This is a genomic window from Streptomyces sp. YS415 (genome assembly GCF_023544665.1).
Classification (GTDB): Bacteria; Actinomycetota; Actinomycetes; order Streptomycetales; family Streptomycetaceae; genus Streptomyces.
The window spans coordinates 113,568-162,446 of the sequence record NZ_JAMJFL010000016.1 but is presented as its reverse complement, the minus strand read 5'-3'; the positions used below and the strand labels follow the sequence as shown (position 1 = coordinate 162,446).

The window sequence follows — 48,879 nt, the reverse complement described above, 5'->3', positions numbered from 1 at the left end:
AGGGCTCCCGAAGCCTTCCGGTTCATCAGCCAGGCCCGGCATGTCGGCAAGGTCGCTCTGACCATGCCGGTGCCGGTGGACCCGGACGGCACCGTGCTGATCACCGGCGGTACCGGCACCCTCGGCTCGCTCCTGGCCCGCCACTTGGTCGCTGAGTACGGGGTACGGAACCTGCTGCTGACCAGCCGCACGGGCCTGGATGCGCCGGGCGCGCGAGAACTCGTCGCAGAACTACATGAGTTGGGTGCGACCGCGACCGTCGTCGCTTGTGACGCCGCCGACCGTGATCAGCTCGCCGCCCTGCTGGAGGGCCGTACGCTCACCGGTGTGGTGCATGCGGCCGGTGTCCTCGCCGACGGGCTGGTCACCTCGCTCACATCCGAGCAGCTGGCCACGGTCTGGCGGCCCAAGGCCCAGGCCGCCTTGCATCTGCACGAGCTCACCCAAGATGCGGACCTGGCCTTCTTCGCGCTGTACTCCTCCGCCTCCGGCGTCTTCGGCGGTGCCGGTCAGGCGAATTACGCAGCCGCCAACACCTTCCTCGACGCCCTCGCCCATCACCGCCGCGCGCAGGGCCTGCCCGCGACCTCCCTCGCCTGGGGCCTGTGGGAGCAGGCCAGTGCCATGACGGGCGAGCTGGACCGGGCGGATCGGCGCCGGCTGAGCCGTAGCGGGCTGGCTCCCATGTCGTCCGCGGAAGGGCTGGCCCTGTTGGACCGGGCCCTCGCATCCCCCGAGCCCGCACTCGTCCCCGCCCGCCTCGACCTCGCCGGCCTGCGCGGCGCCGACACCGTGCCGGCCGTACTGCGCGGACTCGTCCGCCCCGCGACCACCCGCCGCACCGCCGACACCACCGCCGGGGCCCGGGACGCGGGGGCGGCGCTCGCCGAGCGGCTGGCCGGGCTCGGCCGGGCCGAGCGGGAGCGGCATCTGGTGGAGCTGGTGCGCCGGAACGTCGCCGCCGTCCTCGGCCATACCTCCGGGCAGTCCGTCGACGCCGAGCGCTCCTTCAAGGAGCAGGGCTTCGACTCGCTGACGGCCGTCGAACTGCGCAACCGCCTCGGCACGGCGACCGGGCTGCGGCTGCCCACCGCGATCGTCTTCGACCATCCGACGCCCACCGCGCTCGCCGCCCATCTGCACGAGGCGCTGTTCCACGCTGCCGACGAGACGCGGACACCACCTGTTGCGGCCGTGCCGGCCACCGTGGCGGGGACGGACGAGCCGATCGCGATCGTCGGCATCGCCTGTCGCTTCCCCGGCGGTGTGGCCTCGCCCGAGGAGTTGTGGCGGCTGGTCGCCGAGGGCGTCGACACCATCGGCGCATTCCCCGCCGACCGCGGATGGGATCTGGACGGGCTCTACCACCCCGACCCCGCGCATCCCGGCACCGCCTACACCCGGCAGGGCGGATTCCTCTACGACGCGGCCGAGTTCGACCCCGATCTGTTCGGGATCTCGCCGCGCGAGGCACTGGCGATGGACCCGCAGCAGCGGTTGCTGCTGGAGACGACGTGGGAGGCCTTCGAGCGGGCGGGGCTCGCGCCGACCTCGCTGCGCGGCAGCAGGACCGGTGTGTTCGCCGGTGTGGTCGCCACCGACTACGCGGCCCGGCTGGACGAGGTGCCCGACGATGTCGAGGGCTTCCTCGGCATCGGCAACACCTCCAGCGTCGCCTCCGGCCGGCTCGCCTACACCTTCGGGCTTGAGGGCCCGGCCGTCACCGTCGACACGGCCTGCTCGTCGGCGCTGGTGGCGCTCCACCTCGCCGCGCAGTCGCTGCGCAACGGCGAATGCGACCTCGCCCTCGCGGGCGGCGTCGCCGTGATGCCGTCGCCGTACATGTTCGTGGAGTTCAGTCGGCAGCGCGGACTCGCCGCGGACGGCCGCTGCAAGGCGTTCTCGGCCGCCGCGGACGGCACCGCCTGGTCCGAGGGCGTCGGTCTGCTCGTGGTCGAGCGGCTGTCGGACGCGGTCCGCAACGGCCACCAGGTGCTGGCGGTGGTACGGGGTTCCGCCGTCAACCAGGACGGTGCGTCCAACGGCCTCACGGCGCCCAACGGTCCGTCCCAGCAACGCGTCATACGGCAGGCCCTCGCGGGCGCCGGGCTGACCCCGGCCGACGTCGACGCCCTGGAGGCGCACGGCACGGGCACCGCGCTCGGAGACCCCATCGAGGCCGACGCCCTGCTGGCCACGTACGGGCAAGGGCGTGACGCTGCACGGCCGTTGTGGCTGGGGTCGGTGAAGTCCAACATCGGGCACACCCAGGCCGCGGCCGGTGTCGCGGGCGTCATCAAAATGGTGATGGCGATGCGGGCGGGCGTACTGCCCAAGACACTGCACGCCGACGAGCCGACGCCGCATGTCGACTGGACGGCGGGCGGGGTACGGCTGCTGACCGAGGAGCGGGAGTGGCCGGCGGACGGCCGTCCGCGCCGCGCCGGGGTCTCCTCCTTCGGCATCAGCGGCACCAACGCGCACGTCATCCTGGAGCAGGCCCCGGAGCCCGCCGAGACGACGGCCCCGGCCACCGGGTCCCCCGGCACGGTCCCGTGGGTGTTCTCCGGCCGTACGGAAGGCGCCCTGCGGGCCCAGGCCGACCGGCTCGCCGCCTTCGTCGCCGACCGGCCCGGGCTGCCCGCCGACGGCATCGCGCTGTCGCTCGCCGCGACCCGGGCCGCCCTCGATCACCGGGCCGTCGTCCTCGCCGACGACAGTGCCGGCTTCGGCCGGGGGCTCGCGGCCGTCGCCGCGGGGGGCCGTGCGCCCGAGGCCGTCACCGGTGTCGCCGGGTCCGACGGTGCCGTCGCCGTCCTGTTCACCGGGCAGGGCAGCCAACGCGCCGGTATGGGACGGGAGTTGTACGCCGCCTATCCGGCGTTCGCGCGGGCCCTCGACACCGTGTGCGAGGCGCTGGACGCCCACCTCGAACGGCCACTGCGTGAGGTGCTGTTCGCGGAGCCGGGCAGCGCGGAGGCGGCGCTGCTGGACCGTACCGGCTGGGCGCAGCCTGCCCTGTTCGCCGTCGAGGTGGCTCTCTACCGGCTGGTCGAGCAGTGGGGCGTGCGCCCCGACTACGTGGCCGGGCACTCCATCGGCGAGCTGGCCGCCGCCCATGTCGCCGGGGTCCTCTCGCTGCCCGACGCCGCCGCGCTGGTCACGGCGCGCGGACGGCTGATGCAGGCGATGCCGGAGGGCGGGGCCATGCTGTCCGTGCGGGCGGGCGAGGACGAGGTCCGCGAGACGCTGGCCGGACGCGAGGCCGTCGTGAGCGTGGCCGCCGTCAACGGCCCGGCGTCCGTGGTGATCGCCGGGGACCGGGAGGCCGTCGCCGAACTCGACGCCCTCTGGCGCGAGCGGGGCCGCAAGACCACGTACCTGCGGGTCAGCCACGCCTTCCACTCCCCGCACATGGACGGCATGCTCGCGGAGTTCGGGACCGTCGCCGCCGGATTGGAGTACGCCGAGCCCCGCATCCCGGTCGTCTCCAACGTCACCGGCGCGGGCGCGGCGCCGGGCGAGCTGGGCACCGCCGCGTACTGGGTCCGGCACGTTCGCGAGGCCGTCCGCTTCCGCGACGGTGTGCGCTGGCTGCGCGACCAGGGCGTGACCACCTTCCTGGAACTGGGCCCCGACGGGGTGCTGACGGCCATGGCCGACGAGTGCCTCAACGAGCCCGGCGCGGGGGAGTCCGCCGCGCATGCGTCAGCCGCCCACCAGCCCGGCGTGCACGAGTCCGCCGCGCATGAGTCGGCCTCCCCCGCCGTCCACGAGCCCGCGACAGGCGCCGTACCCCCCGCGCTGCTGCTCTCCGCCCTGCGCAAGGACCAGCCGGAACCGCACACGCTGCTGCGCGCCCTCGCCCGCCTGTACGTCCACGGTGGGACCGTCGACTGGACCGCGCTCCACGAAGGCGGCGCCGCCCGCCGCGTGGAGTTGCCCACCTATCCGTTCCAGCGCTCCCGGTTCTGGCTGGAGTCCGCCCGCACCGGGACCACCAAGGCCGACGCCGTGGACGCCCGGTTCTGGGAACTGGTCGAGAACCAGGATGCGACGGGTCTCGCCGCCGCCCTGGACCTCGACACCGGCACCGGCGACGGCGCCCCCGGCCTCGACGCGCTGCTGCCCGCCCTCGCCTCCTGGCGGCGCGGCGAGCGGGACCGGTCCACCCTGGATGCCTGGCGCTACCGGACGGTGTGGAAGCCCGTCACGGTCCTCGGCTCCGGCCGCCTCGACGGCACCTGGCTCGCCGTACTCCCGGCCGACGACGGTACGTCCGACACGACATGGCCCCGCCTGTCCGACGCCCTGCGCGCCCTGGGCGCCGATGTCGTCGAACTCCGCCTCGAAGCGGGTGCCTTGGAACTGGGCGCCGAGCACGTGGCCGGGCTGCTGCGGGACGCCACCCCCCAGGGCGCCTCCGGAGTGCTCTCCCTCCTCCCCGGCGCCCACGGGCTCGGTGCCACCCTCACCCTGCTCCAGGCGCACGTGGCCGCCGGTCTCGACGCCCCGCTGTGGTGCGTCACCCGAGGGGCCGTCGCCGTCACCCCCGACGAGCGGATCACCGACCCCGCCCTCGCACAGGTCTGGGGCCTCGGCCGGGTCTTCGGTCTGGAGCACCCCTCGCTCTGGGGCGGCCTGGTCGACCTCCCGGCCGAGGCCGACGAGCGGGCCGCGTCCCGCCTCGCCGCCGTCCTGGCCGGCACCGACGGCGAGGACGAGTGCGCCGTCCGCGCCTCCGGAACCTTCCTGCGCCGCCTCGCCCGCGCCGCCACCACCGGCTCCCGGTCCGGTACCGAGTGGAAGCCCGGCGGCACGGTCCTGATCACCGGCGGCACCGGCGGCCTCGGCGCGCACATCGCGCGCTGGCTGGCGCGGAACGGCGCCGAGGATCTCGTACTGACGAGCCGCCGCGGCCCCGACGCGCCCGGCGCCGCCGAACTCGCCGCCGAACTGACCGCCCTCGGCGCCCAGGTCTCCGTCGTCGCCTGCGACATCGCCGACCGGGACGCCGTCGCCGGGCTCCTCGACACGCTGCCGGGACGCCGTCCGCTGAGCACGGTCGTCCACGCGGCCGGCATCGGCCACTTCACGGCCGTACCGGAGCTGACCCAGGAGGAACTCGCGGACGTGCTGGCCGCCAAGGCGGACGGCGCGGACCACCTCGACGCCCTCCTCGGCGACCGGGACCTGGACGCCTTCGTGCTCTTCTCCTCCATCGCCGGTGTGTGGGGCAGCGGACGGCAGGCCGGGTACGCGGCCGCCAACGCCCACCTCGACGCCCTCGCCCAGGACCGGCGTGCCCGCGGCCTCGCCGCCACCGCCGTCGCCTGGGGCGCCTGGGCCGACGGCGGCATGGCCGACGGCGAGATGACGGCCCACCTCGAACGGCGCGGCATCCGCACGATGCGGCCCGAACTGGCCGTCGCCGCCCTCCAGCAGGCGCTCGACCGGGGCGACACCACCGTCACCGTCGCCGACGTCGACTGGGAACGCTTCGTCCCCGCCTACACCGCCACCCGGCACCGCCCACTCGTCAGTGAACTACCCGACGCACAGCCGTACTTGGCGAGCCCGGAGGGCGCCCCGGCCGACGCCGCCGACAGCGACCTCGCCCGCAAGCTCGCCGGACTCGCCCCCGAGGAGCAGGAACACCTGCTCACCGAGACCGTCCTCACCGAGGTGGCCGCCGTCCTCGGCCACAGCGGCACCGCGAACCTCCAGCCCGCGCGCGCCTTCAAGGACCTCGGCTTCGACTCGCTGACCGCCGTCGAACTGCGCGACCGGCTCACCACCGCCACCGGGCTGCGGCTGCCGTCCACCCTGATCTTCGACCACCCGACGCCCACCGCCCTCACCGCCCACCTGCGCGGCGAACTCCTCGGCGCCACCGCCGACGCGACCCCGGCCGCCCCCACGACGGCGGCGGCTCCCGACGAGCCGATCGCGATCGTCGGCATGGCCTGCCACTACCCGGGCGGGGTCACCTCGCCGGAGGACCTGTGGCGGCTGGTCGCCGGGGAAGGCGATGCCATCGGCGCCTTCCCCGCCGACCGCGGCTGGGACGTCGACGCCCTGTACGACCCCGAGGGGCGCCGCCCCGGCACCTCGTACGTCCGGGAAGGCGGCTTCCTCCACGACGTCGCCGGGTTCGACGCCGAGTTCTTCGGGATCTCGCCGCGTGAGGCGCTCGCCATGGATCCGCAGCAGCGGCTGCTGCTGGAGCTGTCCTGGCAAGCCCTGGAACGCGCCGGACTGCCCCCGACCGGGCTGCACGGCTCCGCGACCGGCATGTTCGTCGGCTCCAACGGCCAGGACTACGCCACCCTCCTGGGCCGCGCGGCCGAAGCCGTCGCCGGATACCAGGCAACCGGCAGCGCCGCCGCCGTCGTCTCCGGCCGCGTCGCCTACGCCCTCGGCCTCGAAGGCCCCGCGGTCACCGTCGACACCGCCTGCTCCTCCTCGCTCGTCGCCCTGCACATGGCCGTCCAGTCGCTGCGCACCGGCGAATGCGAACTGGCGCTCGCGGCCGGGGTCACCATCATGTCCACGCCCGCTCCCTTCGTGGAGTTCAGCCGCCAGCGCGGCCTCGCCGCCGACGCCCGCTGCAAGCCCTTCGCCGAATCGGCCGACGGCACCGGCTGGTCGGAGGGCGCCGGTGTGCTCGTGGTCGAGCGGCTGTCGGACGCGGTCCGCAACGGCCACCAGGTGCTGGCGGTGGTCCGCGGCTCCGCCATCAACCAGGACGGCGCCTCCAACGGCCTCACCGCGCCCAACGGTCCGTCCCAGCAGCGCGTCATCCGCCAGGCACTCGCGAGCGCCGGACTCACCCCCGCCGACGTCGACGCCGTCGAGGCGCACGGGACGGGTACGACGCTCGGCGACCCGATCGAGGCGCAGGCGCTCCTGGCCACCTACGGACGGGCCCGGGACGCCGAACAGCCGCTCTGGCTCGGCTCGGTGAAGTCCAACATCGGCCACACCCAGGCCGCCGCCGGTGTCGCCGGGGTGATCAAGATGGTGATGGCGATGCGGGCGGGCGTCCTGCCGCCGTCCCGCCACGCCGGGGAGCCCACCAGCCACGTCGACTGGTCCGACGGCACCGTCGCCCTGCTCGACCGGGCGGTGCCCTGGACCGAGGGCCGCACGGGACCGCGCCGCGCCGGTGTCTCCGCGTTCGGCATGTCGGGCACGAACGCCCACGTCATCCTGGAGGAAGCCCCGCCGGGCACCGCGTCCGCCCACCCCGTGGTCGTCGCCGGGCCCGCCGGGCTGTCCGGTTCACCCGTCCTCCCGTTGGCCGTCTCGGCCCGTACCGCCGAGGCCCTGGCCGCCCAGGCCGCCCAGATCGCGGACGTGGTGGCAGCGGGAACGGACCCGGCAGACACCGGCTGGAGCCTGCTCACCACGCGCTCCGCGCTGGAGCACCGCGCGGTGGTGTGGGGCGCCGAGGCGGACCAACTGACCGAAGCCCTGCGGGCGCTGGCCTCGGGCACGGCCTCCGCGCACGCCGTCACCGGCACCGCCCCCGACACGGGCGGCGGAGCTGTCTTCGTCTTCCCCGGACAGGGGGCGCAGTGGCTGGGGATGGGGCGGGGGCTGCTGGAGTCCTCGCCGGTGTTCGCGACACGGATCAGCGAGTGTCAGGCCGCGCTCGGGCCGCACGTCGACTGGTCGTTGACCGATGTGCTGAAGGGCGACGACGACGCCTGGATGGAACGGGTGGACATGGTCCAGCCGGTGCTGTGGGCGGTCATGGTGTCGCTCGCCGCGGTGTGGGAATCGTTCGGGGTGACTCCGGCGGCCGTCATCGGTCACTCGCAGGGGGAGATCGCCGCCGCGGCGGTGGTCGGTGCCCTGAGCCTGGAGGACGCGGCCCGGGTGGTCGCCCTTCGGTCCGCCGCGATCCGGGACGAACTCGCCGGTCGCGGCGGCATGTTGTCGCTGGCGACCGGCCATGAGCAGACGGCGGAGTGGGTGTCGCCGTACGGCGAGCGGGTGTCCATCGCCGTCTACAACGGCCCGGACGCCACGGTCGTCGCAGGTGATCCGGAAGCCCTGGACGAGATTGCCTCGGCGGCGGAGGCCGCCGGTGTCCGTGCCCGGCGGGTGCCTGTGGACTACGCCTCGCACTCCGCGCACGTCGAGGACATCAAGGCCAAGCTCCTCGACGTCCTCGCGCCAGTGACGCCGCGGGCCTCCCGCATCCCGGTGATCTCCACCGTCGCCGGCGGCGTGCTGGACACGACGAGCATGGACGCCTCGTACTGGTACGAAGGCCTTCGGCGGCCGGTGCGCTTCACCGAAGCGGTCCAAGTGGCGCTGGCACACGGTTACTTCCGTCTCATCGAAGTCAGCGCCCACCCCGTCCTCGCCATGGGCGTGCAGGCCATCGCGGAGGCGGTGGAGCAGCCGGTCACCGTCGTCGGCACCCTGCGCCGGGACGAGGACGACAGCGCCCGCTTCCTGGCGAGCGCCGCCGAACTGTGGGTCAACGGCACCGACATCGACTGGTCCGCCGTCTACGCCGGGCGCCCCGTCGCCCGCGTCGACCTGCCCCCGTACGCCTTCCAGCACCAGCGCTACTGGCTGGAGCCCAGCGACGACACCGCGGCCGACACCGGCCGCGGCGGCGCCCTGGACTCGGCGTTCTGGGAGGCCGTCGAGAGCCAGGACATGGACGCTCTCTCCGGTGCGCTCGCCCTCAACGGCCGGCGGGACGCCTGGCGGGAGGTGCTGCCTGAGCTCGCCTCCTGGCGGCGCCGGCACCGTGAGCTTTCCACCGTGGACGGGTGGCGCTACAAGGTCGCCTGGAAGCAGCAGTCCGACCCCGCCGCACCGGCCGCGCTGTCCGGCCGCTGGCTGCACCTCACCCCCGAGGGTCCCGGCGACGACTGGCGCACCGGTCTCACCGGGCTGCTCACCGAGCGCGGAGCCGACGTCGTGACCGTGCCCGTGCCGGTCGCCGGCGCGGACCGCGGGCTGCTGGCACGGCTGTTGACCGAGGCGGTCGGTGCGGAGGGGGTGACCGGGGTGCTGTCCACCCTGGCGCTGGCCGACGAACGGCCCGCCGACGGGCAGCCGGCGGTCGCCGAGGGCGTGGCCGCCACCCTTGCGTTGATCCAGGCGGTCACCGACACCGGGCTGTCCGCCCGCGTCTGGTGCGTCACCCGCGGCGCCGTCGCCACCGGCTACGGCGACGAGATCACCCACCCCGTCCAGGCCGAGGTCTGGGGCATGGGCCGGGTCGCCGCGCTCGAACTGCCCCAGCAGTGGGGCGGCCTCCTCGATCTGCCCGCCGATCTCGACGACGAGCGGGTACGCCGCCGGATCGCGGCCGTGCTCGCCCAGCGCGACACGATCGAGCACGACCAGGTCGCCATCCGGCCCGCCGGTCTCCTCGCCCGCCGGATGGTGCCCGCCCCGCTGCCCGCCGACGCGCCGGTACGGGACTGGAAGCCGCGCGGCACGACCCTCGTCACCGGGGGCACCGGCCTGCTCGGCGGCATCCTCGCCCGCTGGCTCGCCCGCAACGGGGCCGAACACCTCGTCCTCACCAGCAGGCGGGGCCCCGACGCCCCCGGCGCCGCCGAACTGCAAGCACAACTGGAGGAGTTGGGCGCCAAGGTCACCATCGCGGCCTGCGATGTCACCGACCGCGCCGCACTCGCCTCACTCATCGGCGGACTGGACGCGGCCGGCGACGGCATCCGTGCCGTCTTCCACACCGCCGTCCGCTACGAGCTCGGCGCCCTCGCCGACACCACCCTCGACCAGTACGCCAACGTCATCGACGCCAAGATCACCGGTGCGCGCATGCTCGCCGAACTGCTCGGCGATCGGGAGCTGGACGCCTTCGTCGTCTACTCGTCCGTCGCCGCGCTCTGGGGCAGCGGCGACCACGGCGCCTACTCCGCGGCCAACGCCCACCTCGACGCCTGGGCGCAGGGGCAGCGGGCCCGCGGGGTGCCGGTCACCGCCGTCGCCTGGGGCATCTGGGACGCCGTCAACGAGTGGGACAGCCAGGACGCCGCCGAACGGCCCGTCCTCAACCGGCGCGCCCAGCGCCAGGGCCTGCCCCTCATCGACCCCGAACTCGCCCTCACCGCCTTCCAGCAGGTCCTCGACCACGACGAGGTCAACATCGCCGTCGCCGACATCGACTGGGAACGCTTCACCCAGCTCTTCACCCACGCCCGGAACACCCACTTCCTGGACGACCTCCCGGGGGCCCGGCTCCACCTCCCCACCCCCGCACAGACCGCCCCCGCCCCCGACGCGGGTACCTCCGAGCTCCGCGCCCGCCTGCGCGCCCTGCCCGCCGGCGAACAGGAGCGTGAGCTGCTGGAGCTGGTACGGAGCCAGGCGGCGGCCGTCCTCGGCCACAGCGGCCCGGAGACCATCGAACCGGCCCGCGTCTTCCGCGACCTCGGCTTCGACTCCCTGACCGCCGTCGAACTGCGCAACCGGCTCGGCGCCGCCACCGGCCTCGCCCTGCCCACCACCCTCGTCTTCGAACACCCCACCGCCACCGCCGTCGTCGCCCTGCTCCGCGAGGAGATGGCACTCGACGGCGACACCCCGGGCAGCGGAGACGTCCTCACCGAACTCGGACGGCTGGAGGAGGCGCTGGCCGCGGCCACCCCCGACACCGACACCCGCCTCAAGCTCACCCGGCAGCTCCAGACCCTGCTGCTGCGGCTGAACGACGACGGAACAACCGGCACCACCCCCACCGGCACCGACACCACCGACGAAGGGGACCTCGAAGCGGCGACCGCCGACGAGATGTTCGCACTGATCGACCGCGAATTCGGTACCTCCTGACACCCGCTCCGGCCCGACCACCCAGCAACTGTGGAGATGTCGACGATGGCGCAGAACGAAGCGAAGCTCCTCGAATACCTCAAGCGGGTGACCACCGACCTGCGCCAGACCCAGAACCGCCTGGCCGCCGTGGAGGAGAAGGACCGCGAGCCGATCGCCGTCGTCGGCATGGCCTGCCGCTACCCGGGCGGCATCGCCTCGCCCGAGCAGCTGTGGCAGCTCGTCGCCGAAGGCGGCGACGCCATCGGTGCCCTCCCCGCCAACCGTGACTGGGACCTGGACAACCTCTACGACCCGGACCCCGACCGGCACGGCAAGAGCTACGTCCGCGAGGGCGGCTTCCTCTACGACGCCGACCGCTTCGACGCCGCCCTGTTCGGGATCTCACCGCGCGAGGCGGTGGCCATGGACCCGCAGCAGCGGATCCTGCTCGAGGTCGTGTGGGAGGCCTTCGAGCGGACCGGGATCCCCGTCACCTCCCTGCGCTCCACCGCCACCGGGGTCTTCGTCGGCTGCAACCCGCTCGACTACCGCACCGGCATCCACCAGGTCCCCGAGGGCATCGAGGGCCACCTCGTCACCGGCAGCGCAAGCAGCATCGTCTCCGGCCGGATCGCCTACACCTTCGGTCTCGAAGGGCCCGCCGTCACCCTGGACACCGCCTGCTCCTCCTCGCTGACCGCCCTCCACCTCGCCGCGCAGTCGCTGCGCAGCGAGGAGTGCGCTCTCGCGGTCGCCGCGGGCGTCGCCATCATGTCCACCTCCGACGAGTTCAGCGGCTGGAGCCGCCAGCGCGGGCTCGCCGCCGACGGCCGCTGCAAGGCCTTCGCCGCCGACGCCAACGGCATGGGCCTGTCCGAGGGCGCCGGCGTCCTCGTCCTGGAGCGGCTCTCCGACGCCCGCCGCAACGGCCACCGGGTGCTGGCGGTCGTCCGCGGCTCCGCCCTCAACCAGGACGGCGCCTCCAACGGTCTGACCGCCCCCAGCGGCCCGGCCCAGCAGCGCGTCATCCGCCAAGCGCTCCTGAACTGCCGCCTCAACCCGGCGGACGTGGACGCCGTCGAGGCACACGGCACCGGCACCCCGCTGGGCGACCCCATCGAGGCGCGGGCCCTGCTCGCGACCTACGGCCAGGGCCGGGACCCCGACCGTCCGCTGCTGCTGGGGTCCATCAAGTCCAACATCGGCCATGCGCAGGCCGCGGCCGGTATGGCGGGCGTGATCAAAATGGTGATGGCGATGCGGGCGGGCGTACTGCCCAGGACCCTGCACGTCGACGAGCCCACCCCGCACGTCGACTGGTCCGCCGGAAGCGTCCGCCTCCTCACCGAGCCGACCCCCTGGCCCGTGACGGGCCGGCCCCGGCGCTCCGCCGTCTCCGCGTTCGGCATCAGCGGGACGAACGTGCACGTGGTGCTGGAGGAGAGCCTGGAAGAGCCGGTCGAGCCGTCAGCCGCCCCCGCTCGGGCGGGCGGCGTGCTGCCGTGGGTGCTGTCGGCGGGCTCGGCGGAGGCGCTGGTGGCGCAGGCCGGGCGGCTGTCGGGAGCGGTCGCGGAGCTTGATCCGGTGGATGTCGGGTGGTCGCTGGCGACCGGGCGGGCCGAGCTGGGACATCGGGCGGTGGTGTGGGGGCGGGACCGGGAGGAGCTCACGGCGGGGCTGGCCGCCGTGGAGTCCTCCGGCGGAACGGCGGACGGTCGCCTCGCGGTGCTGTTCACCGGCCAGGGGTCCCAGCGGGCCCGGATGGGCGCCGAACTGGCCGCCGAATTCCCGGTGTTCGCGCGAGCCTTGGAGGAGGTGTGTGCCGGGTTCGAAGGGCTGCTGCCGGGATCGCTGGTCGAGGCGCTGTCGGACGAGACGGGCGGGCTGCTGGACCGGACGGTGTTCACGCAGGCCGGGCTGTTCGCGGTCGAGGTCGCCCTCTACCGGCTGGCGGAGTCCTGGGGCGTGTGCCCCGACTTCCTGATGGGGCATTCCGTCGGTGAGCTGGTCGCCGCACACGTGGCGGGGGTGTTCTCGCTGGAGGACGCCTGCCGGCTCGTCGCGGCCCGCGGAGGGCTGATGGACGCGCTGCCCAAGGGCGGGGCGATGCTCGCGGTGCGCTCGGGCACGGCCGAGGTGCGCGACGTCCTCGCCACCCTCGGCAACGCGGTCGACGTGGCGGCGGTCAACGGGCCGACGTCGGTGGTGGTGTCGGGCTCGGTGTCGGACGTCGAGGCGGTGCGCGAGCGGTTCGACCTGGCCGGCATCAAGACACGGCGGCTGACCGTCTCGCACGCCTTCCACTCCTCGCTGATGGAGCCGATGCTGGGCGAGTTCGAGCAGGTCGCCGCCGAGGTCGCGTACGCCGAGCCGCGCATACCCGTCGTCTCGAACGTGACGGGTCGGGTCGCGGGGGAGGAGATCCGCACCCCCGAGTACTGGGTGCGGCACGTCCGGGAGTCCGTGCGGTTCGCGGACGGCATGGCGTGGCTGGCCGGAGCCGGGGTGAGCAAGTTCCTGGAGCTGGGCCCGGACGCCACGCTCACCGCCATGGGCGCCGAGAACGCGGAAGGCCTGTTCGTCCCGGCCACGCGCCGCGGCCACGGCGAGGTGGAGACGTTCACGCAGGCCGTGTCCCGGCTGTGGGCCAGCGGCGTCGACGTCGACTGGGCCGCCCACTTCACCGGACGCGACCCGCACCCCGTCGACCTGCCCACGTACGCCTTCCAGCGCGAGCGCTACTGGCTCCAGGTCCACAGCGGCTCCGGCGACCCCACCGGACTCGGTCTCGCCGCGGCCGGGCACCCCTTGCTGGGCGCGGCCGTGAGCCTCGCCGCGGACGGCGGTGCCGTGCTGACCGGCCGCCTCTCCACCCGGACCCACCCCTGGCTCGCCGACCACGCCGTCGCCGGAACGGTCCTCTTCCCCGGCACCGGATTCGTGGAGCTGGCGATCCGCGCCGGTGACGAGACCGGCTGCGGCCACCTGCGCGAACTGACCCTCCAGGCGCCCCTGGTCCTGCCCGGTCAGGGCGGTGTCCAGGTCCAGGTCGTCGTCGGCGCCGCCGACCAGGACGGACAGCGCACCCTGACCGTCCACTCCCGCCCCGAGGACGCCGGCCCGGACGCACCCTGGACCACGCACGCCGAAGGCATCCTGACCGGCGCCCAGGACACGCCCCCCGCCGACCTCACGGCCTGGCCGCCGGACGGCGCCGAGCCGGTCGACGTCACCGGCTTCTACACCGCCGCCGAGACCGCCGGTTACGGATACGGCCCCGCCTTCCAGGGCATGACCGCCGCCTGGCGCAGGGGAGAGGAGGTCTACGCCGAGATCACGCTGCCCGAACCCGTCCACGCCGACGCCGACGCCTACGGCCTGCACCCCGCCCTCCTCGACGCGGCCCTGCACCCGCTCGGCATCCTCGCCGACGCCGAGACCCACACCATCCGCCTGCCCTTCGCCTGGCGGGACGTCACCCTGCACGCCGCCGGAGCCGGACAGCTCCGCGTGGCCCTCACCCCCGGCGGCCCCGACGGCACCTCCCCGGCCGTCACCGTCGCCGACCCGACCGGCCGCCCGGTCCTCACCGCCGCCTCCCTCACCCTGCGCCCGCTGCGCCCCGACCAGCTCCCGGCCGCCCCCGCCCACGGCGACCGCCTCTTCCGCCTCGACTGGCAGCCCCTCGACACGACCGTGCCCGAGACGCCGCACGACGAGGCCTGGGCGATCCTCGGCCCCGACCCGCTGGCCCTCGCCGCGGGCCTCCAGTACGCCGGTACGACCGTCTCCGCGTACCCGGACCTGGCCGCGCTGACCGCCGTACTCGACGCGGGCGTCCCCGCGCCCCCCGTGGTGCTGCTCTCCTGCGCCGCCCCCGGCGGCCCGGCCGCGCACGACGCCGAGGCCGCGCACGACGCCGTCCGGACCACCCTCGCCACCCTGCGCGCATGGCTCGCCGACGCCCGGCTCGCCGAGACCCGCCTGGTCGTCGTCACCGCCGGCGCCGTCGCCACCCGTACCGGCGAGGACGTCACCGACCTCGCCCACGCCCCCCTGTGGGGCCTGATACGCACCGCCCAGACCGAACACCCCGACCGCTTCCTCCTGGTGGACGCCGACGACGCCACCGCGGCGGAACCCGAGCTGCTGGCCGAGGCCGTACGAGCCGCCCTGGCCGCGGGTGAGCCGCAGGCCGCCCTGCGCGGCGAGCGCGTCCTCGTCCCCCGCCTCGCCCGCTGGACCCCGACCGGCACCGACGACAGCACCACCCTCTGGCGCACCGACGGCACCGTGCTCATCACCGGCGGCACGGGCACGCTCGGCACCCTCGTCGCCCGCCACCTCGCCGGGCAACACGGCGTCCGCAGACTCCTCCTGACCAGCCGCTCCGGCGACAACTCCCCCGGGGCGGACGCCCTCGTGGCCGACCTGGCCCGGCTCGGCACCGACGCCGAGATCATCGCCTGCGACGTCGCCGACCCCGCGGACCTGGCCACCCTCCTCGACAAGATCCCCGCCGAGTATCCGCTGACCGCGGTCGTCCACGCCGCCGGAGTCGTCGACGACGCCGTCCTGACCGCCCTCACCCCCGACCAGGTGCAGGCCGTGCTGCGCCCCAAACTGGACGCCGCCCTCACCCTGCACCACCTCACCCGCGAACTCGACCTCTCCGCGTTCGTCCTGTTCTCCTCCACCGCGAGCGTCTTCGGCGGCCCCGGCCAGGCCAACTACGCCGCCGGGAACGCCTTCCTGGACGCGCTCGCCCACCACCGCCGCGCCCACGGCCTGCCCGCCACCTCCGTCGCCTGGGGCCTGTGGGGCGAGACCAGCGGGATGACCGGCCGACTCGACCGGGCCGACCTGGACCGCATCACCCGCTCCGGGCTCGCCCCGCTCTCCTCCCCGGCGGCCCTCGCCCTCCTCGACACGGCGGGTGCGAGCGACGACGCCCTCCTCGTCGCCGTCGAGATCACCATGGCCACCCTGCGACGGAACGCCCAGGCCGGCATGGTGCCCCCCATCCTCGGCGGCATCGTCCCCGCCTCGCCCCGGCGCGCCTCCGCCCGGGCCGCCGACCCGGGCGGCCCGAGCCTCGCCCGGCAACTGGCGGGCAAGAACGCCAAGGAACGCCTCGCCCTCTTCCAGGAGCTGGTCCGCGGCCATGTGGCCGACGTGCTCGCCCACGGCAGCTCCGTCGAGGTCGCCGTCGACGCCGACCGCGACTTCAACGACCTCGGCTTCGACTCGCTCACCGCCGTCGAACTGCGCAACCGGCTCGGTGCCGTGACCGGACTGCGCCTGCCCACCAGCCTCGTCTTCGACTACCCCAGCCCCCGCGCGCTCGCCGCCCACCTCGACAGCCGACTCGCCCCCGAGGACGAGGGGCACACCACCGCCCTCGGCGAACTGGAGCGGCTGGAGGCGGCCCTGGCCGCCGCCCCGCCCACCGCCCGGGGCCGCTCCGCGCTCCTCAAGCGCCTCCAGTCACTGGTCTGGCGACTGGAGGCCACCGACGAGGACGACAACCCCGAAGCATCCGACGGCACCCCCCTGGGCGCCGGACCGCAAGCCACCGCAGCCCTCGACACCGCCACCGACGACGAGATGTTCGCCCTGATCAACAAGGAACTCGGCCTCGGCTGACCACCCAACACCCCGCTCCCCAGCGCCCGCCCCAACCCCTCCTGGAGACACAGGCAGATGTCCGGCAACGAAGCCAAGCTCCGTGAGTACCTCAAGTTGGTCACCGCCGACCTCCAGGAGACCCGTCAGCGCCTCCAGCGGACCGAGGCCAAGAACCGCGAACCGATCGCCATCGTCGGCATGGCCTGCCGCTTCCCCGGCGACGTCACCTCCGCCGACGACCTGTGGCGGCTGGTCGCGGAGGGCGGCGACGGCATCACCCCCTTCCCCGGCAACCGGGGCTGGGACGAGGACCTCTACGACCCCGACCCGGACACACCCGGCAAGAGCTACGTCGTCGAGGGCGGCTTCCTGCACGACGCCGACCGGTTCGACGCCGAGTTCTTCGGCATCTCACCGCGCGAAGCACTCGCCATGGACCCCCAGCAGCGGCTCCTCCTGGAGACAGGCTGGGAGGCGTTCGAGCACGCGGGAGTGGCCCCCGGCTCCCTGCGCGGCAGCCGCACGGGCGTCTTCGTCGGCGCCTCCGGCTTCGGCTACCTCACCGACATGCTGAACGTCCCGGAACAGGTCAGCGGTTTCTCCCTGACCGGCAACGCCACCAGCGTCCTCACCGGGCGGCTCTCCTACACCCTGGGCCTGGAGGGCCCGGCGGTCACCGTCGACACGGCCTGCTCGTCGTCGCTGGTCGCCCTGCACCTCGCCGTGCAGGCGCTGCGCAACGGCGAGTGCGACCTCGCCCTGGCGGGCGGCGTCACCGTCATGCCGAGTCCCGGCGTCTTCGTCGAGTTCAGCCGCCAGCGGGGCCTGTCGGCGGACGGCCGCTGCAAGGCCTTCGCGGCCGTCGCGGACGGCACAGGCTGGTCCGAGGGCATCGGCGTCCTCGCCGTGGAACGCCTCTCGGACGCCCGCACCAAGGGCCACCGCGTCCTCGCCGTGGTCCGCGGCTCGGCCGTCAACCAGGACGGCGCCTCCAACGGTCTCACGGCCCCCAACGGTCCCTCCCAGCAGCGCGTCATCCAGCAGGCCCTGGAGAACGCCCGCCTCTCGCCCACCGACGTGGACGTAGTGGAGGCCCACGGCACGGGTACGACGCTGGGCGACCCGATCGAGGCCCATGCGCTGCTGGCCACGTACGGTCAAGAGCGGGCGGCAGAGCGGCCGTTGTGGCTGGGGTCGGTGAAGTCGAACATCGGTCACACGCAGGCCGCGGCCGGTGTCGCGGGCGTCATCAAGATGGTGATGGCGATGCGGGCGGGCGTACTGCCCCGCACCCTGCACGTGGACGAGCCCACCCCGCACGTGGACTGGACGGCCGGCCACGTCTCCGTCCTCACGGAACCGCGACCCTGGGACGCCCGAGAGGAGGGCGGGACGCGGCGGGCGGCCGTGTCCTCCTTCGGCATCTCGGGGACGAACGCCCACGTGATTCTGGAGGAGGCGCCCACAGAACCGGTGCCGGAGCCGGTGATCGCCTCCGGCGCCGACTCCGGGTGGCCGGTGGTGCCGTGGGTGGTGTCTGGGCGTACGGCGGGGGCGTTGGCCGCGCAGGCGGAGCGCCTGGCGGGTGTGACGGGTGACCCGGTGGACGTGGGGTGGAGTCTGTGGGCTTCGCGTACGGCGCTGGAGCATCGGGCGGTGGTGTGGGGGCGGGAGAGTGCTGAACTGACGGCCGGGCTGGAGGCGTTGGCCTCCGGTGTCGCCGCGGGCAACGCGGTTGAGGGTTCGGCTGTGGCTGCGGGTGCGCCGGTGTTCGTGTTTCCGGGGCAGGGGTCGCAGTGGCTGGGGATGGGGCGGGGGCTGCTGGAGTCGTCGCCGGTGTTCGCGGCGCGGATCGGTGAGTGCGAGGCGGCGCTGGGGCCGTTCGTGGACTGGTCGTTGACCGAGGTGCTGAGGGGCGACGACGACGGTTGGATGCAGCGGGTGGACGTGGTCCAGCCGGTGCTGTGGGCCGTGATGGTGTCGTTGGCTGCGGTGTGGGAGTCGTTCGGGGTGACCCCGGAGGCCGTGATCGGTCATTCGCAGGGGGAGATCGCGGCTGCTGCGGTGGTCGGTGCGCTGACTCTTCAGGATGCCGCGCGGGTGGTTGCTCTCCGTTCGGCAGCCATCAGGGACGAACTGGCCGGTCGTGGTGGCATGTTGTCGCTGGCGACGGGTGCTGAGCAGGCTTCGGCGTGGGTGTCGTCGTATGGCGAGAGGGTGTCCATAGCCGTCTACAACGGTCCGGACGCCACGGTGGTGGCCGGTGATCCGGAGGCGCTGGACGAGATCGCCTCGGCGGCGGAGGCCGCTGGTGTCCGCGCCCGGCGGGTTCCGGTGGACTACGCCTCGCATTCCGCGCACGTGGAGGACATCAAGGCGAGGCTGCTGGAGGCCCTTGCCCCGGTGGTGCCCCAGGCCTCTCGTATCCCGCTGATCTCCACTGTCACCGGTGCCGTGTTGGACACCGAGACCATGGATGCCTCGTACTGGTACGAGGGCCTGCGGCAGCCTGTCCGCTTCACCGAAGCGGTGCAAGCAGCGCTGGGGAAAGGCCACTTCCGGTATATCGAAGTCAGTGCGCACCCCGTCCTCATCGCGGGTGTTCAGGCCGTCGCCGAGGCGGCGGAGAAGCCGGTCACCGTCGTCGGCTCCCTGCGCCGGGACGAGGACGAGAGCGCCCGCTTCCTGGCGAGCGCCGCCGAACTCTGGGTCAACGGCACCGACATCGACTGGTCGCCAGTCTTCGCCGGACGCTCCGTCACTCGGGTCGATTTGCCGACATATGCCTTCCAGCGGGAGCGCTACTGGCTGGAGGCGGCCGGTTCCAAGGGTGACCCCGCCGAGCTGGGTCTCGGTGCGGCCGGGCACCCGCTGCTCGGTGCCGCCGTCAGTCTGGCGGCGGACGGGGGACTGGTGCTGACCGGCCGGCTCTCCACCCGAACGCATCCCTGGCTGGCCGATCACGCTGTTGCGGGTACGGTCCTCTTCCCCGGTACCGGGTTCGTGGAACTGGCGATCCGCGCCGGGGACGAGGTCGGCTGCGGGCATCTCACCGAACTCACCCTCCATGCCCCGCTCCTCCTCCCCGAGAACGCGGCTGTGCAGGTCCAGGTCGTGGTCGCGGCTCCCGACGACACCGGGCGCCGGGCACTGAGCGTCCATGCCCGGCCCGAAACCGACGCCACCGCGGACACGCCGTGGACGTGCCATGCCGAGGGTCTGCTCGCGGACGCCGGCCCCGTCGAATCGGAGGCCGAGCTGACTGTCTGGCCTCCGCAGGGCGCCGAAGCCGTCGACCTCTCCGGCTTCTACGCCGAGGCGGAGGCGGCAGGGTACGGATACGGCCCCGCCTTCCGCGGTCTGCGCGCCGCCTGGCGCCTCGGTGACGCGGTCTACGCCGAGCTGGAGCTGCCCGAGGAACTGCACGCGGACGCCGCCCGCTTCGGTATCCATCCGGCCCTGCTGGACTCGGCGCTCCAGGCGATCGGGCTCGGCAGGTTCGGTGGGGGCGACGGCCAGGACGAGGATGTGGTGCGGCTGCCGTACGCCTGGTCCGAGGTTGCGCTGGCGGCCGTCGGCGCGGCGGCGGCCCGGGTGCGGCTGAGGCCGGTGGGCCCGCACGCCGTGACGATCGACGTCGCGGACGCGGCGGGTAGCCCGGTGGCCCGCGTGGGTTCCCTGGCGCTGCGGCCCGTGCGCCCCGAGCAGGTGACGGCGGCCGTCTCGCCGACCAACGACGGCCTGTTCGCGCTGCGTTGGACCTCCGTACCGGAAGCGGCGGCCGACACCTCCGCCGCTTGGGCGGTCATCGGCGACGACACACTCGGTCTGGCCGCCGCCGTGCAGGTCGCGGGCGTGGCCGTCGACTCGTACCAGGATCTCGACGGGCTCCGGGCGGTCGTTGCGGCCGGGGTCCCGGCCCCACGCACGGTCCTGTGCGTGCCGCCCGCCGCATCCGGCGCGGGGCTCGCCCGGGACGCGGAGACGGTGACGGTGGCGCTGCTCTCCCTGCTGCAGGAGTGGTTGGCGGACGACGTGTTGGGGGAATCCCGGCTGGCCGTGGTCACTCGGGGTGCGGTGGCCACCCGGAACGACGAGGACGTCACCGATCTGGCGGCGGCGGCCCTGTGGGGGCTGGTTCGCAGCGCACAGACGGAGGCGCCGGGCAGGTTCCTGCTGGTCGACCTCGACCCCGCCGGGCAGGCGGTCGACGAGGTCACCGACGCCGTCGCCGCCGCGCTGGCCGCGGACGAGTCTCAGGTGGCGGTCCGTTCCGGCGAGGTGCTGGCCCCGCGGCTGGCCCGTGCCGACACGGGCGGCGCGCTGGTGCCCCCGGTCGGCGAGCGGGCCTGGCGGCTGGACACGGCTGCCTCCGGCACCCTGGAGGGACTGCGGCTGCTGGCCGCTCCGCACGCGGCGGCCGAACTGGCGCCCGGCGAGATCCGGATCGGGGTCCGCGCCACCGGGGTGAACTTCCGGGACGTGCTGATCGGGCTGGGCATGGTGCCCGGCCAGACGGTCATGGGCAGCGAGTGCGCGGGCGTCGTGCTGGAGGTGGGCGCGGACGTCACGCGCTTCGCCCCGGGAGACCGCGTCGTCGGCATCGTCGACGGCGGCTTCGGCCCGCTGGCCGTGGCCGACGCGCGCATGGTGGCGCCGGTGCCCGAGGGGTGGTCGTACGAGCAGGCAGCCTCCGTGCCGGTGGCCTACCTGACCGCCTACTACGGGCTGATGGACCTCGGGGGCATCGGTCCGGGGCAGACCGTCCTCGTCCACGCGGGAGCGGGCGGCGTGGGGATCGCCGCGATCCAGCTGGCCCGGCACTTCGGCGCCGACGTCCTCGCCACGGCCAGTCCCGGGAAGTGGGACGTGCTGCGCGGCCTCGGGCTGACGGACGACCGGATCGCCTCCTCCCGCGACCTCGACTTCCGGGAGAAGTTCCTGGCGGCGACCGGGGGCGCCGGTGCGGACGTCGTCCTGAACTCCCTCGCCCGCGAGTTCGTCGACGCCTCCCTCGACCTCCTGCCGCGCGGCGGCCGGTTCCTGGAGATGGGCAAGACCGACAAGCGCGACCCCGAACAGGTGGCGCGCGACCACGCGGGCGTCGTCTACCAGGCCTACGACCTGAAGGAAGCCGGAGCACAGCGCTGCGGCGACATGCTGGCCGAGGTGCTGGAACTGTTGCGGCAGGGCGCGCTGCGGCACATGCCGATCACGACCTGGGACGTCCGGCGCGGACCCGAGGCGTTCCGGCACATGAGCCAGGCCAAGCACACGGGCAAGGTGGTCCTCACCACGCCGCGCGCCCTCGACCCGGACGGCACGGTCCTCATCACCGGCGGGACCGGCACCCTCGGCTCGCTCCTCGCCCGCCACCTGGTCACCGACCACGGCGCCCGCAACCTCCTCCTCACCAGCCGCACCGGCCCGCAGGCACCCGGCGCGGCCGAACTCGTCGCCGAACTGGCCGAGTTGGGGGCCACCGCCACCGTCGCCGCCTGCGACGCCGCCGACCGCGACCAGCTCGCCGCCCTCCTGGACGGCCTGCACCTGACGGGCGTCGTCCACGCTGCGGGCGTCCTCGCCGACGGCCTCGTCACCTCCCTCACACCGGACCAACTCGCCACCGTCTGGCGGCCCAAGGTCGACGCCGCCGTCAACCTCCACGAGCTGACCCGAGACGCCGACCTCGCCCTGTTCGTGCTCTACTCCTCCGCCTCCGGCGTCTTCGGCGGCCCGGGACAGGCCAACTACGCGGCGGCCAACGTCTTCCTTGACGCGCTCGCCCAGCACCGCCGCGCCCAGGGCCTGCCCGCCACCTCCCTCGCCTGGGGGCTGTGGGCGCAGGCCAGCGCCATGACCGGACACCTCGCCGACACCGACATCAACCGGGTCGCGAAGAACGGCTTCGTCCCCCTCACCGACCGGACCGGCATCGCCCTCTTCGACGCTGCCGCCGCCCGCGACGAGGCCCACTTCGTCGCCGCCCAGGTCGACACCGCCGCCCTGCGCGCCGCCGTCGCCGGAAAGCCGGTACCGCCGCTGCTCCGCGGCCTTGTGCGCGGCACCGCCCGCCGCACCGCCGAAGCCGGCGACACCGACCGCACCGGCACCCTCGCCGGGCGGATCGCCGCCCTGGCCCCGGCAGAGCGCGAGCGCCAGTTGCTCGACCTGGTCCGCTCCCACGTCGCCGCCGTGCTCGGCCACGCCCACCCGCAGGCCGTCGACGCCGAACGCCCCTTCAAGGACCTCGGCTTCGACTCCCTCACCGCCGTCGAACTGCGCAACCGCGTCAACGCGGCCACCGGCCTGCGCCTCCCGGCCGCCCTCACCTTCGACCACCCCACCCCGGCCGCCGTGGCCCGCCTCATCGCCGGAGAGCTGTCCGGCGTACGGGACGACTCCGTTGCCGCCCCCACCACGTCGGCGGCGCCGGACGAGCCGATCGCGATCGTCGGCATGGCCTGCCGCTTCCCCGGCGGCATCGGCTCGCCCGAGGACCTGTGGCGGCTCGTCGGCGACGGCCGCGACGCCGTCACCGCCTTCCCCGCCGACCGGGGCTGGGACATGGAATCGCTCTACGACGCCGACCCCGACGTCCGCGGCAAGACCTACCTGCGCGGCGCCGGACTCATGACCGATGTCGCCGGGTTCGACGCCGACTTCTTCGGGATCTCGCCGCGCGAGGCCCTGGCGATGGACCCGCAGCAGCGGCTCGCGCTGGAGGTCTCCTGGGAGGCCGTCGAACGGTCCGGCATCGACCCGGCCTCGCTGCGCCGCAGCCAGACCGGAGTCTTCGTCGGCGCGCTCAACTCCGAGTACCTCTCCCGGCTCGACTCGGTCCCCGACGAGGTCGAGGGCTTCCTCGGCACCGGCAACATGCTCAGCGTCACCTCCGGCCGCATCGCCTACCAACTGGGCCTGGAAGGACCGGCGGTCACCGTCGACACCGCCTGCTCCTCCTCCCTGGTCGCCCTGCACATGGCCGCCCAGTCGCTGCGCAACGGCGAGTGCGACATGGCCCTCGCCGGTGGCGTGACCGTCGTCTGCACACCGGCCGGATTCGTCGAGATGAGCCGCCAGCGCGGCCTCTCACCAGACGGCCGCTGCCGTGCCTTCTCCGCCGACGCCGACGGCTTCGGCCCGGCGGAGGGCGTCGGCATGCTGCTCGTGGAGAGGCTGTCGGACGCCCGGGCCAACGGCCACCGCGTCCTCGCGGTCGTCCGGGGCTCGGCCGTCAACCAGGACGGCGCCTCCAACGGCCTCACCGCCCCCAACGGCCCCTCCCAGCAGCGTGTCATCCGTCAGGCCCTCGCCACCGCCGGGCTGACACCCGCCGAGGTGGACGCGGTGGAGGCACACGGCACGGGTACGACCCTGGGCGACCCGATCGAGGCCGCCGCCCTCCTGGCCACCTACGGCCAGGACCGGGACGCCGACCGGCCGTTGTGGCTGGGCTCGATCAAGTCGAACATCGGGCACACGCAGGCCGCGGCCGGTGTCGCGGGTGTCATCAAGATGGTGATGGCGATGCGGGCGGGCGTCCTGCCCCGAACCCTGCACGTGGACGAACCCACCCCGCACGTCGACTGGACGGCAGGCGGCCTGCGGCTGCTGGCCGAGGAACAGGCCTGGACGGCGAACGGACATCCGCGCCGGGCCGGAGTCTCGTCCTTCGGCATCTCCGGGACGAACGCCCACGTGATCCTGGAAGAGGCCCCTGCCGAGGCCGCGTTGAGGCCCGTCGTGGTCTCCGGTCCCGAGGGCCTGTCCGCCTCGCCCGTCGTGCCGTGGCCGCTCTCCGCCCGCAGCGCGGCAGGACTCACCGCCCGCGCCGCCTCCCTCGCCGGAGCGCTCACGGACGCCGACCCCGTCTCCGCCGGCTGGGCGCTCGCCTCGGGCCGCTCCCCGTGGGAACACCGTGCCGTCGTCTGGGGCCGGGACACCGGTGAACTGACCGGGGGCCTGGACGACCTGGCGTCGGAGCGTGTGACGGGGAACGCCGTCTCCGGGGTGGCGGGTGCAGGCTTGGGCGTGGTGTTCGTGTTCCCGGGACAGGGGGCGCAGTGGCTGGGGATGGGGCGGGGGCTGCTGGAGTCCTCGCCTGTGTTCGCGGCGCGGATCGTGGAGTGCGAGGCGGCGCTGGAGCCGTACGTCAACTGGTCGCTGACCAAGGTGCTGAAGGGCGACGACGACGGCTGGATGGAACGGGTGGACATGGTCCAGCCGGTGCTGTGGGCGGTCATGGTCTCGCTCGCCGCCGTCTGGGAGTCACTGGGCATCGAGCCCGCTGCCGTCATCGGTCACTCGCAGGGGGAGATCGCCGCCGCCGCGGTGGTCGGTGCCCTGAGCCTGGACGACGCCGCCCGGGTGGTGGCGCTTCGGTCCGCCGCGGTGCGGGACGAACTGGCCGGTCGTGGCGGCATGTTGTCGCTGGCGACCGGTCCGGAGCAGGCGGCGGCGTGGGTGTCGCCGTATGGCGAGCGGGTGTCCATCGCCGTCTACAACGGTCCCGAGGCCACGGTCGTCGCAGGTGACCCGGAAGCCCTGGACGAGCTCGCCTCGGTGGCGGAGGCCGCCGGCGTCCGTGCCCGGCGGGTCCCGGTCGACTACGCCTCGCACTCAGCCCACGTCGAGGACATCGAAGCCAAGCTCCTCGACGTCCTTTCGACGGTGACACCGCGGGTCTCCCGCATCCCCGTCATCTCCACGGTCACCGGTGGTGAGTTGGACACGACGACGATGGACGCCTCGTACTGGTACGAAGGCCTGCGCCGACCGGTGCGCTTCACCGATGCGGTCCAAGTGGCGCTGGAACACGGTTACTTCCGTCTCATCGAAGTCAGCGCCCACCCGGTGCTCACGACGGGAGTGCAGGCCATCGCGGAGGCGGCCGAACAGCCGGTCACCGTCGTCGGCACCCTGCGCCGGGACGAGGACGACAGCGCCCGCTTCCTGGCGAGCGCCGCCGAACTGTGGGTCGACGGCACCGACATCGACTGGTCCGCCGTCTACGCCGGACGCCCCGTCACCCGCGTCGACCTCCCCCCGTACGCCTTCCAGCACCAGCGCTACTGGCTGGAGTCCAGCACCACCACCGCCGATGTCAGCGGCGCCGGGCTGGCCGCCACCGGTCATCCGCTGCTGGGTGCCGCTGTCAGCCTCGCCGCGGACGGCTCGGTCGTGCTCACCGGGCGCCTCTCCACCCGTACCCACCCCTGGCTCGCCGACCACGCCGTCGCCGGGACGGTCCTCCTGCCCGGTACCGGGTTCGTCGAGCTGGCGATCCGGGCCGGTGACGAGGTCGGCTGCGGCCACCTCGGCGAACTCACTCTGCACGCACCCCTGGCCGTCCCGGCGGACTCGGGGGTGCAGGTCCAGGTGGTCGTGGGAGCGCCGGACGAGCGCGGTCTGCGCGAACTGGCCGTCTACTCCCGGCCCGAAGGGGCCGAGCACGACCACCCGTGGCTGCGGCACGCGGAAGGGCTGGTGAGTGAGGAGCCCGTCGATCCGGCCTCCGCGGTCGACCTCACCGCCTGGCCGCCGCCCGGTGCCGAGGCGGTGGACGTGTCCGCGTTCTATGCGACGGCCGCCGCCGCGGGTTACGGCTACGGGCCCGTCTTCCAGGGGCTGCGGGCCGTCTGGCGGCGGGGCGGGGAGGTCTTCGCCGAGGTCGCCCTGCCGGAGGAGGAGCAGGCGACGGCGGCCCGCTTCGGCGTTCACCCCGCGCTGCTCGACTCCGCCCTGCATGCCATCGGCTTCGGCTCCTTCGGCGGCGATCCGGCCGCGCTCAGGCTGCCGTTCGCCTGGACCGGGGTGTCGCTGTTCGCGGGCGGTGCCGAGCGGCTCCGGGTGCGGATCGCCGCGGCCGGGGAGGACTCACTGAGCGTTCAGGTCGCCGATGTGACCGGCGCTCCCGTCGCCGCCGTGGACTCACTGGTGCTGCGGACCGTCACCGCCGATCAGCTGGCCGCCTCGGAAGCGCCGGAGGCCGACGCCCTCTTCGTCGTGGACTGGATCCCGGTGCCGGTGCCCGAGGACATGCAAGCGGACCGCTGGGCGGTGCTCGGTGACACGGTGCCGCTGCCCTCCGGCGCGGTCGCGCACCCCGATCTCGCGGCGCTGCTGGCGGCCGTCGAGGCGGGCGCGCCGGCTCCCGAGACGGTCCTCTGGTCGCCGCCCGCCCCCGGTGCCGGCCTCCCGGCCGACGCGGCGCGGCAGGTCACCGCGGACGTCCTCGCCGTCGCCCAGCAGTGGCTTGCCGACGAGCGGCTGGCGGACTCCCGGCTGGCCGTCGTGACCCGGGGGGCCGTCTCCACCGGCCGGGACACCGACCTCACCGACCTGTCCGCCGCGCCCTCCTGGGGCCTGGTCCGCTCCGCCCAGACGGAGAACCCCGGCCGCTTCCTCCTCGTTGACCTGGACCCGGCGGAGGAACCCGACGGCGCCGCGGTCGCGGCGGCCCTCGCCGCCGCCCTGGAGGCCGACGAGATCCAGGTCGCCGTGCGCGAGGGCACCCCGCTGGCATCCCGGCTGGTGCGCCCCGGAGGAGCGGACGCGCTCGTCCCGCCCCCGGGCGCCGCCTGGCGGCTGGACACGGCCGCCTCCGGCACCCTGGACGGGCTGACCCTGCTGCCGCACCCGGAGGCCACCGCGCCGCTCGCCGCCGGGGAGGTCCGGGTCTCCGTCCGAGCCGCGGGCGTCAACTTCCGCGACGTGCTCATCGGCCTCGGCATGGTCCCCGGCCAGACCGTCATGGGCAGCGAGGGCGCCGGAGTCGTCACCGACGTCGGGCCCGGCGTCACCCGGTTCGCCCCCGGCGACCGCGTCCTCGGCCTCATGGGCGGCGCCCTCGGCCCGCTCGCCGTCACCGACCAGCGGGTCCTCGCCCCCGTACCCGAAGGATGGTCGTTCGAGCAGGCGGCGTCCGTGCCGGTGGCGTTCCTGACCGCCTACTACGGCCTGCTCGACCTCGGCTCCCTGAAGGAGGGCGACACCGTCCTGGTGCACGCGGGCGCGGGCGGCGTCGGCATGGCCGCGATCCAGCTCGCCCAGCACTTCGGCGCGACCGTCCTCGCCACCGCCGCCCCCGGCAAGTGGGACGTGCTGCGCGAGCTCGGCCTGCCGGACGAACGGATCGCCTCCTCCCGCGACCTCGACTTCCGCGACACCTTCAAGTCGGCCACCGGCGGCTCCGGCGCCGACATCGTCCTCAACTCCCTCGCCCGCGAGTACGTCGACGCCTCCCTCGACCTGCTGCCGCGCGGCGGCCGGTTCCTGGAACTGGGCAAGACCGACCGGCGCGACCCCGCCCGCGTCGCCGAGGACCACCCTGGTGTCACCTACGCGGCCTACGACCTCGCCGACGCCGGAGCCGACCGCATCGGCGAGATGCTCACCGACATCCTGCGGCTCCTCGCCGGCGGAGCGCTCCGGCCGCTGCCCGTGACCACCTGGGACGTGCGCAGGGCCCCGGCGGCGTTCCGGCACATCAGCCAGGCCAGGCACATCGGCAAGGTCGTCCTCACCATGCCGCCGGTCCTCGACCCCGACGGCACCGTCCTGATCACCGGCGGCACGGGCACCCTCGGATCCCTCCTCGCCCGCCATCTCGTCACCCGGCACGGCGTACGGAACCTGCTGCTCACCAGCCGGCAGGGACCGGACGCCCCCGGCGCCGACGACCTCCTGGCCGAACTGACCGAACTGGGCGCCACCGCCGAGATCGTCGCCTGCGACACCGCCGACCGCGACCAACTGGCCCGCACCTTCGCCGCCGTACCCGCCGCACATCCGCTCACCGGCGTCGTCCACGCCGCCGGTGTCCTGGCCGACGGCGTGCTCGCCGCGCACGGGCCCGACACGCTGGCCCAGGTGTGGCGTCCCAAGGCGGAGGCCGCCATGCATCTGCACGAACTGACCCGCGACCGCGACCTCGCCCTGTTCGCCCTCTACTCCTCCGCGGCCGGGATCGGCGGCGGCGCCGGACAGGCCAACTACGCCGCCGCCAACACCTTCCTGGACGCGCTCGCCCACCAGCGGCGCGCCCACGGGCTGCCCGCCCTCTCCCTCGTCTGGGGCCTGTGGGAGCAGGCCAGCGCCATGACCGGCCACCTCGACCGCACCGCCGCCGACCGGGCCCGCCAGAACGGACTGGTCAAACCGATGGACAGCGACACCGGCCTCGCCCTCTTCGACGCCGCCCGACGGCTGGACGAGACCCTGGTCCTCCCCGTCCGGCTCGACCTGCCCCTGATGCGCGCCCGTGCCCGCACCGCCGCCGACGTCCGCCCCCTCTTCCGCGCCCTGGTGAAGGTCAGCGGGCGGGGCCGTGCCGCCGACACCCGCTCGGTCGCGGACGGCGCCGCCGCCCTCACCGCCGCCCTCGCGGGACTCAGCGCCCCAGAACGCGAGCACCATCTGCTGGACCTGGTCCGCACCCACGCGAGCGCGGTCCTCGGCCACACCGGCACCCGGGCCGTCGAGGCCAGCCGGCCTTTCAAGGACCTCGGCTTCGACTCCCTGACCGCAGTCGAACTGCGCAACCGGCTCGGCGCCGCCACCGGCGTGCGCCTCGCCACCACCGTGGTCTTCGACCAGCCCACCCCGCTCGCCCTCAGCCGGCACCTCCTCGCCAAGGTCGCGCCGGACACCCACGGCACCGCCGCACCCGCCGCCCCGGACCAGGAGACCGGGGACGCCGAACTCGGCCGCGCGCTCGCCGCCATCCCGCTCCACCGCCTCCGCGAGGCGGGCCTCGCCGAGACGCTGCTGCGGCTCGCCCGGGACGAAACCGCACCACCCACCACCAGCGACGACGACGGAACCACCGAAGCCATCGCGGACATGGAGGTCGACGACCTCGTCCGGATGGCCCTCGGGGATGCCGACTCCGACTCCTGAGACGACAGACCCGAGAAGACGGAGGCGACATGACCAACGCGAACGGAAACGACAAGCACGACAAGGTCGTTGCCGCCCTGCGCGCCTCGCTGACCGAGGCGGAACGGCTGCGCAAGCAGAACCGGCAGCTCCTGGCGGCCGCCCGGGAGCCCATTGCGATCGTCGCCATGGCCTGCCGCTACCCCGGTGACGTCCGCTCGCCCGAGGAATTGTGGCGCCTCGTGGAGACGGGCACGGACGCCATGTCCGCCTTCCCCGCCGACCGGGGCTGGGACCTCGACACCCTCTACGACCCCGACCCGGACCGCCCCGGCACCTCCTACGTCCGCGAAGGCGGCTTCCTCCACGACGCCGCCGAGTTCGACGCCGACCTCTTCGGCATCTCCCCGCGCGAGGCGCTGGCCATGGACCCGCAGCAGCGGCTGCTGCTGGAGACGTCGTGGGAACTCCTCGAACGGGCCGGAATCGACCCGGCCCGGCTGCGCGGCCGGCCGGTGGGCACCTTCGTCGGCGGCGGCCACTCCGGCTACGGCATCGGAGGCGCCCGCCTGCCCGAGGGCGCCGAGGGCTACGCCCTGACCGGCAGCACCTCCAGCGTCATGTCCGGCCGCGTCGCCTACACCTTCGGCTTCGAGGGCCCCGCCGTCACCGTCGACACGGCCTGCTCCTCCTCCCTGGTCGCCCTGCACATGGCCGTTCAGGCGTTGCGCAACGGCGAGTGCGACATGGCCCTCGCGGGCGGCTCCGCGGTCATGCCCACGCCGTTCACCTTCGTCGAGTTCAGCCGCCAGCGAGGGCTGGCCGCCGACGGCCGCTGCAAGTCCTTCGCGGCGGCCGCCGACGGCACCGGCTGGGGCGAGGGCGCGGGCGTGCTGCTGCTGGAGCGCCTGTCGGACGCGCAGCGCAACGGCCACCAGGTGCTGGCGGTGGTGCGCGGCTCGGCGATCAATCAGGACGGCGCTTCCAACGGCCTCACGGCACCCAACGGTCCGTCGCAACAGCGCGTCATCCGCGCCGCGCTCGACAACGCCGGGCTCACCGCCGTCGACATCGACGCCGTCGAGGCACACGGCACCGGGACCACCCTGGGTGACCCGATCGAGGCCCACGCGCTGCTGGAGACCTACGGCCAAGGCCGCGACCGGGAGCGGCCGTTGTGGCTGGGGTCGGTCAAGTCGAACCTCGGGCACACGCAGTACGCGGCCGGTGTCGCCGGGGTGATCAAGATGGTGATGGCGATGCGGGCGGGTGTGCTGCCGCGCACCCTGCACGTCGACGAACCGACCCCGCACGTCGACTGGACCGCGGGCGCCGTCGAACTCCTCACCGAGGACATCGACTGGCCCGAGACGGGCCGCCCACGCCGGTCAGCCGTGTCGGCGTTCGGGATCAGCGGGACGAACGCCCATGTGGTGCTGGAGCAGGCACCGGAGGCGACGGAGGAGGCGGCTGAGTCCCCGGCTCGGGCGGGCGGCGTGCTGCCGTGGGTGCTGTCGGCCGGGTCGCCGGAGGCACTGGTGGCGCAGGCCGGGCGGTTGTCCGGGGTAGCCGGGGCGCTGGATGCGGTGGATGTGGGCTGGTCGTTGGCGACCGGTCGGGCCGGGCTCGGTCACCGCGCGGTGGTGTGGGGGCGTGACCGTGAGGAGCTGACGGCGGGGCTGGCCTCGGTGGAGTCCTCCGGTGCTGTGGGGGACGGTCGTCTCGCGGTGCTGTTCACGGGACAGGGGGCGCAGCGGGTCCGCATGGGGGCGGGGCTGGCGGCTGAGTTCCCGGTGTTCGCGCGGGCGTTGGACGAGGTGTGTGCCGGGTTCGAAGGGCTGCTGCCCGAGTCGCTGGCACAAGTGCTGGCGGCAGATACCGACATGCTGAACCGGACCGTGTTCACGCAGGCGGGGTTGTTCGCGGTGGAAGTGGCTCTGTACCGGCTGGCGGAGTCGTGGGGTGTGCGTCCGGACTTCGTGGCGGGTCATTCCATCGGTGAGGTGGTCGCCGCGTATGTGGCGGGGGTGTTCTCGCTGGAGGACGCCTGTCGACTTGTCGCTGCACGGGGTTCGTTGATGCAGGCGCTGCCCGAGGGCGGGGCGATGCTCGCGGTGCAGGCCGGTGTCGAGGATGTCCTGGCGTTTGTCGGGGACCGGGTTGATGTCGCTGCCGTCAACGGGCCGACGTCCGTGGTCGTTTCGGGCCGCGAGGCGGATGTCGAGGCGGTTCGGGAGCAGTTCGCGGCGGCCGGGGTCAAGACGCGGCAGCTGACGGTCTCGCACGCCTTCCATTCCTCGCTTATGGAGCCGATGCTGGCGGACTTCGCGCAGGTGGCCGCGAGCATCGACTACGCCGAGCCGCGCATCCCGGTCGTGTCCAACCTGTCGGGCCGGGTGGCGGGGGAGGAGATCCGCACTCCCGACTACTGGGTACGGCACGTCCGTCAGACCGTGCGCTTCGCGGACGGCATGGCGTGGCTGGCCGGCGTAGGGGTGAACAGGTTCCTGGAGCTGGGCCCGGACGCCACGCTGACCGCGATGGGCGCCGAGTGCGCCGAGGGGCTGTTCGTCCCGGCCACGCGCCGGGGCCATGACGAGGTGGAGACGTTCACGCGGGCCGTGTCCCGGCTGTGGGCGAGTGGCGTCGACGTCGACTGGGCCGCCCTCTTCGAAGGCCGCAACCCCCACCGCGTCGACCTGCCCACCTATGCCTTCCAACGCGAGCGCTACTGGCTGGAGTCCGCAGGCGCCCCCGCCACGGAACCGGAGGACCCGGAGGAGACCCGGTTCTGGGAGGCCGTGGAGCGGGATGACGTCACCGCGCTCGCGGAGGCGGTGGACGCCGGTCACGACGGCGCGGATGCCGCTCTGCGCGAGGCGCTGCCCGCGCTCGCCGCCTGGCGTCGGCGCCGACGGGAACAGAGCGCGGTCGACGCGCTCCGCTACACGGTGGCGTGGAAGCCCCTCACCCGCACGGAGGCTACGGCGGCCGGGCGATGGCTCGTCGCCGTTCCCGAGACCCCCGCCGAACCGGCGTTCCAGGCCGCTGTCCTGGCCGCCCTCACCGCGGCCGGGATCGAGCCGGTCACCCTGCCCCTTCCGGTCACCTCGTCCGTTCCGCTCACCGGCACGGACTGGGCCGAACGGCTGGCCCCCCAGGACACCCCGTACACCGGTGCGCTCTCCCTCCTGGGCTGCGACCCTGCCGCACTCACCCCCGACGCCGACGGGATCGCGCCCGCCGTCACGGCCACCGTCGCCCTGCTGCACGCCCTCACCGCCGCCGGGACCGACGCGCCCCTGTGGTGCGCCACCCGCGGTGCCGTCAGTGCCGCGCCCTCCGACGCCGCGCCCGACGCGGGCGGCGCCTCCCTCTGGGGACTGGGCCGGGTCGTAGGGCTGGAGCTGCCCGATCTGTGGGGCGGTCTCGTCGACCTGCCCGCGACGCTGGACGAGCGGACCGGCCGGCTGCTCGCGGCTGCCCTGCGCGGGACCGACGGCGAAGACCAACTCGCTGTGCGGTCGGCGGGGTTGCTGGTCCGGCGGCTCGTGCGGGCGACCGGCGGTACCCGGGAGGAGGGGGAGTGGCCGCCGCGCGGCACCGTCCTGATCACGGGGGGCACCGGCGCGCTCGGCGCCCATGTCGCCCGGTCCCTCGCCGACGCGGGCGCCGACCATCTGCTGCTGCTCAGCCGGCGGGGGCCCGAGGCGCCCGGAGCCGACGCCCTCGCCGCCGAACTGCGCGCCGCGGGAACCCGGGTGACGGTCACGGCATGCGACGCCGCCGACCGGGACCGGCTGGCCGAGGTCCTGGCCGGGATCCCGGAGGACCTGCCGCTCACCGCCGTCGTGCACACCGCCGGAATCGTCGAGGACGGTGTGGCGGCCTCCCTCTCGGAGGACACGCTGCGCCGGGTCCTGCGCCCGAAGACGGCCGCCGCCCACCACCTCCATGAGCTGACGGAACATCATCGTCTGTCGGCCTTCGTGCTGTTCTCCTCCGTCTCCGGCACCGTCGGCACCCTCGGCCAGGCCGCCTACGCCGCCGCCAACGCCTCCCTGGACGCGCTGGCCGCGCGGCGCCGCGCCGCCGGGCTGCCCGCCACCTCCGTCGCCTGGGGGCCCTGGGCCGGAGCGGGCATGGCGGGGGAGCAGGTCGTGGAGAGCGGGGTGCGGCGCGCCGGTCTGGTGCCGCTGGAGCCCGCGCGCGCCGTGGCCGCGCTGCGCCGGGCCGTGCTCGGCGGCACCGATCCCGCCGGCGCCGTCGCCGTACTGGACGTGGAATGGGACCGCTTCGCCCCCGCCTTCACCGGCAGCCGTCCCAGCCCGCTGCTCGCCGACCTCCCCGACGCACGCCGGGCCCTTACCGACCGGGCGGCAGTCGGCGACCGTACGGCCGACGCCGACGGCCTCGCCGCCCGGCTCGCCACGCTGCCCGCCCGCGACCGGGAGCGGGCCGTCGTGGACGTCGTACGAAGCCATGTGGCCGCGGCACTCGGGCATGCCTCCGCCCAACGCGTCGACCCCGAACGGCCTTTCAAGGAGCTGGGCTTCGACTCGCTGACCGCGGTCGACCTGCGCAACCGGCTCATCGCCCACACCGGGCTGCGGCTGCCCACCACCCTCGTCTTCGACTACCCCACCACCAGCGCCCTCGGCCGCCACCTCCTCACGCACCTCCTGCCGGAGACGGAGGAGAGCGGCAGCGCGGCACCGGCGACGGGGCCGGACGGCGCCTCCGACGACGACCCGATTGTCATCATCGGCATGGGCTGCCGGCTCCCCGGCGGGGTCGACTCGCCCGAAGCGCTGTGGGAGCTGCTGGCCGAGGGCCGTGACGCGATCACGCCCTGCCCCGACGACCGCGGCTGGGACATCGAGGACTACTACGACCCCGACCCCGAGCGGCCCGGCAGCACCTACGGCCGCGCGGGCGGCTTCATGACCGGCGCGGACACCTTCGACGCCGGGTTCTTCGGGATCTCGCCGCGCGAGGCCCTCGCCATGGACCCGCAGCAGCGGCTCCTGCTCGAATCGAGCTGGGAGACCATCGAAGGGGCCGGGATCGACCCGCACAGCCTCCGCGGCAGCAAAACCGGCGTCTTCGTCGGCCTCGTCGCCTTCGACTACGCCGGCGCCTACGGCCCCGGACAGGAGGACCTGGAGGGCTTCCTCGGCATCGGCAACTCCGCGAGCGTGGCCTCCGGCCGCGTCGCCTACACGCTCGGCCTCGAAGGCCAGGCGCTCACCGTCGACACGGCCTGCTCCTCGTCGCTGGTCGCGCTGCACCTCGCCGCGCAGGCGCTGCGCAGCGGCGAGTGCTCCCTCGCGCTCGCCGGCGGCGTCACCGTGCTGCCCTCGCCGTCCATCTTCCTGGAGTTCAGCCGTCAGCGCGGCCTGTCCGCCGACGGCCGGTGCCGTGCCTTCTCCTCCGACGCCAACGGCTTCGCCCCCGCCGAGGGCGTCGGCATGCTGCTCCTGGAACGGCTCTCCGACGCCCGCCGCAACGGCCACCGCGTCCTCGCCGTCGTCAAGGGCAGCGCGATCAACCAGGACGGCGCCTCCAACGGTCTCACCGCCCCCAACGGCCCCTCCCAGCAGCGTGTCATCAGGGCCGCCCTCGAAGGTGCCGGGCTCACCGCCGGTGACGTCGACGCCGTCGAGGCGCACGGCACCGGCACCACCCTCGGCGACCCCATCGAGGCGCAGGCCCTGCTCGCCACCTACGGACAGGGCCGGGAGGAGGACCGGCCGCTGTGGCTCGGCTCGGTGAAGTCCAACCTCGGCCACACCCAGGCCGCCGCCGGGGCCGCCGGCATCATCAAGATGGTGCTGGCGATGCGCGAGGGCGTGCTGCCGCGCACCCTGCACGTCGCGGAGCCCACCCCGCACGTCGACTGGACCGCCGGTGACGTCGCCCTCCTCACCGAGCCGACGCCGTGGCCGGAGACGGGCCGGGTCCGCCGGGCGGGCGTCTCCTCCTTCGGCATCAGCGGCACCAACGCGCACGTCATCCTGGAGGCGCCGGAACCGCAGGACACGGCCGGTGCCGTACGGCCGCCAGACTCCGGCGAGCCGGTGTGGCGGGACGGGCCCCTGCCGTGGACCCTGTCCGCACGCGACGCCGACGCGCTGCGCGCCCAAGCCGCCCGCCTGGCCGACCACTTGGCCTCCGGTGACGACGACCCGGCGGACGTCTCCTACGCCCTGCTCACCCAGCGCGCCGACCTCGAACACCGCGCCGTCCTCCTCGGCCGGGACCGCGCCACCCTCCTGGGCGCCGCCCGCGCCTTCGCGGCGGGTACGGAGACCCCGGCTCGCGGCACGTCGACGGACACCGAGGCCCCCGACACCGCCGGTCTTGTCGTCACCGGGCGTGCCGGATCCCCCGGCGGTGTCACGTTCGTCTTCCCCGGACAGGGCTCGCAGTGGCTCGGCATGGGCCGTGAACTCCTCGCCACCAGCCCCGTCTTCGCCGCCCGCATCGCCGAATGCGAGGCAGCCCTGGCCCCGCACGTCGGATGGCGGCTCACCGACCTGCTCAACGGGCCCGAGCCGGACTCCCCTTGGGCGGAGTGGACCGAGCACGTCGACATCATCCAGCCCGTGCTCTGGGCGGTCATGATCTCGCTGGCCGCCGTCTGGGAGGCCCTCGGCGTCACGCCCTCCGCCGTCATCGGACACTCCCAGGGCGAACTGGCCGCCGCCGTCGTCGCCGGGGCGCTGAGCCTGGAGGACGGCGCCCGCATCAGCACCGCCCGCGCGGCGCTCGGCGTGCCGTTCCAGGAACGCGGGGGACTGGTGTCCGTCGCCGAGGGCGCCGAGGGAATCACCGCGCGGCTGGCCGCCCGGCACGGCACGCTCTTCGTCGCGGCCGTCAACGGACCCTCCTCCACCGTCGTCGCCGGCACCCACGAGGCGCTGGCCGAACTCATCACCGAGCTGGAGACGGACGGCGTCTGGTGCCGCCGCGTCGCTCACGCCTACGCCTCCCACTCACCCCAGATGGAGGAGATGAAGGAGGACCTCCTCGCCGCCATCGGAACGCTCCAACTCCGGCCCGCCCGAACCGCCTTCATCTCCACCGTCACCGGCGGCCTCCACGACCCCACCGCCCTGGACGCCGCCTACTGGTACCGCAACCAGAGCGAGCAAGTCGCCTTCCGCACCGCCGTCGAGACCGCGCTCGACCTCGGCCACACCACGTTCATCGAGGTCAGCGCGCACCCGCTGTTCACCGCCGCCATCGAGGAAACCGTCGCCGCCGCCGACCGGTCCGCCAAGGCGGCCGCCGTCACCGGGACCCTCCGCCGCGACGAAGGCGGACCCGACCGGTTCGCGGCCGCCGCCGCCACCCTGTGGGCCGCCGGAGCCGACATCGACTGGACCGCCCTGCACAGGGGCCGCACCCCGCGCCGCGTCGACCTGCCCACCTACCCCTTCCAGCGACGCCGCTACTGGCTCACCGCCCCCGCCGGCGCCACGGGCGACCCCTCGGGCCTGGGCCTCACCCACACCGGCCACCCCCTGCTGGGCGCCGTCGTCCACCCCGCCGACGACGACACCCTGCTCCTCACCGGCCGGCTCGCCGCCCACGGCCACCCCTGGCTCGGCCAGCACCGGGTGCTCGACACCGCGCTGCTCCCCGGCTCGGCCCTGATCGAGCTGGCCGTCCGCGCCGGGGACGAAGCGTGCTGCGGCCACCTGCGCGAACTCGTCCTGCGCAGCCCGCTGGTGCTGCCCGAGCGGGGCGGCGTACGGCTCCAGGTCACCGTCGGCGCCCCGGGCACCGACGGCGAACGCACCGTCGCCATCCACTCCCGCCCCGAGAACGGCACCGACGACGAGCCCTGGACCTGCCACGCGGAAGGCGTCGTACTCCCAGAGACCGACACCGAGACCGGCACTGAAACCGAACCGACGGGCCTGACCGCCTGGCCGCCGCTCGGCGCCGAACCCCTCGACGTCTCAGACTTCTACGACACCGCCGGGGCCGCCGGATACGGCTACGGCCCCGCCTTCCGCGGCCTGCGCGCCGCCTGGCGGCTCGGCGAGGAGATCTACGCCGACGTAGCCCTCCCCGAGACGCTCCGCTCCGAGGCCCAGCGCTACGGGCTCCACCCCGTCCTCTTCGACGCCGCCCTCCACGCGGGCGGCCTGACCCGGCCCGCCGAGCCCGCCCCAGCCCCCGGCGCCACCGCTCTGCGGCAGCCCTTCGCCTGGAGCGACGTGCGCCTGTACGCCACCGGCGCCACCGAACTCCGTGTCCGCCTCACCCCCGCCGGTCCCGACAGCACGCGGATCCTGCTCGCGGACCCGGCGGGCCGTACCGTCGCCGAGGTCGCCGCACTGGTCCAGCGCACCGTCGACGCCAAGCAGCTCGCCGCCGCGGCCACCGCCGACGACGCCCTCCTCCACACCGAGTGGACCCCACTGGCCGAGCCGCAAACGGCCGTGCACAGCGACGAGTTCGCCACCTGGGCCGTCCTCGGGGAGGACCCGCTCGACCTCGCCGCCGGCCTCCAGGACGGCGGTCACGCCGTCACCGACCACCCGGACCTCGACGGCCTCCTCGCCGTCCTCGACGCGGGCGTACCCGCACCGGAGTGGGTCCTGCTCCCCTCCGCCACCCGCGACCCGGCCGCCCCCACCCCCGAGATCCACGCCGAGGAGGACCGTGCCGCGGCCCTCCTGGACCGCTGGCTCGCCGACGAACGACTGACCGGCATCCGGCTGGCCGTGGTGACCCGCGGGGGCGTTCCCGCGCAGCTCACCGCAACTGCCGCGCCCGACCCGGTGGGTGTCACCGCGACAGATGCGGTGGGCGTCCCCCCGACAAATGGGGCGGGCGTCCCCGTGCCCGATCCCGTGGGCGCCGCAGTCCACCACCTCGTCCGCCGCACCCAGGCCGAACACCCCGGCCGCGTAGTCCACCTCGACCTGGACGCCGCCCCGGACCCGGACCTGCCCCACGCCCTGCGCACCGCGCACGCCACCGCGGAGCCGACCCTCGCCCTGCGCGACGGCACCCTCCTCGTACCGCGCGCCCGCCGCCTGCCCCTCAACACCCCCGAGGAGTACGTGCCCCTGGCCGGCACCGTCCTGCTCACCGCCGCAGGCGACGGCGCCCCCGCCGCGGCCCTCGCCCACCACCTGGTGACCGAACGCGCCGTCCGTACCCTCCTCGTCGCCGCCCCCGCCACCGACCCCCTCACCGAACTGACCACCGCCCTCGACGGCGCCCTCGGCGACCTGCTCACCACTCACGGAGCGACCCTGGAACGGGCCACCGGCGACCCCACCGACCGCGGCTGGCTCACCGGACTCCTCGACGCCCTGCCCGCCGAGCAGCCGCTCACCGCCGTCGTCGACACCGCGGCCGACCCCACGACAACCCTCCACCTGCACGAACTGACCAAGGAACACCCCCTCGAGGCCTTCGCCGTGCTCGCCGCCGCACCCGACGCCCGCCTCACCGCCCTGGCCCACCACCGCCACGCCGCCGGACTCCCCGTCGCCCTCGTCACGAGCGCCCCCTGGGACCGCCGTACAAAGACACCCGCGGCACCCGGACCGGACCCGGCGCCCCAAGCCGCGCCCCCGTCCGCCGCCCGGGTCCTTGCCGCCGCCCTCCACCTGAGCCTCCCGCCGCTCGTCACCACCCGGCTCGACCCCACGGACCTGCGCCGCCACGCCGCCGCCGGAACCCTCCCCCCGGAACTGCGGGACCTCGTACCCGCCGGCCCGACCCGCCGCCGCGGCGCCGCGGGCGCGGCCCAGGGCACCGACCCGGACGCAGGCGGCGCCCTCCTCGCCAGGCTCGCCGGACTCACCGCCGACGAACGCCTGCTCCACCTCACCGACCTGGTACGCCGGGAAGCCGCCGCCGTCCTCGGCCACGACTCCGTGGACGCCGTCGACGCCGAACGGCAGTTCAAGGAAGTCGGCTTCGACTCGATGATGTCCGTCCAGCTCCGCAACCGCCTCGGCGCCGAGACCGGCCTCTCCTTCCCGGCCACCCTCGTCTTCACCTACCCCGCCCCCGCCACCCTCGCCGCCCACCTCGACGAGCGGCTGCGCCTCGCCGGCGGCGGCCCCGCCACCACCGACCCCACCGACCGCGTCCTCGCCGAGATCGAACGGCTCGACACCGCCCTCGCGGCCGTCGAGACCGACCTCACCGACGACGAGGCCCGCGCCCGCGTCGTCAAGCGGCTCCAGTCCGTGCTCTGGCGATGGACCGGCAACACCGCACCCACGGGCGACGGCCCCGGCGAGGGCGTCCTCGACGACATCGCCCTCGACGCCGTCACCGACGACGAGATGTTCGACCTGATCGACCGCGAGCTTGGAGCCTAGGAGAAGCCGAGATGCCGACCAACGAAGACAAGCTCCGCGAATACCTCAAGCGTGTCACCGCCGACTACTCCCAGGTCCGGCAGCGGCTGCGCGAACTCGAGGCCAAGGACCAGGACCCCGTCGCGATCGTCGGCATGGCCTGCCGTTTCCCCGGCGGAGCCGGATCGCCCGAGGACCTGTGGCGCATGGTCTCCGAGGGCGTCGACGGCATCACCCCCTTCCCCACCGACCGCGGCTGGGACGAGGACCTGTACGACCCCGACCCGGACGCCTACGGCAAGAGCTACGTCGTCGAGGGCGGCTTCCTGCACGACGCCGCCGACTTCGACCCCGAGTTCTTCGGCATCTCACCGCGCGAGGCGCTGGCCATGGACCCGCAGCAGCGGCTCCTTCTGGAGGCCTCCTGGGAGGCGATCGAACGGGCCGGCATCCTCCCCGCCGCCCTGCGCGGCACCCGCACCGGCGTCTTCGCCGGAGCCGTCGCCTCCGACTACGCCGCACGCCTCGACACCGTCCCCGAGGAGATCGAGGGCTTCCTCGTCACCGGCAACATGACCGCCGTGGTCTCCGGCCGGATCTCCTACGTCCTCGGCCTGGAGGGCCCCGCGGTCACCGTCGACACCGCCTGCTCCTCCTCCCTCGTCGCCACCCACCTCGGCGTCCAGGCCCTGCGCAACGGCGAGTGCGACTACGCCCTCGCCGGCGGTGTCACCGTCATGCCCACCCCCTCGGGCTTCATCGGCTTCAGCCGCCAGCGCGGCCTCGCCCGCGACGGCCGCTGCAAGGCCTTCGCGGCCGCCGCCGACGGCACCATCTGGTCCGAGGGCGTCGGCGTCCTCCTCCTGGAACGCCTCTCCGACGCCCGCCGCAACGGCCATCGCGTCCTGGCCGTCATCCGCGGCTCCGCCACCAACCAGGACGGCGCCAGCAACGGCCTCAGCGCCCCCAGCGAACTGGCCCAACGCCGCGTCATCGAACAAGCCTTGGAGAGCGCCCGCCTCACCCCGCGCGACGTGGACGCGGTGGAGGCCCACGGCACGGGTACGACGCTGGGCGACCCGATCGAGGCCCAGGCGCTGTTGGCCACCTACGGCCAGGGCCGGGACGCCGACCGGCCCCTGTGGCTCGGGTCGATCAAGTCGAACATCGGCCACTCCGGCGCCTGCGCGGGTGTGGCCGGCGTCATCAAGATGGTGATGGCCCTCCGCGAGGGCGAACTCCCGCGCACCCTCCACGTCGACGAGCCCACCCCGCACGTCGACTGGACCTCCGGCGACGTACGGCTGCTCACCGAGCCCCGCGCGTGGGTCCCCCAGAGCGACCGGGCCCGCCGGGGCGCGGTGTCGTCCTTCGGCGTCTCCGGGACGAACGCCCACGTGATCCTGGAGGAGGCGCCGCCCGAGTCGGAGCCGGGGCCCGTGGTGGCCTCCGGTCCTGAGGGCTTGTCGGGGTCCCCCGTGGTGCCGTGGTTGGTGTCGGGGCGTACGGCGGGGGCATTGGCCGCGCAGGCGGGGCGGCTGGCGGGTGTGACGGGTGACCCGGTGGATGTGGGGTGGAGTCTGTGGGCTTCGCGTACGGCGCTGGAGCATCGGGCGGTGGTGTGGGGGCGGGAGACCGCTGAACTGACGGCTGGGCTGGAGGCTCTGGCGTCCGCTGCTGCCGCGGGCAATGTGGTTGCGGGTTCGGCTGTGGCTGCGGGTGCGCCGGTGTTCGTGTTTCCGGGGCAGGGGTCGCAGTGGCTGGGGATGGGGCGGGGGCTGCTGGAGTCGTCGCCGGTGTTCGCGGCGCGGATCGGGGAGTGCGAGGCGGCGCTGGGGCCGTTCGTGGACTGGTCGTTGACCGAGGTGCTGAGGGGCGACGACGACGGTTGGATGCGGCGGGTGGACATGGTCCAGCCGGTGCTGTGGGCGGTCATGGTGTCGCTGGCTGCGGTGTGGGAGTCGTTCGGGGTGACTCCGGCGGCTGTCATCGGCCATTCGCAGGGCGAGATCGCTGCCGCTGCGGTGGTCGGTGCACTGAGTCTGAAGGACGCCGCCCGGGTGGTCGCTCTCCGTTCGGCAGCCATCAGGGACGAACTTGCCGGTCGCGGTGGGATGTTGTCGCTGGCGACGGGTCCGGAGCAGGCTTCGGCGTGGGTGTCGTCGTATGGCGAGCGGGTCTCGATAGCCGTCTACAACGGTCCGGACGCCACGGTGGTAGCAGGTGACCCGGAAGCCCTGGACGAGATCGCCTCGCTGGCGGAGGTCGCTGGCGTCCGCGCCCGACGGGTTCCGGTGGACTACGCCTCGCATTCCGCGCACGTGGAGGACATCAAGGCGAAGCTGCTGGAGGCCCTTGCCCCGGTGACGCCGCAGGTCTCTCGGGTTCCGGTGATCTCCACGGTGACCGGCGGGGTGTTGGACACCACGACGATGGGTGCCTCGTACTGGTACGAGGGCTTGCGGCGGCCGGTGCGCTTCACCGAAGCGGTCCAAGTGGCTCTGGAGCAGGGGTATTCCCGTTTCAGTGAGGTCAGTGCGCACCCGGTGCTCATCATGGGTGTGCAGTCGATCGCGGAGGCGGCGGAGCAGCCGGTCACTGTCGTCGGCACCCTGCGCCGGGACGAGGACGAGAACGCCCGCTTCCTGGCGAGCGCAGCCGAACTCTGGGTCAACGGCGCGGACGTCGACTGGTCCGCCGTCTACGCGGGCCGCGCGGTGAGCCGCGTCGATCTGCCGACGTACGCCTTCCAACACCAGCGCTACTGGCTGGAGTCCGGCACAAGCACCGCCGACGTCAGCGGCGCCGGTCTGGCCGCCGCGGATCACCCGTTGCTCGGTGCCGCGGTGAGTCTTGCCGCCGATGGAGGGCTGGTCCTCACCGGCCGGTTGTCTCTGCGTACGCATCCCTGGCTCGCGGATCACGCCGTCGCGGGCACCGTTCTCCTCCCCGGCACCGGCTTCGTCGAGTTGGCGATCAGGGCCGGGGACGAGGTCGGCTGCGGACACCTCACCGAACTCACCCTGCAAGCCCCGCTCACCCTCTCCGAGCAGGGCGCCGTCCACCTCCAGGTCGTCGTCAGTGCCCCCGGGGCCCAGGGCGAGCGCGGACTTACGGTCTACTCCCGACCCGAGGGCTCCGCGCCCGACCACCAGTGGGCACTCCACGCGGAGGGCCTGCTCAGCCCGGAGCCGGGCACCTCGTCCGGTGACGGTCTCACCGCCTGGCCGCCCCCGGGTGCCGAAACTGTCGACATCTCCGGCTTCTACGCGGGCGTAGAGGCGGCTGGTTACGGCTATGGCCCCGCGTTCCAGGGGCTGCGCGCGGTGTGGAGGCGCGGGGGCGAGGTGTTCGCCGAGGTTGAGTTGGGGGAGTCGGAGCGGGCGGAGGCGGCACGGTTCGGGATTCATCCGGCGTTGCTGGACGCGGCGTTGCATGCCAATGGGTACGGGGACTTTGGCGGTGGCGGGGAGGTGTTGCGGCTGCCGTTCGCCTGGACGGGGGTTTCCCTGTTCGCGGCGGGTGCTGATCGTCTGAGGGTGCGGATCAGTGCGGCGGGTGAGGACGCGCTGGCTGTTGAGGTGGCCGACGGCACCGGTCAGCCGGTTGCCGAGGTGCGCTCGCTGGTGTTGCGCCCGGTTTCGGCGGCTGCGTTGGGCAGCGGCCGGGGTGCGGAGGACGACGATCTCTTCCGTGTGGACTGGACGTCCTTGCCGGTTCCCGAGGAGGTCACCGGGGCCGGGGTGTGGGCGGTGCTGGGGGCGGAGGACCCGCACAACGTCGGTGCTGCCGTCCAAGGCGCCGGGCTCGCCGTGGACTCCTACCCGGACCTCGAAGGGATGCGCGCGGTCCTCGACGCCGGAGTGCCTGCACCCGGGGTCGTCCTGGTCTGCGTCCCGTCGGTGGACGGCGGGCAAGGGCTGGCCGAGAGCACTCGCCGGGTGACGGCGGATGTGCTGGCCCTCGTGCAGGAGTGGCTGGCCGTCGATGCGTTGGCCGACACCCGGCTGGTGGTGGTGACGCGGGGTGCTGTGGCGGCGCGTGAGGGGGAGGACGTACGGGATCTGGTGGCCGCTCCGGTGTGGGGGCTGGTCCGGTCGGCGCAGTCGGAGAATCCGGGGCGGTTCCTCCTCCTTGACCTGGACCCGGCGTCGGAGTTGGGTGCTGCTTTTGTCGCTGAGGGTGTGGTGGCGGCGTTGGAGGCGGGGGAGTGGCAGCTTGCGGTGCGGGGCGAAGATGTCCTGGTGCCGAGGCTGGCGCGCGTTTCTTCCGGTGCCGGGCTGGTTCCGCCGGCCGGTGAGCGGGCCTGGCGGCTGGACACCGTGGCCTCCGGCACCTTGGAAGGGCTCACCCTCCTGCCGGTCCCCGAGGCGACCGCGCCGCTCGCCGCCGGGCAGGTGCGCATCGCCGTGCGGGCCGCGGGCCTCAACTTCCGCGACGTCCTCATCGGCCTGGGCATGGTCCCCGGCCAGACCGTGATGGGGAGCGAATGCGCCGGCGTGGTGGTCGAGGTCGGCGAAGGGGTCACCCATCTTTCTGCCGGCGACCGAGTCATGGGCTTCGTGACGGGCGGCCTCGGGCCGTTCGCGGTCACCGACGCCAGGGTGGTCGTCCGCGTTCCTGAGGGGTGGTCGTTCGAGCAGGCGGCGTCCGTCCCGGTGGTGTTCCTGACGGCGTACTACGGCCTGGTCGACCTTGCCTCCGTCCAGCGGGGTGACACCGTGCTGGTGCATGCGGGTGCGGGTGGGGTCGGAATGGCGGCCATCCAGCTGGCCCGACACTTCGGCGCCGAGGTCCTGGCCACGGCCAGTCCGGGGAAGTGGGATGTGCTGCGGGGCCTGGGACTGTCGGACGACCGGATCGCCTCCTCCCGTGACCTGGACTTCCGGGAGAAGTTCGGGGCGAGGGCCGAGGGTGTGGACGTCGTCCTCAACTCCCTCGCCCGTGAGTACGTCGATGCCTCCCTCGACCTGCTCTCTCACGGTGGTCGGTTCCTTGAGCTGGGCAAGACCGACATCCGGGATGCCGAGGAGGTCACCGCCGAGCGTTCCGGGGTCACCTATCGCGCCTACAGCCCCGGCGACGGCGGCCTGGACCGCGCGAGCGAGATCCTGCGGACCGTCGTCTCCCTCTTCGAGTCGGGTGCACTGAGGCCGTTGCCGGTGCGGACGTGGGACGTGCGCAGGGCTCCGGAAGCCTTCCGCTTCATGAGCCAGGCCAAGCATGTCGGCAAGGTGGTGCTCACCATGCCGCCGGTCCTCGACCCCGAGGGCACGGTCCTGATCACGGGCGGGACCGGCACTCTCGGCGCGCTGCTCGCCCGCCACCTGGTGACCGAGCACGGGGCACGTAACCTGCTGCTCACCAGCCGCACGGGTCCGGATGCGCCGGGTGCGCAGGAACTCGTCGCCGAGCTATACGAGTTGGGTGCCACCGCGACCGTCGCCGCTTGTGACGCCGCCGACCGTGATCAGCTCGCCGCCCTGCTGGACGGCCGTAGGCTCACTGGTGTCGTCCACGCGGCGGGTGTTCTGGCCGATGGTGTGCTGACCTCGCTCACCCCGGAACAGCTGGCCGCGGTCTGGCGGCCGAAGGTCCAGGCAGCCGTCAACCTCCACGAGCTGACACGCGACGATGACCTGGCCTTGTTCGCTCTCTATTCCTCCGCTTCGGGCCTGTTCGGTGCGCCGGGCCAGGCCAACTACGCGGCGGCGAACGTCTTCCTGGACGCCCTCGCCCAGCACCGCCGCGCCCAGGGCCTGCCCGCCACCTCTGTGGCCTGGGGTTACTGGGAGCAGGCCAGCGCCATGACCGGGCACATGGAGAACCGCGACCGCGCCCGCCTCTCCCAAGGCGGCCTGATCCCGCTCACCTCCGAACACGGCCTCACCCTCTTCGACCGGGCGGGCACCCTGGACGAAGGGCTGCTCCTCGCCAGTCCGTTGGATCTGGCGGAGTTGGGTGCCCACGCGGCGAGGGGTGTGCTGCCGACGTTGCTGCGGGGGTTGGTGCGCGCGCCGGCCGCGACACGGCGGGTGGCGGCCTCGGTGGGGGCGGTCGATGGCGCGGGTTCGCTGGCGGAGCGGCTGGCGAGCCTGAGCGAGGCCGAGCGGGAACGGTTCCTGCTGGACCTGGTCCGCTCGCACGTCGCCGCCGTACTCGGCCACACCAACCCGCAAGCCGTCGACGCCGAACGCCCCTTCAAGGAACTCGGCTTCGACTCCCTCACCGCCGTCGAACTGCGCAACCGCCTCAACACCGCCACCGGCCTCCGCCTGCCCGCCACCCTCGTCTTCGACCACCCCACCCCCACCGCCCTCACCCGACAGATCCGTTCGGAGCTATCCGGGCTGCCCGCCGCCCACGAGCCGGGCCCCGTCGCTCGCTCGACGGTCACCGGCGGCCTGGCGGACGAGCCGATCGCGATCGTCGGCATGGCCTGTCGCTTCCCCGGCGGCATCGAGTCCCCGGAAGAGCTGTGGCGGCTGGTGCGCGCCGGGGAGGACGCCATCACCGCCTTCCCGCAGGACCGTGACTGGGACGACGACCTCTACGACCCCGACCCCGAGGCCCACGGCAAGACGTACGTCCGGGGCGGCGGGTTCGTGGCGGACGCGGCCGGGTTCGACGCCGCGTTCTTCGGGATCTCGCCGCGCGAGGCGCTGGCGATGGACCCGCAGCAGCGGCTCCTCCTCGAAGCCTCCTGGGAGGCCGTCGAGCGCGCGGGCATCGCCCCCGGTTCCCTGCGCGGCACCCGGACAGGGGTCTTCGCCGGGGCCCTGGCCTCCGAGTACGTGGCCCGTCTCAACGCCGTGCCGGACGGCATCGAAGGCTTCCTCGGCACCGGCAACATGTCCAGCGTCACCTCCGGCCGCGTCGCCTACCAACTCGGCCTCGAGGGACCGGCGGTGACCGTCGACACGGCCTGCTCGTCGTCGCTGGTGGCGCTGCATCTAGCCGTGCAGTCGTTGCGCCAGGACGAGTGCGACATGGCGCTCGCGGGTGGTGTGACGGTGATGTGCACGCCCACAGGGTTCGTGGAACTGAGCCGTCAGCGCGGACTGTCGGCGGACGGCCGCTGCAAGGCGTTCGCGGCGGCGGCCGACGGCTTCGGCCCCGCGGAGGGCGTAGGCGTTCTCGTGGTCGAGCGGCTCTCCGACGCCCTCGCCAAGGCGCACCGGGTCCTCGCCGTGGTGCGCGGGTCGGCGATCAACCAGGACGGCGCCTCCAACGGCCTCACCGCCCCCAACGGCCCCTCCCAGCAGCGCGTCATCCGTGCCGCACTCGGCAACGTGGGCCTTTCGCCCACCGACATCGACGTGGTGGAGGCCCACGGCACGGGCACGACGCTCGGCGACCCGATCGAGGCGCAGGCGCTGCTCGCCACCTACGGACAGGGCCGGGACGCGGAACGGCCGCTGTGGCTGGGTTCCGTGAAGTCCAACATCGGGCATACGCAGGCCGCGGCGGGCGTCGCCGGTGTGATCAAGATGGTGATGGCGATGCGGGCGGGCGTGCTGCCCCGCACCCTGCACGTGGACGAGCCGAGCCCGCACGTCGACTGGACCACCGGTGAGGTCAGGCTCCTGACCGAGGAGCAGGAGTGGGCGGCGAACGGCCACCCGCGCCGGGCCGGTGTGTCGTCCTTCGGTATCTCCGGGACCAACGCGCACGTCATCCTGGAGGAGGCTCCCGCGGGCGCCGAGCCGGGACCCGTGCTGGTGTCCGGCCCCGAAGGGTTGTCGGGGTCGCCGGTCGTGCCGTGGCTGGTGTCCGGGCGCAGTGCGGGAGCGCTGGCCGCGCAGGCGGGTCGGCTGGCCGGGGTGACGGGCGATCCGGTGGACGTGGGGTGGCACCTGCTGTCGGACCGGTCGGCCCTGGAACACCGGGCGGTCGTCTGGGGCCGGGAGACCGCCGAACTGACGGCCGGGCTGGAGGCGTTGGTCTCCGGTGCTGTCGCGGGCAACGCGGTTACGGGCACGGCTGTGGCCTCGGGTGCGCCGGTGTTCGTGTTCCCGGGGCAGGGGTCGCAGTGGCTGGGGATGGGACGAGGGCTTCTCGACTCCTCTCCGGTGTTCGCAGCACGGATTGCCGAGTGCGAGGCGGCGCTGGGGCCCTTCGTGGACTGGTCGCTCACCGAGGTGCTGAGGGGCGACGACGACGGTTGGATGCGGCGGGTGGACATGGTCCAGCCGGTGCTGTGGGCAGTGATGGTGTCGCTGGCCGCGGTGTGGGAGTCGTTCGGCGTGACTCCGGCGGCTGTCATCGGCCATTCGCAGGGCGAGATCGCCGCCGCTGCGGTGGCGGGTGCGTTGAGTCTGGAGGACGCGGCTCGGGTGGTCGCGCTGCGCTCGGCCGCCGTTCGGGACGAACTTGCCGGTCATGGCGGCATGTTGTCGCTGGCGACCGGCCCCGAGCAGACGGCGGAGTGGGTCTCGACGTATGGCGAGCGAGTGTCCATCGCCGTCTACAACGGTCCCGATGCCACGGTCGTGGCCGGTGATCCGGAAGCTCTCGACGAGATCACCTCGCTGGCGGAGGCCGCTGGCGTCCGGGCCCGGCGGGTGCCAGTGGACTACGCCTCGCACTCCGCCCAAGTGGAGCAGATCGAGCAGCGCTTGCTCGACGTCCTCGCCCCGGTGACGCCGCAGGTCTCTCGGGTCCCGGTGATCTCCACGGTGACCGGCGAGGTGTTGGACACCACGACGATGGGTGCCTCGTACTGGTACGAGGGCTTGCGGCAGCCGGTGCGCTTCACCGAAGCGGTCCAAGTGGCGCTGGAGCAGGGGCATTCCCGTTTCAGTGAGGTCAGTGCGCATCCCGTGCTCATCATGGGTGTGCAGTCGATCGCCGAGGCGGCGGAGCAGCCGGTCACCGTCGTCGGCACCCTGCGCCGGGACGAGGACGAGAACGCCCGCTTCCTGGCGAGCGCAGCCGAACTCTGGGTCAACGGCGCGGACATCGACTGGACCGCCGTCTACGCGGGCCGTGCTGTTGCTCCCGTAGACCTCCCGACGTACGCCTTCCAGCACGAGCGGTTCTGGCTGGAGGCGGCGGGGTCCACGGGTGACCCCGCCGAGCTGGGCCTCGGCGCCGCGGAGCATCCGCTGCTCGGTGCCGCGGTGAGCCTCGCCGCCGACGGAGGAGTGGTGCTGACCGGCCGGTTGTCGCTTCGGACGCACCCCTGGCTCGCCGACCACGCCGTCACCGGCACGGT

The 48,879-nt window shown here is 74.0% G+C and carries 5 protein-coding genes (1 of these 5 cut by a window edge); all 5 read left to right on the top strand.

Annotated elements, in window-relative coordinates; translation table 11 throughout:
- Nucleotides 1–69: 69 nt before the first annotated feature.
- On the top strand, nucleotides 70–10,830 hold the full coding sequence (locus M8H82_RS21890) for a type I polyketide synthase (RefSeq protein ID WP_308293269.1): 10,761 nt from the start codon (nucleotides 70–72) through the stop codon (nucleotides 10,828–10,830).
- A 30-nt stretch (nucleotides 10,831–10,860) separates the two neighbouring features.
- Entirely contained in the window at nucleotides 10,861–16,458 is a 5,598-nt protein-coding gene (locus M8H82_RS21885; RefSeq protein WP_374211684.1) for a type I polyketide synthase, read from the top strand.
- 96 nt (nucleotides 16,459–16,554) lie between these two features.
- Nucleotides 16,555–29,343 (top strand): SDR family NAD(P)-dependent oxidoreductase, encoded by a 12,789-nt coding sequence (locus M8H82_RS21880; protein ID WP_374211688.1) that lies wholly within the window; start codon nucleotides 16,555–16,557, stop codon nucleotides 29,341–29,343.
- A complete protein-coding gene (locus M8H82_RS21875; RefSeq protein WP_374211687.1) occupies nucleotides 29,340–39,683 on the top strand; it encodes a type I polyketide synthase in 10,344 nt (3,447 codons plus the stop codon). Before M8H82_RS21880 ends, M8H82_RS21875 begins: the two co-directional genes overlap by 4 nt.
- A gap of 11 nt (nucleotides 39,684–39,694) precedes the next feature.
- Nucleotides 39,695–48,879, top strand: the 5' portion of a protein-coding gene (locus tag M8H82_RS21870; protein WP_250076557.1) for a type I polyketide synthase. The gene runs 3,643 nt beyond the window's last position; 9,185 of the gene's 12,828 nt are visible here — the first part of the coding sequence; it begins with the start codon at nucleotides 39,695–39,697; its stop codon lies beyond the right edge, outside the window.